The organism is Vibrio sp. ABH4_348 (assembly GCF_056159765.1).
In genome coordinates this window covers 516,239-573,909 of sequence record NZ_JBSWVW010000002.1, presented here as the reverse complement: position 1 = coordinate 573,909, position 57,671 = coordinate 516,239, and the positions used below count along the sequence as shown (strand labels likewise).

Annotated in this window: 51 protein-coding genes, 1 pseudogene and 1 riboswitch (2 of these 53 running past the window's edge); of the genes and pseudogenes, 37 read left to right on the top strand and 15 right to left on the bottom strand. The window is 45.3% G+C overall.

Going from position 1 to position 57,671, the window contains the following annotated elements; all coding sequences use genetic code 11:
- The 4 genes from ACXAFJ_RS16340 to ACXAFJ_RS16325 form a co-directional block, all read left to right on the top strand.
- Positions 1-457: the 3' portion of a LysR family transcriptional regulator gene (locus ACXAFJ_RS16340; RefSeq protein ID WP_475324885.1), read on the top strand. Its footprint begins 428 nt before the window's first position; 457 of the gene's 885 nt are visible here — the last part of the coding sequence; its start codon lies beyond the left edge, outside the window; its stop codon occupies positions 455-457.
- A gap of 101 nt (positions 458-558) precedes the next feature.
- Complete coding sequence (locus tag ACXAFJ_RS16335) at positions 559-1,212, top strand: DsbA family oxidoreductase (RefSeq protein ID WP_475324884.1); 654 nt, start codon at positions 559-561, stop codon at positions 1,210-1,212.
- 32 nt (positions 1,213-1,244) lie between these two features.
- Positions 1,245-1,850, top strand: a complete 606-nt coding sequence (wrbA, locus tag ACXAFJ_RS16330) for an NAD(P)H:quinone oxidoreductase (RefSeq protein WP_475324883.1) — start codon at positions 1,245-1,247, stop codon at positions 1,848-1,850.
- A 269-nt stretch (positions 1,851-2,119) separates the two neighbouring features.
- The gene (locus ACXAFJ_RS16325; protein WP_475324881.1) at positions 2,120-2,689 is read left to right on the top strand and encodes a type II secretion system protein; all 570 of its coding nucleotides are present in this window, start codon (positions 2,120-2,122) and stop codon (positions 2,687-2,689) included.
- A gap of 53 nt (positions 2,690-2,742) precedes the next feature.
- Here the strand turns inward: ACXAFJ_RS16325 and ACXAFJ_RS16320 are convergent, their stop codons facing one another.
- The 6 genes from ACXAFJ_RS16320 to ACXAFJ_RS16295 all read right to left on the bottom strand — a co-directional run bounded on the left by ACXAFJ_RS16320 (position 2,743) and on the right by ACXAFJ_RS16295 (position 12,139).
- Positions 2,743-3,627 (bottom strand): effector binding domain-containing protein, encoded by an 885-nt coding sequence (locus ACXAFJ_RS16320; protein ID WP_475324880.1) that lies wholly within the window; start codon positions 3,625-3,627, stop codon positions 2,743-2,745.
- Between the two features lie 33 nt (positions 3,628-3,660).
- The gene (locus ACXAFJ_RS16315) at positions 3,661-4,014 is read right to left on the bottom strand and encodes a nuclear transport factor 2 family protein (RefSeq protein WP_475324879.1); all 354 of its coding nucleotides are present in this window, start codon (positions 4,012-4,014) and stop codon (positions 3,661-3,663) included.
- 96 nt (positions 4,015-4,110) lie between these two features.
- Positions 4,111-4,911, bottom strand: a complete 801-nt coding sequence (locus ACXAFJ_RS16310; protein ID WP_475324877.1) for a PhzF family phenazine biosynthesis protein — start codon at positions 4,909-4,911, stop codon at positions 4,111-4,113.
- Between the two features lie 140 nt (positions 4,912-5,051).
- Positions 5,052-7,232 carry a 1,4-alpha-glucan branching protein GlgB gene (glgB, locus tag ACXAFJ_RS16305; RefSeq protein WP_475324876.1) on the bottom strand — a complete coding sequence of 727 codons (2,181 nt, stop codon included), beginning with the start codon at positions 7,230-7,232 and terminating at the stop codon, positions 5,052-5,054.
- Positions 7,233-7,529: 297 nt separating this feature from the next.
- Positions 7,530-9,668: a 4-alpha-glucanotransferase gene (gene malQ / locus ACXAFJ_RS16300; protein WP_475324875.1), complete on the bottom strand. Its 2,139-nt coding sequence runs from the start codon at positions 9,666-9,668 to the stop codon at positions 7,530-7,532.
- An 11-nt stretch (positions 9,669-9,679) separates the two neighbouring features.
- Positions 9,680-12,139 (bottom strand): glycogen/starch/alpha-glucan phosphorylase, encoded by a 2,460-nt coding sequence (locus ACXAFJ_RS16295; protein WP_475324873.1) that lies wholly within the window; start codon positions 12,137-12,139, stop codon positions 9,680-9,682.
- Positions 12,140-12,433: 294 nt separating this feature from the next.
- On the opposite strand from ACXAFJ_RS16295, the gene ACXAFJ_RS16290 reads away from it, so the two are divergent.
- Both ACXAFJ_RS16290 and ACXAFJ_RS16285 read left to right on the top strand, forming a co-directional pair.
- On the top strand, positions 12,434-12,826 hold the full coding sequence (locus ACXAFJ_RS16290) for a thiol-disulfide oxidoreductase DCC family protein (RefSeq protein ID WP_475325771.1): 393 nt from the start codon (positions 12,434-12,436) through the stop codon (positions 12,824-12,826).
- Positions 12,827-13,429: 603 nt separating this feature from the next.
- Complete coding sequence (locus tag ACXAFJ_RS16285; RefSeq protein ID WP_475324872.1) at positions 13,430-15,091, top strand: methyl-accepting chemotaxis protein; 1,662 nt, start codon at positions 13,430-13,432, stop codon at positions 15,089-15,091.
- A gap of 102 nt (positions 15,092-15,193) precedes the next feature.
- Here the strand turns inward: ACXAFJ_RS16285 and ACXAFJ_RS16280 are convergent, their stop codons facing one another.
- From ACXAFJ_RS16280 to ACXAFJ_RS16270, 3 genes are all read right to left on the bottom strand, one after another.
- Positions 15,194-15,916 carry a YebC/PmpR family DNA-binding transcriptional regulator gene (locus ACXAFJ_RS16280; RefSeq protein WP_475324871.1) on the bottom strand — a complete coding sequence of 241 codons (723 nt, stop codon included), beginning with the start codon at positions 15,914-15,916 and terminating at the stop codon, positions 15,194-15,196.
- An 82-nt stretch (positions 15,917-15,998) separates the two neighbouring features.
- The gene (locus ACXAFJ_RS16275) at positions 15,999-16,208 is read right to left on the bottom strand and encodes a DUF3283 family protein (protein WP_475324870.1); all 210 of its coding nucleotides are present in this window, start codon (positions 16,206-16,208) and stop codon (positions 15,999-16,001) included.
- Between the two features lie 171 nt (positions 16,209-16,379).
- Positions 16,380-16,577, bottom strand: coding sequence for a hypothetical protein (locus ACXAFJ_RS16270; protein ID WP_475324868.1), 198 nt, complete (start codon positions 16,575-16,577; stop codon positions 16,380-16,382).
- 403 nt (positions 16,578-16,980) lie between these two features.
- Here ACXAFJ_RS16270 and ACXAFJ_RS16265 point away from each other — a divergent pair, with 403 nt between their 5' ends.
- Genes ACXAFJ_RS16265 through ACXAFJ_RS16255 form a run of 3 tightly spaced genes read left to right on the top strand, consistent with a single transcriptional unit; the run spans position 16,981 to position 19,242 of the window.
- On the top strand, positions 16,981-17,844 hold the full coding sequence (locus tag ACXAFJ_RS16265; protein WP_475324867.1) for an ABC transporter ATP-binding protein: 864 nt from the start codon (positions 16,981-16,983) through the stop codon (positions 17,842-17,844).
- Positions 17,841-18,782: an ATP-binding cassette domain-containing protein gene (locus ACXAFJ_RS16260; protein ID WP_475324866.1), complete on the top strand. Its 942-nt coding sequence runs from the start codon at positions 17,841-17,843 to the stop codon at positions 18,780-18,782. Before ACXAFJ_RS16265 ends, ACXAFJ_RS16260 begins: the two co-directional genes overlap by 4 nt.
- Before the next feature lies 1 nt (position 18,783).
- Entirely contained in the window at positions 18,784-19,242 is a 459-nt protein-coding gene (locus ACXAFJ_RS16255) for a transcriptional regulator (protein WP_475324864.1), read from the top strand.
- Between the two features lie 82 nt (positions 19,243-19,324).
- Here the strand turns inward: ACXAFJ_RS16255 and ACXAFJ_RS16250 are convergent, their stop codons facing one another.
- Positions 19,325-21,304 carry a replication initiator protein RctB domain-containing protein gene (locus ACXAFJ_RS16250; protein WP_475324863.1) on the bottom strand — a complete coding sequence of 660 codons (1,980 nt, stop codon included), beginning with the start codon at positions 21,302-21,304 and terminating at the stop codon, positions 19,325-19,327.
- 1,646 nt (positions 21,305-22,950) lie between these two features.
- On the opposite strand from ACXAFJ_RS16250, the gene ACXAFJ_RS16245 reads away from it, so the two are divergent.
- The 17 genes from ACXAFJ_RS16245 to ACXAFJ_RS16165 all read left to right on the top strand — a co-directional run bounded on the left by ACXAFJ_RS16245 (position 22,951) and on the right by ACXAFJ_RS16165 (position 42,410).
- Entirely contained in the window at positions 22,951-24,168 is a 1,218-nt protein-coding gene (locus ACXAFJ_RS16245) for a ParA family protein (protein ID WP_475324862.1), read from the top strand.
- 6 nt (positions 24,169-24,174) lie between these two features.
- On the top strand, positions 24,175-25,146 hold the full coding sequence (locus tag ACXAFJ_RS16240) for a ParB/RepB/Spo0J family partition protein (protein ID WP_475324861.1): 972 nt from the start codon (positions 24,175-24,177) through the stop codon (positions 25,144-25,146).
- 219 nt (positions 25,147-25,365) lie between these two features.
- The gene (locus ACXAFJ_RS16235; protein WP_475324859.1) at positions 25,366-27,438 is read left to right on the top strand and encodes a GNAT family N-acetyltransferase; all 2,073 of its coding nucleotides are present in this window, start codon (positions 25,366-25,368) and stop codon (positions 27,436-27,438) included.
- Between the two features lie 331 nt (positions 27,439-27,769).
- Entirely contained in the window at positions 27,770-28,057 is a 288-nt protein-coding gene (locus ACXAFJ_RS16230; protein WP_475324858.1) for an STAS domain-containing protein, read from the top strand.
- Position 28,058: 1 nt separating this feature from the next.
- Positions 28,059-28,421 carry a response regulator gene (locus tag ACXAFJ_RS16225; RefSeq protein ID WP_475324856.1) on the top strand — a complete coding sequence of 121 codons (363 nt, stop codon included), beginning with the start codon at positions 28,059-28,061 and terminating at the stop codon, positions 28,419-28,421.
- Positions 28,422-28,489: 68 nt separating this feature from the next.
- Entirely contained in the window at positions 28,490-30,718 is a 2,229-nt protein-coding gene (locus ACXAFJ_RS16220) for a chemotaxis protein CheA (RefSeq protein ID WP_475324855.1), read from the top strand.
- 36 nt (positions 30,719-30,754) lie between these two features.
- Positions 30,755-31,279: a chemotaxis protein CheW gene (locus tag ACXAFJ_RS16215; RefSeq protein ID WP_475324853.1), complete on the top strand. Its 525-nt coding sequence runs from the start codon at positions 30,755-30,757 to the stop codon at positions 31,277-31,279.
- Positions 31,280-31,281: 2 nt separating this feature from the next.
- On the top strand, positions 31,282-31,737 hold the full coding sequence (locus ACXAFJ_RS16210; RefSeq protein WP_475324852.1) for a chemotaxis protein CheW: 456 nt from the start codon (positions 31,282-31,284) through the stop codon (positions 31,735-31,737).
- Between the two features lie 13 nt (positions 31,738-31,750).
- Complete coding sequence (gene aer2, locus ACXAFJ_RS16205; protein ID WP_475324851.1) at positions 31,751-34,198, top strand: aerotaxis transducer Aer2; 2,448 nt, start codon at positions 31,751-31,753, stop codon at positions 34,196-34,198.
- Positions 34,183-35,040 carry a CheR family methyltransferase gene (locus tag ACXAFJ_RS16200; protein ID WP_475324849.1) on the top strand — a complete coding sequence of 286 codons (858 nt, stop codon included), beginning with the start codon at positions 34,183-34,185 and terminating at the stop codon, positions 35,038-35,040. Before aer2 ends, ACXAFJ_RS16200 begins: the two co-directional genes overlap by 16 nt.
- A gap of 9 nt (positions 35,041-35,049) precedes the next feature.
- Entirely contained in the window at positions 35,050-35,697 is a 648-nt protein-coding gene (locus tag ACXAFJ_RS16195) for a chemotaxis protein CheD (protein ID WP_475324848.1), read from the top strand.
- On the top strand, positions 35,697-36,761 hold the full coding sequence (locus ACXAFJ_RS16190) for a protein-glutamate methylesterase/protein-glutamine glutaminase (protein WP_475324847.1): 1,065 nt from the start codon (positions 35,697-35,699) through the stop codon (positions 36,759-36,761). Before ACXAFJ_RS16195 ends, ACXAFJ_RS16190 begins: the two co-directional genes overlap by 1 nt.
- 18 nt (positions 36,762-36,779) lie before the next feature.
- Entirely contained in the window at positions 36,780-37,952 is a 1,173-nt protein-coding gene (locus tag ACXAFJ_RS16185; RefSeq protein ID WP_475324845.1) for a methyl-accepting chemotaxis protein, read from the top strand.
- Positions 37,953-37,961: 9 nt separating this feature from the next.
- On the top strand, positions 37,962-38,261 hold the full coding sequence (locus ACXAFJ_RS16180) for an STAS domain-containing protein (RefSeq protein ID WP_475324844.1): 300 nt from the start codon (positions 37,962-37,964) through the stop codon (positions 38,259-38,261).
- Positions 38,262-38,285: 24 nt separating this feature from the next.
- On the top strand, positions 38,286-39,983 hold the full coding sequence (locus tag ACXAFJ_RS16175) for an ATP-binding SpoIIE family protein phosphatase (RefSeq protein ID WP_475324843.1): 1,698 nt from the start codon (positions 38,286-38,288) through the stop codon (positions 39,981-39,983).
- Between the two features lie 275 nt (positions 39,984-40,258).
- Positions 40,259-41,932 (top strand): DUF342 domain-containing protein, encoded by a 1,674-nt coding sequence (locus tag ACXAFJ_RS16170; RefSeq protein WP_475324841.1) that lies wholly within the window; start codon positions 40,259-40,261, stop codon positions 41,930-41,932.
- 115 nt (positions 41,933-42,047) lie between these two features.
- Positions 42,048-42,410 (top strand): RidA family protein, encoded by a 363-nt coding sequence (locus ACXAFJ_RS16165; protein WP_475324840.1) that lies wholly within the window; start codon positions 42,048-42,050, stop codon positions 42,408-42,410.
- A gap of 16 nt (positions 42,411-42,426) precedes the next feature.
- On the opposite strand, the gene ACXAFJ_RS16160 is transcribed toward ACXAFJ_RS16165, so the two are convergent.
- Positions 42,427-43,440 carry a 2-oxoacid:ferredoxin oxidoreductase subunit beta gene (locus ACXAFJ_RS16160; protein WP_475324838.1) on the bottom strand — a complete coding sequence of 338 codons (1,014 nt, stop codon included), beginning with the start codon at positions 43,438-43,440 and terminating at the stop codon, positions 42,427-42,429.
- Positions 43,433-45,274, bottom strand: a complete 1,842-nt coding sequence (locus tag ACXAFJ_RS16155) for a 2-oxoacid:acceptor oxidoreductase subunit alpha (protein WP_475324837.1) — start codon at positions 45,272-45,274, stop codon at positions 43,433-43,435. Before ACXAFJ_RS16155 ends, ACXAFJ_RS16160 begins: the two co-directional genes overlap by 8 nt.
- A gap of 138 nt (positions 45,275-45,412) precedes the next feature.
- Here ACXAFJ_RS16155 and ACXAFJ_RS16150 point away from each other — a divergent pair, with 138 nt between their 5' ends.
- The 3 genes from ACXAFJ_RS16150 to ACXAFJ_RS16140 all read left to right on the top strand — a co-directional run bounded on the left by ACXAFJ_RS16150 (position 45,413) and on the right by ACXAFJ_RS16140 (position 50,093).
- Positions 45,413-46,339, top strand: coding sequence for a LysR family transcriptional regulator (locus ACXAFJ_RS16150; protein WP_475324835.1), 927 nt, complete (start codon positions 45,413-45,415; stop codon positions 46,337-46,339).
- 149 nt (positions 46,340-46,488) lie between these two features.
- A complete protein-coding gene (locus ACXAFJ_RS16145; protein ID WP_475324834.1) occupies positions 46,489-47,679 on the top strand; it encodes an NAD(P)/FAD-dependent oxidoreductase in 1,191 nt (396 codons plus the stop codon).
- Positions 47,680-48,212: 533 nt separating this feature from the next.
- The gene (locus tag ACXAFJ_RS16140) at positions 48,213-50,093 is read left to right on the top strand and encodes a PhoX family protein (RefSeq protein WP_475324833.1); all 1,881 of its coding nucleotides are present in this window, start codon (positions 48,213-48,215) and stop codon (positions 50,091-50,093) included.
- A gap of 81 nt (positions 50,094-50,174) precedes the next feature.
- Here ACXAFJ_RS16140 and ACXAFJ_RS16135 read toward each other — a convergent pair whose 3' ends face one another.
- On the bottom strand, positions 50,175-51,005 hold the full coding sequence (locus ACXAFJ_RS16135) for an HDOD domain-containing protein (RefSeq protein WP_475324831.1): 831 nt from the start codon (positions 51,003-51,005) through the stop codon (positions 50,175-50,177).
- 324 nt (positions 51,006-51,329) lie between these two features.
- Here ACXAFJ_RS16135 and tnpA point away from each other — a divergent pair, with 324 nt between their 5' ends.
- The 8 genes and pseudogenes from tnpA to ACXAFJ_RS16095 all read left to right on the top strand — a co-directional run bounded on the left by tnpA (position 51,330) and on the right by ACXAFJ_RS16095 (position 57,158).
- Positions 51,330-51,776, top strand: a complete 447-nt coding sequence (gene tnpA / locus ACXAFJ_RS16130) for an IS200/IS605 family transposase (RefSeq protein WP_475322979.1) — start codon at positions 51,330-51,332, stop codon at positions 51,774-51,776.
- A gap of 223 nt (positions 51,777-51,999) precedes the next feature.
- Positions 52,000-52,099: riboswitch (TPP riboswitch) on the top strand.
- Between the two features lie 85 nt (positions 52,100-52,184).
- Entirely contained in the window at positions 52,185-53,018 is an 834-nt protein-coding gene (thiD, locus tag ACXAFJ_RS16125) for a bifunctional hydroxymethylpyrimidine kinase/phosphomethylpyrimidine kinase (protein ID WP_475324830.1), read from the top strand.
- Positions 53,011-53,775 (top strand): ABC transporter ATP-binding protein, encoded by a 765-nt coding sequence (locus ACXAFJ_RS16120; protein WP_475324828.1) that lies wholly within the window; start codon positions 53,011-53,013, stop codon positions 53,773-53,775. The genes thiD and ACXAFJ_RS16120 overlap by 8 nt, the downstream gene beginning before the upstream one ends.
- A gap of 103 nt (positions 53,776-53,878) precedes the next feature.
- Positions 53,879-54,565, top strand: a pseudogene (locus ACXAFJ_RS16115) (ABC transporter permease); the annotation flags it as partial.
- A gap of 16 nt (positions 54,566-54,581) precedes the next feature.
- Positions 54,582-55,529, top strand: a complete 948-nt coding sequence (locus ACXAFJ_RS16110) for an ABC transporter substrate-binding protein (protein ID WP_475324827.1) — start codon at positions 54,582-54,584, stop codon at positions 55,527-55,529.
- Positions 55,530-55,538: 9 nt separating this feature from the next.
- Positions 55,539-56,204: a thiaminase II gene (gene tenA, locus ACXAFJ_RS16105; RefSeq protein WP_475324825.1), complete on the top strand. Its 666-nt coding sequence runs from the start codon at positions 55,539-55,541 to the stop codon at positions 56,202-56,204.
- A gap of 156 nt (positions 56,205-56,360) precedes the next feature.
- Positions 56,361-56,822 (top strand): GNAT family N-acetyltransferase, encoded by a 462-nt coding sequence (locus ACXAFJ_RS16100; RefSeq protein ID WP_475324824.1) that lies wholly within the window; start codon positions 56,361-56,363, stop codon positions 56,820-56,822.
- A 54-nt stretch (positions 56,823-56,876) separates the two neighbouring features.
- Positions 56,877-57,158: a putative quinol monooxygenase gene (locus ACXAFJ_RS16095; protein ID WP_475324823.1), complete on the top strand. Its 282-nt coding sequence runs from the start codon at positions 56,877-56,879 to the stop codon at positions 57,156-57,158.
- A 23-nt stretch (positions 57,159-57,181) separates the two neighbouring features.
- On the opposite strand, the gene ACXAFJ_RS16090 is transcribed toward ACXAFJ_RS16095, so the two are convergent.
- Complete coding sequence (locus ACXAFJ_RS16090; protein ID WP_475324821.1) at positions 57,182-57,535, bottom strand: hypothetical protein; 354 nt, start codon at positions 57,533-57,535, stop codon at positions 57,182-57,184.
- Positions 57,536-57,586: 51 nt separating this feature from the next.
- Positions 57,587-57,671 carry the 3' end of a DUF4097 family beta strand repeat-containing protein gene (locus ACXAFJ_RS16085; RefSeq protein WP_475324820.1) on the bottom strand. The gene runs 557 nt beyond the window's last position, so the window shows 85 of its 642 coding nt (coding positions 558-642); the start codon falls outside the window, past its right edge — the gene reads right to left on this strand; it ends in the stop codon at positions 57,587-57,589.

Sequence of the window (57,671 nt, the reverse complement as noted above, 5' to 3'; positions counted from 1 at the left end):
AAAAATCTCATTGGGTATTGCCGGGCACTTCCCGCCAGATTGTGTTCAAGAGCCCCTAACCTTTATCGAATTGGTTTGTGTGGCATCACCTGAGCTAGAGCCTTTAGCTGAAAAAGACTTAACCATAGATACTCTGCACCAATATCGACAAATCGTTTTAGCCGATACTGGAGAGGAAGACAGAAACAGTGGCTGGCTTGGTTCTCGAAAACGCCTTACCGTCTCAAATGTCACCACAGCAGTTGAAGCTGTAATTAATCAGCATGGATTTGCGTGGCTACCGCGTAAACACATCAGGACACTTTTGGCCTCGGGGCAGTTGTTCGAAATCGATTTGCAAAAAGGATCTCAACGAACTGTGCCTATGTCCATTGGATTTCCGACTGAGCTTTCGCACGTAAAAGAAGTCAAAGACCTGTTCGAGCTGTTACAAGGCACACTCGGCAGCACCAAGTAGCTTTTCTACTTATACCTATTAATTTTTCCACATATTCAAACAATACCCGCCCTCGTAAAGTATCTCCTATCGCAACATTGATAACGTTTTAGGAGATACTCATGTCGAAAATAACCATTGAATTTTTTCACGATGCCGTCTGTGGCTGGTGTTATGTCATTAGCCCTCGCCTTCGCAAATACCAAAACGATCCAGACATTCAGTTTGTGCAACGCTCCTTTGTTTTGCAGCGCAACCAAAACGAAATGATTGAACGTTTTGGCAGTATGGAATTAGCAAAAAGTGAAATTCTAAAGCACTGGCAAGCCTGCCAAGCAAGAGCCGATGACCCTAGCCGTTTCAATATTGAAGGGATGCGTGCTCAGCCTTTTCATTACCCTAGTGGATACCGAGCGGCAGTTGCGGCCAAAGCAGCTGAAGTGCTAGGTGGTCAACAAGCTCATTGGGACTTTTTTGATGAAATTCAGCATAGACATTTAAAGCTCAATCAAAACATAGCGGACGAAAATGTGCTGATAGAAGCCGCTCTAACCATTGGTCTAGACAAGCAGGAATTTTTGAAACTTTTGTATTCAGAGCACACTCACAGCGCTGTCGATTTAGACAATCTTCTAGCACGTGAATATCAGATAGCAACTATCCCAACCATAGTGATCAACGGCAGACGCGTTATCTCCGACACTCTGACACAAACTCAGTTAGACCATTTAATTGACCAAATCAAAGCTCAAGCTACAACTCAGCAAGCTGCTTAATACGCCTAGTAATTACAATAAGGAGTTTAAAAATGACAAAAGTACTGGTTCTGTTTTATTCAAGTTATGGCCATATTGAAACCATGGCAAACCTCATTGCAGAAGGCGCAAATCAAGTACCAGGTGTAGACGTGACAGTGAAAAGAGTTCCGGAACTGATTCCTGAAGATATTGCTCAACAAGCAGGAATTAAACTGGACTCTCAAGTAGAGATAGCATCGCCTCAAGAACTGTCTGAATACGATGCCATTATCATCGGCACCCCGACCCGCTTTGGCAATATGGCATCTCAAATGCGTAACTTTTTAGACCAAACGGGTGGTTTGTGGGCAAAGGGTGCGCTGATAGGAAAAGTTGGCAGTGTCTTCACATCAACAGGTACTGGTGGAGGTAACGAAACGACAATTCAATCGACCCATACCACCTTGTTCCACCACGGAATGGTCGTCGTTGGGTTGCCCTACAGCGCCCCCGAACTAGCAGATATCTCCGAAGTAAAAGGCGGTTCACCATTAGGCGCAGCCTGTATTGCAGGGCCAGATGGTTCCCTACAACCCAACGAAAAAGAGCGGGCACTTGCCATGTTCCAAGGAAAACATGTCGCGGGCATTGCCAAAAAGCTGAATGAAAGCTCGTAATTGGCTCTTGTTAGCCTGCTAAAAGAATATGATAGACAGGGCACTAACTGGTTTTAGTGTCTTGTCTTAACCGACGAGTGATGGTCACACAATGCTTCTAGGGCATTCGATAATAAATCGCCTAAAACGATGGGAAACCAGAGTGAAAGTTAGAACTTTCCTCTTAATTTACTGTTTTATCAACACATATTTATTAAATATTACTGAAGAAATGTGTTGTTTGGCCTAAATTTAAATAACTTACCTTTTTTCATTATTGAGCTGCTAACTTGAAACGAGATCTCAAAGGTTTCACCTTAATTGAATTGATCGCCGTTATCGTGGTCATTGGCGTGCTTGCCGCAGTAGCGGCACCTAAATTTGTAAATCTCGTAAACTCTGCAAAAACTTCAGCTATACAAGGTGTAGCAACGGCTCTCGAAGGAGTCATCACTCAAGTGCAAGCCAAAGCCTATGTCAAAGGTTTGGTTCCCTCGACGTCCAACCCCGGTGGCACTGTACAAACTGACTATATTATTGACTTTGGAATAGGTTCTGTGGAGGTGGATTGGGGAACCTTATGCCCTGAAAGCCGCGGAGAATCAGCAGACGCACTAAACATGGTAGACTTTTTAACACTAGATACCGCGGGTGCCATGACATCCGATTTTGGCAATCGACATACCGTGGTTGGCTATGACTATTCTTTCTCTTCTGGGCAGTTGAACAGCAGCAACATCGTCACCCTACCTGCAGGTTGTTATGTACTGTATGACTCGTTTGGTGGCAGAACGTCTGGAGACACTTGTCCTACAACTGGCTGTGTGTGTACCGTAAGAATTGAAACATCAACTTGCTAAAATCTTCGTTTCAAACTCTCCATGACTCGCTTTTAATATGAAGTAGAGATAGTCTATTGATTTACATTGTAAATCGGAATCGCATATTGAATTTCCGATTGTTCAGTATCAGGTCGATACTTGGGCCCGTAGATTTCTAAGTCTGGTCCCAAGGTATGTTGAACAGCGTGATTAAATAGCCAGCTTGAGTAGATATAATCTACGGTTTGGTTTAGACCTTTAGCCCGTCCGAAATGGGTGAATATCGCATATTTCGCTTCTGGTATGTGAACCTTGGTAAATCCTGGTGGAAGGTTGCAATCAGGTTCGATTTGAACAGCCGCATAGTATTCGAGTAAGTCAGATTCCTCACTCGTTGGCTTAATCACTCCGTAAGCAAGATTAGCTGGTTGTGCACCTTGTATCTCACTCATTCTAGGGATAAATTCTTCCCAAAGCTGTGGCAGTGAATCCGCAATGTTGTTTTTTTCGGAATCGACACTGTGAAACTGCGTATAAAGACCCGCGAGCCACATTTCAGGTCGAGTCACAATTTCACACTCAAATTCACCATTGATCGACAATTGAGACAGATAGTCTTGGTTAATCTTAGGCTTGTGCAGCCATTGCTTTTTCGACTCCAAGTTTCGATACTGGTTGGGCGTTACACCGAATAGATTTTTAAACGCCCTCGTATACGCTTCTTGTGATTCAAAGCCAGCTCCCATCGCTATATCTATAATCCGTTGTTTTGGAGAACTCAACGCCACCATAGAGCAAGACAGCCGTCTGTTTCGAATGTAGCTTTTCAATGTTTCTTGAGTGACTGCTTTGAATATTCTTTGAAAGTGCCATCGACTCAAGCCGGCCGCTTTGGCAACATCATTCAGCTCAATATTTTGGTTAAGATTGTTTTCAACAAACTCAATCCCGCGTTGAATATGTTGCCAATACTTCACATTCACTTCCTTTGGAAACCCTGGTCAAAACAATTAGGCTGGCACTTGGTAAAAAGCTTGTGTTTCAACCAGCAGCCCCTCTTGGTTGTATTTACCAAAGCTGATTCCTTCCCCTATTTTTGTCCCTTCAGGACTCACCAGGTCCCAGTTTGCTGCACTGTTGAGACCATGTGACAGAAACCGAGTCGTCACAAAATATGCACCAGCACTTTGTTCATGAAACTGCTTCATGTATACCAGCAGCGATTCAAAACCTTCAGTATTCATTAACGGATCGTTGTAGTGAATATCGGAGGACAAACTACGAGACATAAGTGCTTTCTTCTTATCAATATCTTGCGTTTTCCAGCTTTCAACGTAGGTCTGCCAAGTGTCTTGATGTGTCATTTTTATCTCCTTCGATTGAGTGAAGGTTAAAGTCTGGCACGTCGAATCTGACAATTTTTGATATTTTGTGCGAAAAACTCGCGACATTTTTGCCGGTTACTTCATTGGTTCATGATAATCCGCGACTTCAACTAACAATTCTAAACAATCAGAGGATTTGCGTTTGACTTGGAAATATCCGCCGCGTTCGGAGAGCTGAACGGCATCTAGCTCATCACTATCCAACTGATTAAACCAATAGTCTGCGATGCTGCCTTGCGCTGTGCCCGTGGCGATGTCTTCATTAAACCCAGAGGTCGGTGAGAAATAGCGTAATACATAGCGAGAGTCACTGGCTTTAGCGGTTATAATCAAGCCCAGAACTGTGGTGAGTCGACGCAGTTGTACAAAGTCCGGCTGGTAGGTGGCAACACTATCCAAATCGGGCAAAACGATAACCAAGTGACGCGTCTTAAACGCGTCCACCGCGTTGTCAGATAGCAAGGTGACAAGAGGATCGTCTAAAGCAACTTTTCTTCTCTCCCAAACTGGCAATTCCATTTTGAGCTGCTCGCCAGCTTGATCAACTCTGACAATGCCATAATCGCTATTCAAAACAATCGGAGTGGCGGCACCCTGTTTGATTAGGTGATGCGCGCCGCACACTGAGCCGTGACCACACAAACCAATCTCACCCGTCGCGCTGAACCAACGCACAAAGTGCTGTTCACCATGTTCATTGTATTGGCTTGAAATAAAGGTCGTCACTGGCAAATGGTTGGAATGGTGAATAGACATCATGACACGGTCACTGGGCCATTCACTGACTGTGACCACCGCAGCAGGGTTACCTTTAGCTGAGTATCCAAGCCAATCAGAATCTGAGTGACAAAATGCGCGATAGCGTGCGATATGCATAACTTCAACCTAAGCCGTTTTTTTGCAGTATAACTTCATCGCGAAATGTTGCAAAACCGACAGCCGATTTTACCAACCGCGTCTGACTGACCATAAAGGCGGTGGCTTTATGGTCACTTAACTAGATGTTTTTATTATTGCTAAATCAGCTTGTAAAAGACTGTAGAGAGAGGTGGCAAGGATAAGAGTAACGACTGTGGTAAGCCCTCACTTTCCACCTGTTCTGTATCAATATCAGATTTAACCGAGTAACTACTGCCAAAATAGCGCTGGTCATCGGTGTTGAGCAATAACTGATAACCACCAGCACGTGGAACGCCAATGCGAAAAGCGTCTTGCGGCACGGGGGTAAAGTTGGTTATCACTAAAATCCGCTCGCCGTCTTTGCTAATCCGCTCATGGGCAAAAATACTCTGATTCTCGTCATCTTGTAATCGCCATTCAAAGCCTTGTGGTGCACAATCTTGATCATGAAGCGCTGGCTCATTGCGATACAGATGATTAAGGTCGCGAGTGAGTAACCACACGCCCTGATGGCGCTCAAAGTCTAGTAAGAACCATTGAAGCTGGTCATCGTGGTCCCACTCCCCAGTTTGACCAAACTCAGCCCCCATAAAGTTGAGTTTTTTGCCTGGTTGACCGTACATATAGCCGTAGTAAGCGCGAAGATTCGCCGTCTGTTGCCATTCGTCACCCGGCATCTTGTTGTGAATGGAGCCTTTGCCATACACAACCTCATCATGAGACAAGGACAACACATAGTTTTCACTGAAGGCATAGATGAGTGGAAAAGTGAGCGTGTTATGGTGGTATTTCCGGTGAATCGGATCTTCTTGCACGTAGCTTAAACTGTCATGCATCCAACCCATATTCCATTTAAAACCAAAACCCAACCCGCCGAGATACGTAGGTTGGGACACACCGGGGAAGGCGGTCGATTCTTCTGCAATTGTCATCGCATTGGGAAAATGGCGATAGACCTCTTCATTCATCCATTTCAGCATGGCAATAGCGTCATAATTTTCGTTACCACCATCGACATTGGGTACCCACTGATCGTGACTGCGCGAATAATCTAAATAGAGCATCGACGCCACCGCATCGACGCGAATACCATCGATGTGAAAATGCTCAAGCCAATACAGAACATTCGACACAAGAAATCGTCTTACGTGCTCTTTACCGTAGTCATAGATAAAAGAATTCCAATCTTGGTGCCACCCTCTACGAGGGTCCGCATCGTGAAACAGTGGTGTACCGTCAAAGTTCGCCAGCCCATGACCATCAGATGGGAAGTGCGCTGGGACCCAATCGATGACAACACCTATGCCCGCTTGGTGGCACTTGTCGACAAAGTATTTGAAGTCATCCGGGCTGCCATAACGCGATGTCGGCGCAAACAGCCCTATGGGTTGATAGCCCCAAGAGCCATAAAATGGGTGTTCAGCAACCGGCATTAATTCAACATGGGTATAACCAAGTTCGGTTAGATAAGGCACCAGCTGCTCGGCGATCTCTCGGTAGTTGAGTGGCTTGCCCTCTTCTCCTAGTCGCCAAGAGCCCAAATGCAATTCATAGAAAGATAAGGCTTGCTCTCGTTTGGCGCTCACTGGCCGCTGTTGCCACTTTTGGTCTTGCCATTGATACTGATTGTGATCATAAACAATGGAGGCAAATGACGGATGCTGCTCTGCTTGAAAGCCCCATGGATCAGCCTTGTGGGGAAGGTCTTCTCCGTTTGGCCCCTTTATTTCAAATTTGTATTGTGCGCCAGTGGTTAAATCAGGAACAAACAGCCCCCAGATCCCGTAATCCAAACGTTGCATGGGCAGACGCCTACCATCCCAGTGATTAAATCCTCCGATTAAGCTACAAGACGACGCATTCGGTGCATAAACCAGAAATCGGACACCGGAGATTTGCTCGTTTCCTCGCGTTAACGTCGTTAAATGCGCGCCGAGATTGGCATACATATCCTTAGGCGTATGTAGATCGTCGTAAGCGGCATAGATATCGTGATATTGATAGGGATCGTCGACAATTTGTTCGTTATCCGGCCATTGAACTTTAAGCCGATAATGCGTATGAGTCAGATCTAACGATGATTTGAGAATGAAGCCACCGCTCTCCTCAGAGTCGAGTACTGATTCATCACCAGACTCGGTAATAACAGAAACAGAATCTGCACCAGGCATATAAACCCGAAGCTGGCCTTGGTCTTTCGGTATGTAAGGGCCTAAGAACGAAAAAGGGTCGGCAAAGTTAGCAAGCGCAAGTTTATGATAATTATGGTTAACGCGCGTTTTTAAACTGGTTTTCAAAGAAGTTCTCCCTAACCTCATGGGGTTTTGTATCCTTGTTCATGCATTCGTCGGCAGCAAAAAATCGACGGGAAAAATACAATTGTAGAGTCTTATGACTTGGTTTGATTTAATGAAATTAAGGTTAAGTCTCAATGACATGGCAAGCCAGATTCGTCATTTCGAAATAACCTAAAGCTTCTGCAGAGATATTACGCAACTGCGTACGGTTTGTTAGTGACCCCACCTGTGTTTTCAAGGCAATCAAAACAGGTAAACACTCAATAGTTGCGGTTTGTTGGGCCTAATTCTTTTAATCTATCCATTTCGCGCTTGATTGATGGCCTGCGCCAAATTTTGAATTCTTGGCTCATTGAGCCACACATCCAGATTCTGAGTCAGTTTTCGCCGCCAGTTGGGGTATTGATCTGTCGTTCCGGGAATATTGACCGGCGAGTCCATCGCTAGCCAGTCCTCAAGCTCAACACAGTACAAGGCCGACGATCCAGCAGCCAAATGGGTTTGCATGGCGCTCGCTAGATTCCAGTCCATTCCAACATATTGAGCATCTCTTCCCACCGACTCAGGCAGAGTGCCATGCCACGCCATGGAATCTAAAATGGCTTGCTTGTCTTTCAAGCGAGCGTCAAATAGCGATTTTAATACGTCGAAATCAAGGTACAGCCCGAGCTGTTCACCGAGTTTTAGATCATCACAGTGCCAAAACCCTCGCAAAGTCGGCATGTCATGAGTACACAAGGTCGCCATGGATTGCGGTTCGTAGTGGCCTGGTGAAATAAAGCCACCATCTTGCTTTGACGTTTCGAAAAAGAAGACCTTGTAAGAATGCACGCCAGCCCCTTTAAGCAAGGTTTTGATCTCTTCTGGTACGGTTCCAAGATCTTCTCCCACTACGCTGCACTGCTGGCGATGAGACTCAAACGCCAATATTGCCAGCAAATCCTCGACCGGGTAGTGACGATAGACCCCTTCAGTCGCATCACTGCCTTTGGGAATCCACCAGAGTCTTAGCAGCCCCAAGACATGATCAATTCGCAATGCACCACAATGCGCCATATTCGCGCGCAGTAAATCAATAAACTCGCGATACTCGTGTTTGACAAGCCAGTCAGGATCCATTGGTGGCAAGCCCCAATTTTGTCCTAAAGGCCCCAAAATATCGGGGGGTGCGCCAATGCTCACGGATTGAACCAAACAACCTTTGTCACCCCAAGTTTCAGAGCCACCATCAGACACACCAACCGCCAGATCTCGGTACAAACCAATGTCCATCCCCGCGTCTTTTGCCTCAATCTGACAAGCGTTAAGCTGGCAATCGGTTTGCCATTGCAGATACATTTCAAACTCCACCAGCTCAGGATGCTGAGAGGCGAACGCTTTTACTGCGGGCGAATCAAAGCTTCGATACTGTTCTGGAAAAGCTGGCCACCCCCAATGTCCTTGTTCCCCCAGATGGAAGTGCAGCGCATCAAATACCGCTTGCTGCTCGAGTGCTTCGCCACCTAACTGTTTAAAACGCGCAAAGCACTGCGCCCTTGATGAAACGCTGTGTTGCGATAACTCTTGCTGACAAAAATTGTCAAACAGTAGTTTCAAAATCGGTCTTTTCGCCGCCATCACACCACTGTAATCCACCCAAGGCGATGCACGCAGTTTGTCGAGGCTCAATTGAAACTCTTGGTCGTCAACGTGCAGTTGTGCCTGCTCGCAATGGAAGTAATCAGCAATATTCGCCACATCAAGATAAATCCAATTTAACCACCGTCTAGAGGACGGGCTATACGGGCTGGCACTTTCTGGATTAGCAGGAAACAAGGCGTGAATGGGATTCAGTCCCACGAAATCTGCGCCAAATTTAGCCATCCCTTGAATTAAGTGTTTGAGATCGCCAAAGTCCCCTATTCCCCAATTATTGTTGGATCGCAAGGTATAGAGCTGAATACTGGTTCCCCACATCTTTTGCTGCCTAGCCAATTTTTCTGACAAGTAACACTGGTCAGGGGTGACAACAAACCCTGCTCGCTGAGTGTCTTCACCCTGTCGCTTGACGACCAGCTGGTGGTAACCCAGTGGCAGTTGTTTTGGGATCCGTACGGAAACATGATCAAGGCGATCCACTAGGTTCAATTCAATCTTGCTATCGTTTTCACAAACCAGTTGTACCTGCGATTCCGACCATGTGTGATCCAGCTGTATATCGGCCAAATCACTTTGCTTGAACACATACACTGATTTCAATTCGCAATGCTGATTATCTTGATTGCGAAGTTGATTCAATAACGATTCCGTATCACTCAGGTCATAACCGACAGAAGTTAATAGGTTAGTAAGTGCTGACTCTGAAACCTGAGTCGGCTGACCATGCGCATTGATATAGTCGGTACTAAACCCAGCAAGGTCAGCGATGTGTTGCAAAGTAGAAAGTGAAGACGACATCGACAAATCCTCTATTCGTTACGTGAAACGCAATCAAGTTTCCAAATGGTGTTAACGTAGTCACGAATACTTCTGTCTGAGCTGAATTTTCCAACCAGTGCGGTATTCAGAATGGCTTTTTTCGCCCATAAAGTCCTGTCGCGATAGTCTGTATCAATAGCCTGTTGCGCTTGAACATAAGAAGCAAAGTCAGCCAATACTAAATAAGGATCTCCTCCACCCAGAACACTGTCATAAGTGGAACGAAGCCTGCCGGGTTGACCCGGTGTGAACTCATCGCCAACTAAGAGTTCAAGCGACGCTTTAAGCAGTGAATCGGCGTGATAAAAATCATACGGGTTATAGCCTTGGCTGCGCAACGATTCTACCCCTTCCACATCCAGCCCAAAGATGTAGATATTGTCGTCGCCAACCTCTTCGCGAATTTCAACATTAGCGCCATCCATAGTGCCCACAGTTAACGCCCCATTTAACGCCAGCTTCATATTACCGGTGCCTGAAGCCTCTTTACCTGCGGTCGAAATCTGCTCTGAAACATCTGCGGCGGGAATGATCAACTCTGCTATCGAAACGCGATAATCCGGCACAAACACCACTTTCAACTTGTTACCAATTCGCGGATCTTGATTCACTTTTTCGGCGATCTTGTTCAGTGCGTAAATGATGTCTTTCGCTAAGTAGTAACCTGGCGCGGCCTTGGCTGCGAAAATGAACACGCGCGGCACCATATCAAAGTCGGGATCTTTTAATAAGCGATGATACAGAGAGAGAATATGCAGCATGTTCAAGTGTTGCCGCTTATATTCGTGCAGGCGTTTAATTTGAACATCGAAAATGGCATCCACATCCAGTGTGATGTTCATATTGCTTTGTACCCAGTCAGCAAAGCGCTGTTTGTTGGCGCGCTTCACCGCTAAGTATTTCTCTTGAAATGTTGTGTCTTCAGCAAACGCCTCAAGCTGTTTAAGCTGATCTAAGTCGGCGACCCAGTCATCACCAATGGTCTCAGAAATAAGTTGAGATAGGCCGGGATTACACAGCTTCAACCAACGTCTTGGGGTAATACCGTTAGTCACGTTTTTAAGTTTATCTGGATAAAGCGCATCAAACTCAGGAAATAGATCCCGTTTCACCAATTGTGAGTGCAGCGCTGCCACACCGTTTACCGCATAGGAACCCACCACACTGAGATTTGCCATTCGAACCACTCGGTGAAAGCCTTCTTCGATAATCGATAGCTTTTGCTGTTTGTGGACATCTCCCGGCCATTTGTCGCGTACCACTTGCAAGAACCTGTGGTTAATCTCGTAAATGATTTCCATATGACGAGGAAGAAGACGCTGAATCAAGGCTTCATCCCAGCTCTCTAGCGCTTCAGGGAGCAAGGTGTGGTTTGTGTATGCGAAAGTCTGCGAACTTATCTGCCAAGCAGATTGCCAGTCCAACCCTTTCTCATCGATTAAGATCCTCATCAGTTCAGGAATGGAAATGGCTGGATGGGTGTCGTTCAGTTGAATCGTTTCATATTTAGGCAAGGAGGCAAGCGTGTGGCCCGCCATTTCATGACGGCGAAGAATGTCTCTCACCGACGCAGCACTGTGGAAGTACTGTTGCATTAAGCGCAGTGTTTTGCCCTTTTCGTGATTGTCGTTTGGATAGAGCACTTTGGTGATGTTGCCGGCATCGATAAGAGCATGTTGCGCTTCGAAATAGTCGCCATTATTGAAGCTATCGAGCGAGAATGGTGCGATGGCCTGACATTCCCACAAACGCAGCGGATACACCGTATTGCTTTGGTAGCCGACTACAGGCATATCCCAAGGCATGGCTTTGACTCGCATGCCGGGCACCCAGCGTCGTTTTTCAACACCTTGCTCTTCATAGGTTTCAACATGACCGTAAAACCCAATCTCTTGTGCCAGTTCAGGTCGAGCCACTTCCCATGGATAGCCCTCTACTCCACACCATGCATCGGGCGCTTCCATTTGATGACCGTCTTTAAAAGATTGTTGGAACAGACCGTATTCGTAATGCAGGCCGTAACCTACAGATGGAAACTGCTGCGCCGCCAGTGAATCCATAAAACAGGCCGCTAGTCGGCCTAAGCCCCCATTGCCGAGAGAAGGATCGCGTTCGTGCTCAAGCAGATCACTCAGATTTAATCCCAGCTCGGACAAACATTCTTCCACCTCTTGATAGAGGTCCATATTAATTAGGTTGTTACCGGTCAATCGCCCTATCAAAAACTCGAGTGATAGATAGTTCACGCTCTTGGCATTGAGGATCCTAGTGTCGAGTTCAGTATGCAGCATATCTAAAGTCGTGATTTCTGCCAGTGCTTGCCCCATGGCCAAGTACCATTGCCGAGACGTCGCGGTTTCTGGTGTGGTGGCATAAGTCGCAGACAAATGCTTGCGCACGCTCTTCTTGAAAGTGTTTTTATCAAATTCCAAGCAATGGATCGGTTTCATGATGTTTCCTCTTGAACTCTCTACATACTGGCAATTCTTTGATTGCTCAGGTTTCGGTGAAAGTAATTAAGCCTTTATAAAAACTAGTTGCCTTAACCGACGATCACGGCTGGGCAGGAGCAACTTTTTTCAATATGCTATTGAAATCACATTCCGTGTTGAAACAATCCAGTGCTTCATCAATAGTCACCTTGAATCTGCAGTTGAAATGAACTTGTCTATGGTGATTTCGTATGACAAGCAAACACATACCAACTAGAGCTCACAATGACCGCAAACAGCGTCCAAACTTCAATGCCTGCGTTGACCGTTTTTTATGACGGGACGTGTCCCCTGTGCGTAAAAGAAATGCGCCAATTGTCGAAACGAGATGTGGAACACCGACTGAACTTGGTCGATATCTACAGCAACGACTTTTTGAACTATCCGGATGTCGACCCAGTAGAGGCATCAAGGGTGTTGCACGGTATTGATAGCCAAGGCACCTTACACCTCGGATTGGACGTGACTTATCTAGCATGGAAACACGTTGGAAAAGGCTGGCTGTATGCGCCGCTTCGCTGGCCCGGTATCAAAATCATAGCTGATTGGTTTTACATCAAGTTTGCCAATAATCGTTACAAGATATCGGCGTTGCTCACCGGTCAATCTCGTTGCGAAAGCGGAACTTGTGGTATCAAAAAATAGTTAATACACGTTGTTAATCGGACTTTAACGTGTTCCTCTCCCACCATACCCCGCCAGGTTAGACACGTTTTGTTACATTAAGCCAAATAAGCGTTCTAGTTCACATTATGTTCTGCTCAACTTCGATAAGTTGAGCTAATAACCCTAGGGCGTGTTGACCTTTCGAGGTTAAATTTTGTTCGAGATAAAAGCGTTTTAATCGCGGCGAGAGGTTTGTAGCCTAGTCATTCTAAGCAAAACACCTCTCAACAAAGAGTAAAACGCTTTTAGCCGAACCCTACGGGCAGTGTTTGTGGCTCCTTTCTACGGCGTTATCGGCTTATCGAGTAGAATAACTACACATCAAAGCCTCTGCCTTGTATAAAGAACCCACAAACTGCTGCAAAAATCAGCTCGAAAGGTCAACACGCCCTAGTTATTTAGAACTATAAAATCCAGATTTTGGCACAGAAAGATAAATACCATGTAAATAGAGCATGACAGCCTACAACGCGGAAATTGCAATCCTCGGCTATATTCTATCTATCAGATAAACATGCCACGGGTATTTTGTCTTCAACCACATCTTGATGTGTCAAATCTACCAATTTGAGAGTGCTTGCTATGACGTTATCAATTAAAAGTCGCTTAACCCTACTTGCTTTAGGCCCTTTGGTTGCCGTCACTTTAGGTGTGTTTCTAGTGACGTATATGGAAGTAAACGCTTTATCAAATTCCCAAGTCGACTCCGCCAGAAGCAATATGATGGAGATGAAGAAGCAGGAGCTAAAGTCTTACATGGACTTAACTCAATCTGCTCTAGAGCCTATTCTGACGCAAGGTGGCAGCTTTGAAGATGCCATCCCGACACTACGAGCACTGTCATACGGCGCTGATGGCTACGTCTTTGCCTACGACATGAAAGGGACTCGCCTAACGGTAGGGAAATCGGACAACGGAATCGGGCAAAACTACTTTGATTTGCAAGATCAAAAGGGAAACTACCTGATTCGGGATTTGATCAGCAACAGTAGAACGGGCGAGTTTACCACCTATTACTTCCCTAAACTCGGGGAGACAGAGCCACTACCTAAGCTCAGTTACAGCATCTACATACCTCAATGGGATCTGATATTGGGTACCGGTTTTTACACCGATGACATCGATGCCATCGTGCAACAGATGAAAGCCAACTCAAATCAGGTTCTCAACCAATCTCTGTTCGTCATTATTGCGTTTTGTTTGGTGTTAGCGGTCGTAGCATCAATCTTTGCCATTTACGTCAATCGTTCCATCATGAAACCGATTCAAAGCTTGGACAAATCGATGCAAGAATTTGCCAGTGGTGAAGCTGATCTCACCGCGCGAATGGAGTCTTTTAACGCGCCAGAATTTGCTAGCTTAAGTCATCACTTCAATAGCTTTGTCGCCAGCTTGCAAGACATCATACGCAACGTTCGAACTCTCGGTGAAAACGTATTAGATGAAACTCAGCAAATGTCGCAGCGAGCCGCCTCGGTAGATTCAATTTCTGGTAAGCAACGCGAAGAAACTGAGCAAGTCGCCGCGGCGATGACTGAAATGACCACCAGTGCTACGGAAATTAGCCACAACGCCGATCAAGCTGCCAGCTCAGCTAAAGAAGCAGAAACCGAGTCCTCGAGTGTGTATCAGATAGTTCATAATGCCGCCGATTCCGTGAAACAACTGGCTAGTGAGGTGGATGGTGCCAGCCAAGTTATCACTCGTTTGGAGCACGATGTGCAAAACATCTCGAGCTCACTTTCAGTCATTTCAGACATTGCCGAGCAAACCAACCTATTGGCACTCAATGCGGCCATCGAAGCAGCTCGAGCCGGTGAGCAAGGTAGAGGATTTGCTGTGGTCGCCGACGAGGTTAGAAATCTGGCCAGTCGAACCCAAGACAGCACAGGTGAAATTTCTGCAATGATTACCAAACTAAAAACCGCTTCAGACGATGCTGTCCACGCGATGAATTCTAGCCAAACGCGCAGCTCAGAAACGGTAGAGCACGCAATGGAAGCCGCAGCGGCTTTGGAGCGTATTCAGGCATCGATTGGAAATATCATGGACATGAACGCGCTTATTGCTACTGCAACCAGTCAACAGAGCCATGTAGGGCAAGACATTTCAGAGCGTATCAATGTGATTTCGGAGCAGAGTACCGAATCGGCAGGATTAGCTTCTCTCAATCGTCAAGGTAGCCAAGACTTGAATGAACGCGCCACGGAGCTCTTTAAAACGGTTGACCGATTTGTGGTTTAGAACTTAGCTAAAATACGGATTTACAGTGTAAAAAAACGGAGCTTGTTTGCTCCGTTTTTACTTTGTGATAGTCAGGCATTACTGAGTCAGTTACTCAACCTGTTATTCCACTACTGTTGCGTTATGGTAAACCTGTTGAACGTCATCACAATCATCAAGCATGTCCAGGAACTTTTGGAAACGCTCAGCGTCTTCACCAGACACTTCAGTATGCGTTTGCGGCACAAATGTGATTTCTTCTACGTCCAGAGTAAGGTCTGGGTAGGCTTCAGATAACGCCGTTTTGGCCTTGAAGAACTCTGTATGAGGAGCAAAAACCGTGATCACACCGTCTTCTAATTCGATGTCAGTAACATCAACGTCAGCCATCATCAAATCTTCTAGAATCTGCTCTTCATCTTCACCTTTAAACTGGAACACAGCTTGGTGATCAAACATGTGGGCAACGGTACCCGGGCTACCGATTTTCGCTCCCGTTTTGACAAAACATTGGCGAACATCTTGGAAAGTACGGTTGCCGTTATCAGTCAGACAGTCAACGATAACGCTGGCACCACCCGGACTAAAACCTTCATAACGAGCCGGCTGGTAATCTTCACCGCCGCCGCCTGTCGCTTTATCGATAGCTTTATCGATGATGTGGCCCGGAACCTGATCTTTCTTTGCTTTCGCAATCAGGTGGCGCAGAGACAGGTTCGCATCCGGATCTCCGCCTCCATTTTTAGCACACATGTAAATTTCTTTACCGTACTTAGAGTAAACCTTAATTTTTGCGCCTTGGGTCTTAGCCATAGAGGCTTTGCGCACTTCAAAACTTCTTCCCATCTGGGCACTCTCTTGTCTTTTTAAACGTCGGCGATTTTAACAAATACCGCCCTATTTTCAATTGAGCTAAACGGTGTCGAGTCTAAACCACACCCATTTGTGTTTTGTATTTAGCAATGCAGCTCAAAAAATGCTCCTGTTCAGTCTGGACAGATAATGTTGCCAACTGGGAGTCAATCGCTTCGGGTCCAGCTTTCGCTTCTTTAATTTTCCAAACGATGAAGGCTGCTTGCTTTTCAATTTCTATCAGATTTTTCTCGTGATCCGGCAACAATGATAAGTTCTGGCTCATGATAAACCTAACTAAAAAATTTAAAGGCAGACACTATACCCAAGAAATCACAGGACTGCGATAACACCGGGTCACAAATGTTGGCTTGAGGATGGGGGTTCTAAATACAAAAAGGCGCATTTCGCGCCTTTGCAAGTTCACCGATTGGTGTGAAGAAATGGATGTACTCTATTAGTGAATGAGGCCAAGTTCACGCGCTTCTTCAAGCGATAGACCACTGTCACGAATTTCCTTGAGCATTTCTATCCTTCTGCGGGCTTCAGCCGATTTTGCCGCGCCAACTTTTTTCGCTGAACGCACATCATCTTCTAATTCCCATTTGTCTGCCATCTCTGTCATTTGGTCATGGTCAATTGAATTTATGGACATATTACCCTCCGAAAAAACCATGTCAGGGACAGGACATCTTTACCAAGGAGCGAATAGGCTTGTTAAGTGATTTGTTTACAGACTGTGATAGCGGTAAAAGTTCTAAACCCTGTTACAAAATCCTATCGAAAATCGCTTTGCAAGCACGTTATTGGCGGAGTACATTTAGGGGATTGCCCTTTTAAAAAATGTGGGCAAATTGTCACCTTCAATTGTGAATGTGTAATCACACTTCCTGCGACTTCTGAGCTGCTATTTTTGCCCAAGATTTCTGCCCTACTTCGCCTCTTTTCATTTGTCACTCATCATTTTTAGACTTAGTTCAACTTTTCAGTTCGGTTAACTTTTCATTGATAACAATAACCTTAATGATATCGATTATCTTTTGTAAGTGAGAATCGTTATGAGTAATAACTTGTTAGAAAAGTCGTTCCACGACGACCCGGTAATTTCTATTCGGAACTTGTGTGTCGATTACATTACCGATAATGGTGATTTTAATGCGGTGAAATCCGTTAGCTTTGATATCGGCCGTGGCGAAATCTTTGGCCTTGCTGGTGAATCGGGTTGTGGTAAAAGTACTATCGCGTTTGCTATCAATCGTCTGCACAAGCCGCCTGCGTTTATCTCCGGCGGTGAGATTCATTTTGATGGTAAAGACCTACTAAGCCTGCCAGACGAGCAGTTGAACGCGATTCGCTGGAGTGAAATCGCAATGGTTTTCCAGAGCGCAATGAACTCTCTAAACCCTGTTCTGCCAATCGAAGAGCAATTTGCTGATGTATTGCGCCACCACCAAGGTTTTACGCGTGAGCAAGCGAAAGAGCGCGCTGAAAAACTGCTCGATCTTGTGAACATTCCAAGAGAAAGACTCAGCGAATACCCGCACCAATTCTCTGGTGGTATGCGTCAGCGTTTGGTGATCGCGATTGCCCTATCACTCAACCCAAAAATGATCATCATGGATGAGCCTACAACGGCACTTGATGTGGTTGTACAACGTGAAATCTTGCAGCAAATATACGGATTGCGTGAAGAGTTTGGTTTCTCGGTTCTGTTCATCACTCATGATTTGGCGCTAATGAGCCAGTTGTGCGATCGAATTGCCATCATGCGCCACGGCGAAATCGTTGAGGTTAATGAATCCAAAGAGATTCGAAACAATCCTCAACACCCTTACACGCAAAAGCTTTGGGCTTCGTTCCCGAACATCCACGAGGGTAAACATAAAGAGCAAGAATCTGCACAAGAAGAGGTAACAGCATGAGTGACCAACCACTAATCCAAGTTAAAAACGTTGTAAAAGAGTTCACTATTGGTGGTGGATTTGCCTCAACAGAACGATTCAAAGCGTTGCAAGGTGTAACTTTCAACCTTCATAAAGGTCGCACTCTGGCACTGGTTGGTGAATCGGGTTGTGGTAAAAGTACCGTTGCTCGTCTGATTACTAAGGTCTACCCATCAACCTCTGGCGAAATCTTGTATAACGGTCGTAATATTGATGAGCTGCAATCTCGCAAAGAAGTGCTGGATTACCGCAGTAAAGTACAAATGGTGTTTCAAGACCCGTTCGGCTCTTTGAATCCCACTCAAACGATACGTCATCATCTAACCCGTCCGTTAAAAATCCATAACCAAGTTAGCAGTAAAGAAGAATTGGATAAGCGTTTATCAGAGCTTCTTGACCTGGTTGAGCTTGTACCGGACACCATTGATAAGTTCCCTCATGAATTGAGTGGCGGTCAACGTCAACGTGTAAACCTTGCACGTGCTCTAGCGGTAGGTTCAGAAATGATCCTGGCCGATGAACCAACGTCTATGTTGGACGTGTCGATTCGTCTTGGTGTGCTTAACCTGATGCAACGCATGAAAGAAGAGTTGGGCATTGGCTTCTTGTACATCACACACGATTTGGCAACCGCACACTACATCGCTGAGGAAACCGCGGTGATGTACAAAGGACAGATCGTTGAGTGGGGTGACACTCAGTCAATTCTGTCTAATCCACAGCATCCTTACACTAAGCTGTTGATTTCTGCAGTACCAGATCCGGATCTGCCATTTGGTAACTTGGTTCATTCTGAACCAAACTTCTCATTGGATGCTGATGAGATTCGCGCTCGTAGCATCGAGTATCAAACTGAGTTTAATCAAGTCGGTGAAAACCACTTTGTTAAGGTCTACCAAGAGAAGGATGCTGCCTAAAATGCCGTTAGAGTCTTGGATTAATGCTATCAGTGAATGGTACCAAACCCGAAAGCATGATCATGATGAGATCTTAGAAGGTCTCATTGTGACTGCGCCAGAGGAAGTTTGGGGCCCACAAGTCACCACAGAGCAAAGCAAAGCCATTGCCTGTTGGCTCGATGGGTGCTTGAGAGTGTATCAGGGAGCCAAGTTTTCAAACCCTGAAAAAGCTTATCAGTTCCTACAATTAGCCTATACAAGACTCGAACAAGCGATTCAAAATCCATTGAGTGCTCAGGAACTTGTAGATTGGGGCCGGGCCCGTTTGCAACACATTACTGTGTTAATTTTGGAGTTTTGCAATCAGCAAGATCAATCCAAATGGCAAACCGAGAGCCATCAAGTAATTGAGTCTCATGTCAGGTTAATGGCCACTTTGGATCGAAAGCATGATCAAGGAAATCATCAGTTTCACTAGATGTTGAGCGATTTTCCATGCTGGTATCGAAAGCATGATCAAGAAAAAATACAAAAATGGAGACGAAATCGTCTCCATTTTTTTATACCGCCATTTCGTCTAAGACTCTAAACACCGATTCATCTAAATGCCCTTCGTAGACGTTTTTACAAACTTTTCGTCGCACGGCCAAGCCCGAGATAAGACGCTCAATCGACAGATGCTTGTTTTCACTCTGTTGATTGTATAGCTCAATCACTTTACTCAAAGTCTCATAGGGAATAGCTTCCCCATTGACACGTAAATAATCAAGCTTCTCAATCAATTCTGAGCACTCTTCTTTGATTGATGATGGGGTATGTCCAGTCATGGCGGAAAGCGCCGTTATACCGCGTTCTAAAGCTTCTGAAGAGGTATACTTTGATAGAGTAATGGTAATTTCATCCGCATTGATCTCTACCAGGTGTTTTTTGAGTTTAACGCGACGGCCCAAACGACCACCGGTATTCGCGGGTTTGCGTTGGATGGGCTCAAATTCACCATCAATAATCTGTGACAACTCTTCCAGCTCTTGGCGACTCACCATTTCATTTCTCAATGGATTGGGCAAGGTAGGTGCCATGTTGCGTTTACCCGCATTGGTGGTACGAGCTCGAGAGTAGCGCAAGACTTCTTCAGCATCGCATTTGATATCGACCTGATAGTCTTTGATCTTACCTTGATCATCGATGGTTTCGATCGTTAAGTGATAGCCCCATAGATTGACTGCAAAAACGTCATCCGACACTTTGCCTTTTGATAATTTTTTCAGCTCTCGGATCAAATCCATGGAGAATCGGCGCCATTCAATGTTCCGTGCAAGCTTTTGATTAAGCTCACTTAGCAACATTGAATCGCTGTGCCGACGAGCCATCCTACTGCGGAAGTACGAATACAGCTGAAACACAAGCGTATGCTGTCTAAGTATCTCAGGCGGAAACAAGAAAAAGTAATCGCGAGTCAGAAGCTCTTCATAAAACGATGGCTCCCAGACTAAGATGTACAAGTTAGGTTTAATACGAATCTCGCCTGAAGCCCCTTCCACGGGTGCTTCTTCTGACGCAGTAACCGTTCTTGCAATAAACCGGAATCGATCACTTTTGAATCCTTCTGGCATGTTTTCACTGAGCCAGCGACCTGTGAGTTCGTGTAGTTGAAAATCGGTAAATTCAATTCGATCGATACTGTCTCGAATCGAGTCTCGTGCCGGCCCACTGTCCTTTTTGCCACGAAGTTGCAAGATATCCGTGATATACAATGGAGTCTTATTTGGAGCTTGAGCGGCGTCGAGTTGGTATTGAGCCTGGTGATGCTCGTGGTACTGAACTGTCAATGTAAACAGGGCAAACAAGGTCATCAGATCATCAACGGTCATGATGTTTTTTGAAGAGCGGGTTTCTATTACGGCGCGTGTACCGGAAATCGTTACCATGCTCTTTTGATAGTTCTTGCGAGTGCGTGGTGGCGCTAACGCTTGATCAATGATCCCGGCCCAGTTTGTTGGAGACACCACAAATTGATCAGCTTCGTCCTTCATCGCTGGTGGCGTATTGAGGCCATGTTCGTTGAGTAAGCGTTTATTAACTCGATTCTGAGCCAGTGCCTTTGAACGTTTTTGACGCTCATTGTGTTTAACCGTTTCAGTTACCAAGCTGGTTGCGCCGAGCGCAGAGATGAGTTGGTTTGGGTTAATAAAACGGTGGAGCATCGTTTTGCCCGCTAACCCTTCTTCGAATCGAACACCCGTTTGAGAAAACAAACCAACTGTGACTGCTGCTCTTAGCCTCTGTTGAATGGCTGCTCGAGTAAGCTTTCCGTCTGTCGCATCGATCAATTCTGTCGTGGACACTAACCCGTCTTTACTCGATAAACCTCTCAGGGCAATCAAGTTAAGAAGCTCAACGATGCTTTTTGTGACCCCTTTGAAATGTTGATATTGTTCTACCCAACTAATCGCTGATTCTGTCACTTCAAATAAATGACCGTCTTTGTGACTTCTCGGAGCCTTGATCAGTATTTTTTCCGTTGGGCTTGTGTGATCCATATCTCAAAGGCCGTAATATTAGTATGTTTCCGGAATGGTAAAGAAAAAAAGATCATAAATAAAGAAAAAAAATGATTTTTTATTTATCTGATCTTTATGTTTATTTCTGATTATATTGATTAAATGATCTAATGATCTGAGATGCGTTTTGATTGTAAGTTTATGTAATTAAAGGGTAAAAATAAATAGCTTTCGAAAGCATGATCATACAAACCTCGAAACAATGATCATATAAACATTGAAAGCATGATCATTACAGCAAAGAAAGTATGATCAAGACGTTTATGAAAGCATGATCAGTATGATTCGAAACTATGATCATCAGCACTTCACATCTTATCCACATCTCTGACTAAATAAATACTCGTTTTTTAGTTCCTTTAACTGAGAACACTGACAGATCTTGTTCGAAAGCATGATCAAGAAAGTGAATGTTCGATATCGATTAGATAGATTAGTTTATTTTTTGAACGTAATTCAGTGCATCAAGATAAAAATCGTATTTATCAATGGTGAACATCCACTTTAGCTGTGAATGTTGTATTTACGAAAGCATGATCAAAGTAACCAATAACTCTACTCTTCTCTATTGTGTGTCGTTGAATTAGCAAAACGAAGTATAACAAATCTCGACAAAGCCCGGTCTAAAAGACATCTGCCGTATTTTGCCTACAAAAACACATGCTTCCGAAAGTATTGCCACTTGATCATTCTTCCGTTGTAAAAGATCATCTAACTACAGGGTAACTTGTTGGATTAGCATGCTTATATTCCTTGATCATCGTTTCTATTTACACGTGAGTCTCCTGAAAGCATGATCATGAGGAATCTTGATCATGTTTCCTGTTGTCAGTGCTATTCGTCTGATAATACGGTCTACAGCTATTTAGTCGTTAGGACTGACAAGTTCCGTAATTTAGTGGCCGTTAATAATCGTTCCGTATTGGTAGCAAAGTCATTTCAAGGTGCAATAGTCAGCCTAAGTTACCTTGCATTCAGGTAACGCACCTATTTGAAGAAGCCATTCGAAGAGGTAAACGCTGCGCATCGAGTATTGATAACTGAGTAGCAGGGCTAGTTGAAATCGACATTAGAAGTTTATGACGCTATTACCACTTGGGAAGAAAATCTGGCCAGAATAAATCGCTACGTCTTTTGAACTAACTTTATGAAATTTAGATGATTATTTTTGGTCCTTGCTTCGATTTCCTCAATTTGGATCTGTAGAGAGGTGTTGAATTGCAAGTGTATTAGGAGCACTAAGCGACTCCAAAACGGGTAGTACCAATTTTTTCATTTGCACACATCGTCACCAATTTAACTCGTCAGGTTGTTTCGTAACTTATTTGCTAATAAAACATCACACCCTTTTTAGCCATGTTGACGAACTAAAATGAGATGGCTATTTACATTGTAAATACGTGACACTGTAATTGGTGAAAAGTAGGTGACTTTTAGTAGATAGTTAAGCGTCTTTACTGAGCGATTTTTACTACTTCTGTACCAACAAATTGATGGATTTAACAATAAGTATGGATTTTATCTTTTAGTGTGATTTTAATCATAATTTTGCAATACACCTTTTTATTGTATCTAGTGTAAAAAGCTGTACAATTTTGTTTTAGTTAAATCAACGGATTTTGGCTATGAACAGACAGCAAACTATCGATAACCTGGTGCACTTAGCAGAGCAAACAGCTCAAGTACAAGCTGACCGAATTGAAATAGTATTAGAAGAACGGAGAGATGAGCACTTCCCGCCAATGTCGAAGGCATTGATGGAAACTCGTTCTGGCTTAACTCGACGCAAATTGGACGATGCAATTTCAAAACTGGAAGAGCAAGGCCATCAATTCACAAAAAATAACGCAAACCACTATTCCATTTCGTTAGCAGAAGCCCACATGCTGATGGACGCCGCTAATGTCCCTACATTTGCACAGCGTAAGAAAAGCCAAGAAAACAAGCCTTGGATTATTAATGTGCAAAACCAAAAGGGTGGAACAGGCAAATCCATGACAGCGGTTCATCTCGCGGCATGTATGGCTTTGGATTTAGATAAGCGCTACCGGATCTGTCTAATCGACTTGGACCCACAGGGTTCGCTGCGCTTGTTCCTGAATCCGCAAATCAGTGTTAGCGAAAATACCAATATTTACTCAGCTGTTGACGTCATGTTAGACAATTTGCCTGAAGGGACAGAGGTCGACAGAGAGTTTTTACAGCAAAATGTGTTGTTACCAACCCAGTATCCAAACCTGAAAACCGTATCGGCGTTTCCTGAAGATGCCATGTTTAATGCGGAAGCGTGGCAAAACTTATCACAGAATCAATCACTTGATATCGTAAAGTTACTAAAAGAAAAGCTGATCGACAAAATTGCTGACGACTTCGATATCATCATGATTGACACTGGTCCTCATGTCGATCCCCTTGTTTGGAATGCTATGTATGCATCCAATGCTTTATTAATTCCTTGTGCTGCAAAGCGCCTTGACTGGGCCTCAACCGTAAACTTCTTCCAGCATTTACCTACCGTGTACGAAATGTTCCCGGATGACTGGAATGGGCTTGAGTTTGTTCGATTGATGCCAACCATGTTTGAAGACGACAACAAAAAACAAGTCTCCGTTCTGACAGAAATGAATTACTTGCTGGGCGATCAAGTTATGATGGCCACCATCCCAAGAAGCCGAGCGTTTGAAACATGTGCTGATACCTATAGCACCGTATTTGACCTGACTTCTGGCGATTTTGAAGGCGGTAAAAAGACTCTATCGACGGCGCAAGATGCCGTTCACAAAAGTGCTCTGGAGCTAGAGCGGGTCCTTCACAGTCATTGGTCAACACTAAATCAGGGGTAATTATTGATGGCGATTAAAACTTCCGATTTGAATGCCAAACTTTTTGGTAAAGCCAACAAACGTCACGCTTCGACGCCGAAAGAAGCACAACAAGCTGCGCGTGAACAAGCGCAGACTATCGAGTTATCAGTAGCAGGCGAGCAAACCGTAGTGTTTGAACTTATCACTATTGATGCTGCCGACGTTGCCGATAAAACTACCGTATTTTCTGAGAATGCTCGTGAACAAGCGTTTTTGAATGAACATGCGCTGTCTGATGTGTTGGCAACTTTGCGTGAGCGCGGTCAACAGTACCCAGCTGTCGGACGAAAAACGGACGATGGCAAAATTGAAGTGCTCGATGGTAGCCGCCGTCGCATGTCTTGTATTATCGCGAACAAGCCCTTTCTAGTATATGTAGCGGAGAATATTACTGGCAAGCACGCCAAGTTTCTTTCTGATGTTGCCAATGCTCATAAGCCCTTATCATTGTATGAAAAAGGTAAGGAAATGCAGGGCCAGTTGGCAAGTGGTGAGGCTGAAGACCAGAAAGCGCTCGCCAAAATTTTCCAATGTAGCGAGGCTTTGGTTAGTGGTGCACTTAAGGCCGCTGCGTTACCGCTTACCTTATTGCAGGCTTACCCTAATGTTGCTGACTTGGGCAGACCAACCATTGTTAAGCTCCACAAGCAGTATTTCTCGCTATCGGAGAAACAGCAAGCCGCTCTATTGGCGCGATGCGAATCTGAGGCGGCTGCACTTTGGGGACAATCTCAACCTCAAGGAATCGCTAGGGTGACTAAAGAAGTCACTGAGACAATCGAGAGTTGGATAGAAGAGCTGAAGCCTTCGACAGACGCTCCATCCAAGCGCTCCGAGTTAGTTAAAGGTCAGGTCAGTTATGTTCGCAAGGGCCAAGGCCTCGCACTAAATATAAAGAAAGTCGATGATGAGTCGTTAGCGGAAATCCTAGAATTCGTTAAACAGAAGCTTGCTTAACTAATTAAAGCTAGGTGATCGAAAAACTCGTAAAAAGCCACAATAGTGGCTTTTTTTGTATCCATCGTGTGGTGACTAATTACCAAAGCTTCCGCTCTAGTGAGGTTAAACCTCAATTAATTTGCTCATTCTTACTTCGACAACATACTTCGATGGTGAGTCTTTGATTAGACGTTTTGACTGGTATAATCAGGCATCCAACCCAGTTAGCGAAGACCAATGCGTGACACAAGCATAGATAAATTGACGCAAAGCGTTCAAATAAAACAACAACGTATGGCTTGTAAGCTTAAGGGTGACGTGGAGTTTATTGAGCAAGTCGTATGTGGGTTACTCGATAATACAGTCCCTAACGGCAAGGATATTCCTGTATCTGTTTTGCTTAGTGATGTTCCCGATGATTTTGCTTTTTCCAAACAGTTAACTTGCCTGCCGCTAAAGGCTGGAAAACAACTTTTGGGGCAAGAATACACAAGGCTGTTTATCGATCTACGTTATGACTTCGACGCAAATAGTATCTGCGCAGCACTCGGTACCTTAGTGGCGGGTGGTTTTGTCTTTTTTTTGGTTGAAGACGAAGAATTCATTTATTACCAAGGCAGCCCAATACAAGATTGGCTTAAAGCGACTTTTTCCTCGGTTCCCGAGTTTGCAAAAACCGGTTTATCTAACGCTCCCGAACCTAGTGTTGCTGAATTTGACAGCAATTATGCAGAACAACAGACAGCAATTGAACAGGTCACAAAGGTTTTGTCAGGCCATCGAAAACGCCCGCTACTACTGACCGCAGACAGAGGTAGAGGAAAATCAACCGCACTAGGTATAGCCGCTGCAAATATTGTGTGTGAAGCCGAAAAACGCATAATTGTAACCTCGTCAAGATTTGATAGCGTAACCACACTCTTTGAGCACGCGGCAAACGTGTTGGATCTTGCGGAAAGTCGTCACTTACAAGCGAAGGGTGATATTCGGTACCAAGCGCCCGACGAGCTTCTGTCAAACGACCATCAATGTGACTTACTGATCATTGATGAAGCTTCCTCTATTCCAGTTCCCATGTTGAAGCGCCTTTTGGGGAAATATTCACGAGTAGCACTTGCGACGACCGTGTTTGGATACGAGGGTTGTGGTCGCGGCTTCTCGCTTAAGTTTCAGCCTTGGCTTAAACAACATTTTCCCAATGCTAAATTTCTCAGTCTGACTAACCCTATTCGTTGGGGGCAGGGCGACTATCTTGAGGCTTGGCTCAATCACACCTTTTTGTTAGATGCAGAGATTGCACCGCTTGATGCCAATCTTACTGAAGGAGTCGAACTCGTTGAGTGTAACAAACGCGAGCTGGTAAAAGACGTAGCGACGCTGAGAGAGGTGTTTGCATTACTGGTCAATGCACATTATCAAACTAGCCCTAATGACCTCATTCATTTATTGAAAGATACCGAGACTCGTTTGTGGTTGGCGAAGTCAAAAGACCATATTTTAGGTTGTTTACTTGCTGTCGAGGAAGGTCAATGGAGCGAGGAACTGCTGCAACAAGTTCGCAGTGGAGCCAGAAGACCAAAAGGGCAACTGGCTGTAACGACACTGGTTAGCCAGCTAGCGATAACTGAGGCTGCGAAATCTAAAAGCCTTAGAATTATGCGAATAGCTGTGCATCCCGATGTGCAGCAAAGAGGTATTGGCAGCGCACTCGTGCAATTATTGCTTGAATCAAAACAAAGGGGTGAGGTCGATTTCGTAACCACCAGTTTTGGATTGAGTGACAACCTTCTACGCTTTTGGAAACAAAATTCCTTTTCCCCGGTCCATTTAGCTACAACGATAGACAAGTCTACAGGCTGTTATTCGGCGCTGTGCGTATCGGATAGTGAATCTTGGGTAAAAGCGGCTAGGCGAATGTTCAATCAACGTCTGCATTATTTGCTGCCTACACATTATGGGCAACTTGAAACTTGCATAGTGCGTAACTTACTCGAAGTAATTAATGCTTCCGATGAAATCTCATGTAATCCCGAGCCTAGCCAATCAGAAGATATTGATGATGTATTTCAATTAGAGAAAACCAATCTTTTGAATTACCTCCAGGGTGGTACTCAGTTAGAAAGTGTGATTTGGTTTGTTTATCAACGATTGATGTCAGGCTACTCAGTTGGGCAAGCCAGTGATCTGATGTTGCGAAAAATCGTACAAAACAAAAGTTGGCCTTCTTGCGTAAACGAATTCGCACTAACGGGTAAAAAATATGCTCAAAATCAAATGCGGAAAGACATAGCGGAATGGTGGGTGCAGTAACACCAATATTTACAGTGTAAATTACTTAGCCAATACGTTAGGTAGAGTCAGTTTACACTGTAAATTGACAAATCTCCCTACATCGACTATCCGCTATCAGTTCAAAACGCGTCTCTACTTTTTCTCACTGTGAAAAAAAATGTCCTGCGGACAAAAAAACGAGGTAACCCACTAATAATCAATGGGTATTTTGTCTCTTCAACAATTCCAGATGCAAATCTTTTCAAAAACCATAGCTTAGCCAAGTTTGCGATTCGCTAATTCCTTCCTAAACTCATTTTAAGCACGTTGGATGTTTTTGTTTAGCAACGACTTTGAGGCAATAAACGGGATGAGTTTAGTTCTTGCGGAATCGTTGGACATTACTACGGTAATGGACTCAGGTGACCAATACAAAGCAGCCTTGAATGGCGAACAACCATTGATATCTGTCAACGGACAGCAGGTGAATCGTGCTGACGCTGCAGGAATACAATTGTTGGCGTCACTTTTTCTAACGGCCAAAAACAATCAAAAAGACATCGTGCTTGAACAACCATCAAGAGCGTTAATTGATGGCATTACAATATTGGGTCTGGCAGACCTATTTGAGTTATCGGATCTCGTTAGAGAGGCTTAATATGACGAAAATTTTGGCTGTGGATGATTCTATCTCAATTCGACAGATGGTCAGCCACACACTCAAAGATGCGGGCTATGAAGTAGAAACCGCCAACGACGGCAGAGATGCACTGACGAAGGCTACAAGAGAAAAGTTTGATGTGGTTATCTCTGATGTGAACATGCCAAACATGGGCGGTTTTGACTTGGTCAAAGAGCTGCGAGGGCAAGCCCAATACAAGTTTATTCCTATTTTGATGCTAACAACTGAAACCAGCACGGAGAAGAAGATGCAGGGAAAATCGGTTGGAGCAACAGGGTGGCTGGTGAAACCATTTAATCCGGACACGCTACTAAAAACACTGAAAAAAGTCACAGTATAGAAAGACGCTCGACCTGACTCTTTCCGGTATTTCAGAATACTCGTTGTGACGTTGGCAAGGATACCCATATGGCTTTAGATATGGACCAACTTCGTAAGATGTTTTACGAGGAATGTCGTGAAAATCTCGAAGTTCTAGAAGATATACTGTTGAACTTGGACGTCGACACGGTAGACGATGAGTCCATTAACACTATATTTCGTGCTGCCCACTCAATAAAAGGGGGAGCGGGAACGTTCAATCTCATCGACATCATGGAATTTACCCATGCAGTCGAGGCGTATTTGGACTTAGTCCGAAATCACGAAAAGCAACTTACCGTTCAAACCATCGATATCTTACTTAAGAGTTGCGACTGTATCTCCGGGATGCTCGCGGGTCATGAATCAGATGCTGACGTCGATGAAGAGCTGAAATCGGCAGTCAGTGCCGAGTTAGCAAATCTGCTTGATGCGCCAACCGACGAAGTGATGCAACCTGATAGTACCGAGTGTGGTGTCAGCGTCGAAGCACAATCCATATCGAATCCCTCCGTTCCTGGTTTTTGGAAAGTTACGTTCGTACCACATAAGGAAATGTTTTTTAGTGGTAACGACCCGCTGAGGATTCTGCGCGGAATTAAAGAACTTGATGACAATTGCTCGATTTTTGTCGGGACAGATTCCCTTCCTGAACTACCTGAAATTGAACCAGAACTGTGTTACCTGCGTTGGACCATCAACCTAGATGGTCAAGTGCCGCTCGAAGATGTTCAAGAAGTGTTTGAATGGGTTGAAGATGAATGTGACCTAGAAATTGAGCAAATTGGTGGCCAGCATCACGCAGAAGATAGTCAAACGTCTCAAGAAGATACAATCTCAGAGCAAACCGAATCCGGTAATGCATCGCCTGATTCTGAGGTGGAACATACGACGAGCCCCGACAACTCTCAGCAGGAACTAAGCTCTGATTTAGCGGATGCCAATCAGCCAGTTAAGGCTTCTGCACCAGAGGTTGTGGTCAATTCGGAAACATCGGCTCCTGAAAAGGCAGCTTCCCCAAAAGCTGTACCAAGCAAAGAAAAATCCTCAAATAAACCTGTTAAAGCCGAGTCCAGTGTCAGCAGCATTCGGGTTGATATTGACAAGGTTGATAGCTTGATCAACTTAGTGGGCGAGCTGGTCATTACTCAATCCATGCTGACCGAAATTGGTAATGACTTTTCTATCGATAAGCTAGAGAAGCTTAAAGCCGGGTTGTCCCAGTTACTTCAAAACAGTAAAGATTTACAAGAGAACGTGCTGAATATTCGCATGTTGCCGATGAGTTTTGCATTTAGCCGTTTTCCACGTCTAGTCAGAGATCTTTCTGGTCGACTTGAGAAAAAAGTTAATTTGAACATCAACGGTGAAAATACTGAACTCGACAAAACCGTGTTAGAGCGAATTGTCGACCCGCTCGTTCACCTTGTGCGCAATGGCATTGACCATGGCATTGAGCAACCTGCCGACAGAGTTGAGGCGGGCAAACCCGAAGAGGGCACCATAGAGTTAAACGCCTATCACCAAGGTGGTTCGATCGTTATCCAAATCAAAGATGATGGAGCGGGTCTAAATTGCGATAAGTTGTGGAATAAAGCCATTGAGAAGGGCGTTCTTCCCGCTGACGCGCGTCGCGAGGAAATGAGTGAAAAGCAGGTCATGGAGTTGATTTTCGCTCCCGGTTTTTCTACCGCTGCTGAAGTCTCAGACATCTCTGGACGCGGTGTGGGTATGGATGTGGTTAAGCGTAACATCGAAGAGCTCGGTGGCCATATTGAATTGGAGTCCGAACTTGGCAAGGGAAGCTGCTTTACGATTAGTCTGCCGTTAACCCTAGCAATACTTGATGGCCAGTTGGTTAAAGTCGCTGGCGAAGTCTACATCATTCCACTTCTTACCATTATCGAGTCTATTCAAATTGATATGAGTTGTATCAAGCGCGCGTCAGGCGGGGTTGAACTCTATCGTCTTCGCGAAGAAAACATTCCAATTCTTAGACTGCAAGAAGAACTCGAAATGGGTGACAGTGGTGAATTGCAGGGGCGGATACTGTGTTTTGTTGAAGCTGCTGGCAATCGGGTTGGCTTGTTGCTCGATGAATTGCTCGATCAGCAGCAAGTCGTAATCAAAAGCTTAGAATCAAACTACACCAAGGTCTCAGGTATCTCAGGTGCAACGATTTTAGGCGATGGCTCCGTCTCTCTAATTTTAGATATTCAGGGCTTAATTACCCAATTCAAAAAACGCTCTGCCGATGCCAAAGGCATAGCAGCGTAACCCATAACAATCAGGCCTCAGTATTGAGAGAATGGTATGGAACAAACGGAAATTGCCTCTGAAGTGAAACATACACCCCCTGCGATACCTTTGGGTGACCGTGAAGATGCCAGTGAGAGTGCAGACTTTTTGAGTTTCCAACTGGCTGATGAGTTATATGGGGTTGAAATTAACGATGTGGAAGAGATCCGTGTTTGGGAGCGTCCCACCCCAATTCCTCATTCGCCACAACACGTCAAAGGGGTGATCAACTTAAGAGGCATGATTGTTCCTGTCATTGACTTACGTATTCGCTTTGCATTGGGAGTCAGCGAATACTTACCCACAACCGTTGTGATTGTGCTGCGCAGTGATGCGGATGGAGAAGAAAGGCTGATGGGGCTGGTTGTCGATGCGGTCAGTGACGTTGTAGGGCAGGGCAACAACGAACTCTATCCTTCAATTGGTGAATCTCAAGTGACCCCGTATTTGCAAGGCATGATTAATGTCGATGAACAAGTAATGTCGCTGTTTGATACCAACGAATTACTCAACATTGAACACGTGCTGAAAAAGGTTTGAATATGTCTCAAGAGTTTCTCAGTTTCGTTCTAGAACAAGAAGAATATGGCGTCCCTATTCTAGATGTGCGGGAAGTAAGAGGGTGGAGTGAGGTTCGAGCGATCCCTAATTCGCCTGAATTCTTGATTGGGGTGCTAGAAATTCGTGGCGAGTATGTGCCCATAGTCGACCTTAGACAACGTTTTCAATTGGCTCCGGCTGAAATCACGGCCACTACCGTGGTGATTGTTCTTAATGATTCAGAATTTAAACCATTGGGCATCATTGTTGATGGGGTTTCTGAAGTCTACGACTTGTCAGATGACGAAATCAAAGCGGCGCCAAACGTCGTGAGCTCAGTGGATTATCTATTTATCAGAGGCATAGCCTCGGTAGACAACGGACATCTAATACTAATTAACCTGGATGCGCTTTTTGATGTTGACGAGCTGCATAAGGTCGCAATGGAAGAAGCATAAGCAGAGGTGACACATGGCATTTTGGAAGCAAAACAACCAACCGCAGCAACCCGCACAAGTACAACCGCAAACGCCGGTTTACGAAGACCCGTTGGCCGGATACGAGCCCGATCCCGATCCTGAGCCCGAACATGGCATTTCCCATGCTCAGCTTTTATCGGCATTAAACGCCGCGCAGACGGCTTTGATGATGATTGACAGAGATTTCAACATTACCTTTGTCAACCGTAAGTCGATTGAGTTGCTCAAAGTACATGAAGTGCTATTCCAATCTGTGTGGCCTAACTTTAGAGCCGATGAAGACCACTTGATGGGATTTTGTATAGACGGATTTCATGCCAATCCAGCGCATCAGCGTCAGCTTCTCTCCAACCCTGGCAATATGCCCTATGTCACAACTATTGATATTAAGGGCGTTAAAATCGAGCTGAATGTTGGCGCTATTATTGATGAGCAGGGCCAATACGTCGGTAACACGCTCGAATGGCAGGATGTCACCCAAACGTTACAAGACAAAAATGACATGGCACGTTTGCAGGCCGCCGTCGATCAAGCTCAAACCGCGATGGTGATGATAGATAGAGATTTTAATATCACCTACGCCAACCAACAAACGTTGGAGTTGTTCCAAAAACATCAAACCACATTTAGAACGGTGTGGCCTGGCTTTACCGCGAGTGAAGAGTGGTTAATGGGACGTTGTATCGATGAATTCCACCGCAACCCAGCGCATCAAAGACAACTTTTGGCTGACCCTAGTAACCTACCTCACAAGACAGACATTACCATTCAAGATGTCATCATCGAATTGAATGTGGCCGCGATTCACGACGCGCAAGGGAATTACATTGGCAATACCTTGGAATGGAGTGATGTGACCGAATTGCGCAAGCAAGAGACTCAAGTAGGCAGCTTGGTTTCAGCGGTTGAAGGTATGACTACCAACTTAATGATGGCTGACAAAAATGGCGTGATTACCTACTTAAACCCATCGTTACATCGATTGCTGAAAGGGCGAGAGCGGGAGCTGCAAGAAGCTATGCCTGGATTCAGCGCAGACAAGTTGGTTGGTGTCAGCATGGATACCTTCCATCAAAATCCAAACCACCAGCAAAGCATTATCGCCAATCCAGACCGTCTGCCATTCAGTTCGGATATCAAAGTCGGCAGTCTCGAATTCAACTTAACTTGTATCGCGATGCGCGATTCTGATGGCACTTTCATTGGCCCAGCGTTGCAATGGGAAGACATAACTGAGCAGCGGGACGGTCAACGTCAAGTAGAAACACTGATTCAAAAAGCGATCAGTGGTGACTTGAGTGACCGAATAGACACCAAAGCCTATAGCGGCTTTATGAAAGAGCTGGGTGACGGCATCAACAACTTGCTTGAAGCCGTAGTTGGGCCTTTAGGGCAATGTATTGACGTAATGAGTTCAGTCGCCGACGGCAACCTCAATGAAACGATGGATGAGAGCCAAGGAGACTTGGGTCGCTTGTCCAATGCGGTTAATACTTCAATCCTTAACCTTCGTAATATGGTTGACAAAATTACCCAATCTTCGGCGCGAGTGGCTACGGCCTCAACCGAGATAGCCGACGGCAACAACGATTTGAGCCAGCGTGTTGAAGCTCAGGCTTCCAACCTAGAAGAAACCGCGGCCAGCATGGAAGAGATGACTGCAACCGTCAGACAAAATGCAGACAACGCGAAGGGAGCCACTTCACTTGCCGATGACGCTACTAAAAAAGCCAGCAAAGGGGGAGAAGTTGTTGGGCAAGCTGTATCCGCGATGTCAGAAATCAACTCTGCGAGTAAAAAAATCGCCGACATTATTGGCGTTATCGATGAAATTGCCTTCCAAACCAACTTGCTTGCACTTAATGCTGCGGTTGAGGCGGCGCGTGCAGGTGAACAAGGTCGCGGCTTTGCTGTGGTGGCCGGCGAGGTTCGCAATCTAGCCCAACGAAGCGCAGCGGCGGCCAAAGAAATTAAAGGCCTTATTAACGACAGTGTTGAAAAAGTGGACGAGGGCTCACGCCTTGTCGACGAATCAGGGGCTACGCTCAATGAGATAGTAGAAGCAGTGGAAAAAGTGGGCGAGCTGATTGCGCAGATTGCATCAAGCAGTATCGAACAATCAACCGGAATCGATGAGATTAACCGTGCCGTTTCCGCCATGGACGAAATGACTCAGCAGAATGCGTCCTTGGTTGAAGAAACATCTGCGGCTAGTCAATCACTCAGAGATGAAGGTAAAGAGCTTATCAACTTGATGAACTTCTTTAGCACTGACGATAATGTGGCGACGTTTGAAAGCCGCCAACCGAGTCGCCCTGCAGCCAAACGCCCGGTAAGCTCGGCTAAAAGTAATGTTCGCGAGCTGCGAGGCACCAAAGTATCGGGTGGTAACAGCGGCTTCAATGCGAGCGAGGATGGAGACGAATGGGAAGAGTTTTAACCCAAGTTTCAGAGGAAAAAATGACTGAGCAGGAGTTTGAACTCACAAGCAAAGACTTCAAGTTTATCCAATGGTTTATGCATAAAAACGTTGGAATATTTCTCAACGATAGAAAGCAAGCCATGGTGTATGGCCGTGTCAGCCGACAAATGCGTCGGCTCGGCCTACGACGTTTTATTGATTATCGGGAAGTCATAGAAAGCGATGATGAAGAGCGCATGCACTTTATCAATTCCTTGACGACTAATAAAACCGATTTTTTTCGCGAGTTTCATCATTTTGAATTTCTCGAAAAAGTCTTACTCAAAGAGTGGCAAAGTCATAACCAAACTGGGGTAAGGATATGGTCTGCAGGGTGTTCCACTGGACAAGAGCCGTATAGTTTCATTTCGTCTTTGCAGCATGGTGGCGCTTTTGAGTGGATGGATGAGCTCGATATTGTGGCCAGTGATCTCGATACCAATGTACTCAATACTGCCAAAACCGGCGTGTATTCTGAGGAGTCACTAAGCTCGATACCCAAGGAATACTTAAAACCGTGTTTTATGAGAGGGAAAGGCAGCCATATTGGACAAATCAAAGTCGCGAAGTTTTTTCAGCAGTTCATAAATTTTCAACAGATCAACTTGTTGGACAACTGGAAATTTGAACAACCTTTTCATTTGATCTCTTGCCGTAATGTGATGATTTATTTTGATAAGCCTACGCAAGAGACCTTGATTAAAAAATTTTACGACGCATTGGTACCAAATGGAGTGCTGTTTTTAGGACATTCCGAGAGCGTTGGGAGCTGTGCCAACTTGTTCCATCACCTCGGTCACACGATATACGTAAAACAGTAGGGAAAGGGAATGTCTGGTCTTAATCGCTATAACGAAAGCGCATACGAAAACAGTCACTACAACCGATTTTTCAATTCTAGAAAAAATGCGCATATGGTGAAGGTTCTGCCTGGTGGCTTGTATTGCACGGGAGATGCGGAAATTATCGCCACTGGACTGGGTTCTTGTATTTCCGCCTGTATTTGGGACCCAGAGCTTGAAATCGGCGGTATGAATCACTTTCTTTTGCCTTTCGACAGTCAAGATCAAATGCGCCATTGGCATCCGGATGAAGTGATTTCGACGGCATCTCGATACGGCAGTTATGCGATGGAGATGTTGATCAACACTTTGTTGTCCAAAGGCGCGAGCCGAGATCGTTTGTTGGTTAAGGTGTTTGGTGGTGCACAGATGATGGGCCGTTTTTCCATGATAGGTAAGAAGAACATCGAGTTCATTCTTAATTACATAGAACAAGAATCTTTACATGTTGTGGCGCAAGACCTCGGAGGTATGGAGCCGCGAAAAATTTTGTTTGACCCTCAATCTGGCCGGGCGTGGTTAAAGCGGATTCCATTTACTGAAATTCATCATCTACAACAAGAAGAAGAAAAATACGCCTCAAACTTGGATAAAGAATCTCATCGTCCTCACGATGATGACGTGGAGCTATTCTAATGAAAAAAACACGAGTGTTGGTGGTTGACGATTCTCCCGTTTTTCGAGCCTTGCTACAGCAAGTGATCGAATCTGACGACGACCTCGAAGTGGTTGGTACCGCTCAAGACCCGTATGAAGCGCGCGAACTCATTAAAAAACTCAATCCCGATGTGCTTACACTAGACATTGAAATGCCGAAAATGAATGGGGTTCAGTTTCTCAAAAACCTGATGCGGCTGAGACCGATGCCAGTGGTCATGATCTCCACTTTGACCCAGCACGGCGCTGAGCCAACTTTGGTAGCGCTTGAATTGGGTGCGGTTGATTACTTTCCCAAACCGGCAGTGGATAGCTCGGCAGACCTATTGAGTTACAAAGCTGAAGTGGTCAACAAAATCAAAATGGCGGCGACCGCAAACGTTAAAGGAGTCGTCACTCGCAGTGAAAAGAATGTGGTTGAACGTCAACATGTCGGCTCGCAACGAAGTAATCAATTTGAAGTAATAGCGATTGGGGCTTCCACTGGTGGTACAGAAGCGGTTCGACATGTTTTATCTGCGCTTCCTGGAAACCTGCCGCCAATCGTAATTTCACAGCACATCAGTGCCATGTTTTCCGAGTCATTTGCCAAAAGACTAGACGCGAGCAGTGATATTACAGTGCGAGAATTACAGGCTTCAAAGGCACCTTTGATCAACGGCGTTGCTTATGTGGCATCTGGAGACAAACACTTGGTCATTACTAAACGTGGCAACCATTTGTATTGCCAACAAGATGATGGCCCACCAGTTAATCGACATAAACCTTCAGTAGACGTGATGTTTGACTCTATTGCCGAGGCAGTGAGGGGGAAAGCCATTGGCGTTATTTTAACGGGAATGGGCAATGACGGCGCCAAAGGAATGCAAAGAATGCATGATCTGGGTGCGGTAACAATTGCGCAAGACCAAAACTCCAGTGTGGTATGGGGAATGCCAAAGGTGGCCTATGAGTTGGGGGTGGTCGACCACCTAGTTGACTTGGATAAGGTAGCCAAAGTGATCTGTGAGCAGTTTACTCAAAATCAAAAAAATACCGTTTAGTAAAAGCTAGGTGACCGCATGAGCGCAACGATAAATAAAACTAAAATACGAAATACTAGGCTTGGTGTGTTAACCGCTCAAGTCACCGTTTTAGTTGCTTTATCTTATTCCTCTTCAACCTATTATGCGGTGGGACTAGCCGTTTTGGCTGCAGCGCTACCTTGGATCTTTATTAACTATCTTTGCGCTGGGACTCAAACTAAATCCTCTGACAATACTGGCCAAGGTTCTCTTGCTCAGGCCACTCGTTTGGTTGGTACAAAACAACTCAGCGACACAATCACCAAACAAGTTTCTGATCCTTTATCCCGCCAAAGGCAGGTTGTCGACGAGTCGGTTGAAACCTTGAACGAAAGTTACTTTGCACTGCAAAAGTTGGCGGAGCAACAAAACGCCATGACGGAAAACTTGGTTGGCACATTGATGAGTTCGGATGGCGGCGATAGAGACATTGCACAAGTGTTGCCCAAGACCGAGCAAATCGTCGTGCAGTTTGTTGATACCTTAGTCAACGTATCCGAAAAGAGTATTTCCGCAGTACACAGTATTCACGATATGTCGGACAAGTTAGATACGGTATTTAAGTTGATTAATCAGGTCAGAGGGCTATCGGAACAAACCAATTTGCTCGCCCTTAATGCCGCGATTGAAGCCGCGAGAGCCGGCGAAGCCGGACGGGGGTTTGCTGTCGTAGCGCAAGAGGTTCGAAACCTTTCTGTACAAGCTCACAAGCTCAATGATGAGATAGAAACAGAAATCAACGTCGCACAGGAAACGGTTGCCGAAGCGAGCAAGATGGTGGGCGAAATGGCCTCGATTGATATGACGGAAGCGATAGAGTCCAAAGAACGGGTAGACACCATGTTATCTGCCGTTCAAGAGATAAATAAGGAAGTCGAACAAGAAGTGAAGCGAATCCACGAGCTCGGATCACAACTACACACCCAAGTTGATAATGGCATCCGAGCGCTTCAGTTTGCCGATATTATTGTTCAGCAAGGCGATTATGCGCAGGGTTCACTAGACTTTTATACAGAGCTTATGGAAGCGGTAGACGGTTTTCTTCGAGGTCAGCTTTCCTGTGAACAGTTAAAAGCCGTCATTGAACAATTGGATAGTCAAGTGAGCAGCCGCGGCGAGCCAGCCGCCAACCAGTCAAATATTGAAGAAGGCGATGTTGAGCTTTTTTAAGGAGAACGTATGGCCGTCAACATGACGATAGATGAAAGTAACAAAAGCGCAGTGATCAGTATTGAAGGCGCATTTGAATTCAAACTGGTTCAAGAGTTTCGCAAGTGTTACAGCGAAAGGAAGGACTTAAAGTACGTAATCGATTTGAGAAAAGTCGACTACATAGATAGTGCGGGCCTTGGCATGCTTTTGAACATGCACAAGTTTCTTTCACAAGGTGATGGTTCGATCAGAATTATCAATACCTTACCTCAAGTCCGGAAGATCCTTCTAATTTCACGATTCGATAAAAAGTTTGTGATCGAATAACAGCCATTACAGGGGAGGTGTGTGATGAGAGTAATGGTAGTTGATGATCACGCGACCAACAGAGAATTGTGCCGCTTTATGCTGGGCCCAATGGTCGAGCATTTTGACTCCTTTGAAAACGGCGTTGGTGTCGTCGAAGCAATGCAAGAAATGGATGTGTTGCCAGATCTTATTTTGCTTGATGTGATGATGCCAGTGAAGGATGGGTTTGATACCGCGGCAGAGATACGACAAGCCTTCCCCGACACCTTGATTCCCATTATCTTCCTGACCGTGTTGGATGACCATGACTCTTTTGAGCGTTGTTTGACTCTCGGTGATGACTTTATCCTAAAGCCCGTAGACAGAAGTGTTTTACTCGCTAAAGTTCAGGCGCATTATCGAATCGTCAAAATGCACAAGGAAGTGAGCAATCATCGCGATGAGCTACGACACTTCCATGAACAAGTTCAATACGACTACACGATAGCAGAGTCCATCTTCGCGAATTTAATGGAAGAAATGAGTACCCAAGTTGAGCACATCTCTGGTATTCATTACATATCCACCCCATCGACCGTGTTTAATGGTGACTTAATTGTGGTTGCCAATCGCCCTCATGGCGGTATCTACGCGATGATCGCCGACGCCACAGGGCATGGTTTGCCCGCTGCAATTTCAGCGATACCTGCCACCCGCGCTTTTTTTACCATGGCCGCTAAAGGTTTACCGCTCGGAGATATTGTTGAAGAGGTGAATGCCTCTTTGGTGAGATTTCTCCCTATGGGAATGATGCTAGCCGCCAGTGTATTTGAAATTCGTGCAGATGGCCTCGAAGTGTCTTGGTGGGGAGGTGGCTTGCCCGATGCGTTTATTGTCGATGAGCAAAACAACATTGTAAGCAAACTGGAATCTAAGCACATGCCTCTTGGGGTATTGGAAGGCGAGGAATTTGAACACAATATCGAACATTACAAACTGGTCCCTGGGCAACAACTGATTTGTTATACCGATGGTGTGGTAGAAGCCAGTAATCACGATGGCGAGCAGTTTGGTCAGACGAGATTGGAACAAGTCATTTCCGATGGAAACAAGACGATTCCACAGCTCTACAAGGCGGTGAAAGATTTTGCTACGGAAGTCGCCGATGATGATTTGTCTATTTTGTCTATGACTTTTCCTATTGTTAGCGACACAGTGAGCGAGGTTAACGACTCCAAAGCTGTGTTATCTAAGGTACCTGTCACCTCAACGTTGAAATATGACGCTGCGATACTAAAACAAATCTCAGTGATGACAGAACTGCGTCGTTTTGTTAGTGGTGTAATAAGTAAAACCAGCCATCTCGATTTAGTTTGTTCGGTGTTGTCTGAGCTATTTGCCAATGCCATAGACCACGGGTTACTGGATTTGGACTCGTCGATCAAAGAGCAGGAAGATGGCTTCTTTGTTTACTACCAAATGAGAGAGGAGCGCTTACAAAACCTAACGCCAGATGCATGGATTGAGTTGACAATGACCTATCAGCCTTCACCGACTAAGGTAGAATTCCGACTAGAGCATAATGGTAGTGGCTTTGATTATTCCAAAGTGCAAGATACTCAAAATGAAGAAGAGGTTCACGGTAGAGGGATAGTTCTGATTCACGAGTTGTGTGACAGCCTTGAATATTCGAATGAAGGAAAAACCGTCGATGTGGTTTACAGTCTGGATAAACCTCATGCCTTCCCCACATCTCTTTAGCAATTAAGTGATTTAGCACTTTAGTATGAAATTTTAATGCCACCAAAGTCTGGTGGCATTTTTTATGCTTGTTAGTTTGATGGGGCTCAGTGACGATCTTTGATTTAGGATTTACACTGTAAAGGTAGCAACCCAAGTGAGCGCAAATAGGTTTAAGATCTTGAGTGCGCTTGGCTCAAGCCAGTGACGGATGCCGTACTTTTAAGCATGATTACTTTGGGCATTGTCTCATTTTCTATACACTGGCGTGAACTTAGGCTGTAGTGAGATGTGATATGTGGGCAAAGCTGATTGCAATATCTGATAATAATCAAGAGGTTATTGCTAAGCTTCAACCTGAGATGAGTGTTGACCATACGTTTGGTACCAACGGTCTTGAACCTGCACTCAAAGCACTCAATGTTGATCATTGGCGATTACTCGATGATGAAGTCGCCCGTTTTGTGTCTTACGCCCAACAAGCCAAAAGTGAAGCTTTTGTGGGCGTAGTAATCGCTCGTCAGCAAAATGCGACTGTCAACGTCTCTTTGTCTGAGCAAGATATGCTCGCCACTCTCACGGTTACCGGCGCCTATGGAGGTAAGCCGCTGACTGCCTCACAAATTGTTGAAGCACTCAATGAAGCGAAAGTCGTCAAAGGCATCAACAAAAACGCGCTAAAAAAAGCGCTTGCGGACAGTCAACACCTGAAGGCTGGCGAAACGGTTGAACAGCCTGTTGCTCAAGGAATCAATCCAGTTCAAGGACGTGATACCCAGTTTCAGCCAATGGTTGAAGACCCGACTAAACGCATTCTTGCCCCCAAAGAAACCGATGGCAAAGTCGATATGCTGGATCTAGGTGAAACCATTACGGTCGATGTGGGGGAGCCATTAATGAAGCGGATTCCTGCAACAAAAGGTCGCCCCGGCATTACGGTCTTAGGTAAAGTGATTCCACCACAGCCTGGCAAAGATCTGATGATGAAAGCCAGTAAAGGTTCTGAAATCAGTAAAAAGGATCCCAACCTCCTGATTGCCAGCGTGTCTGGTATGCCAATGTTCAAAGATAAATCGGTTGAAGTTGAAGATGCACTTTGTTTAAAGAACATTGGTGTTGCGACTGGCCATATCAAATTCAAAGGCAACGTCGTGGTAACAGGCGATATCGAATCTGACATGGTGGTCAGAGTCACGGGTTCACTAACTGTCGCCGGGTTTATCGAGTCGGCGGATGTACAAGTTCAGGGCGATATTCAAGTTGGAAAAGGCATTATTGGTCATGCGGTCGATGATGACGAAGAAAAATCCTGTGTGGTGAAATCCGGCGGCCACATCACTGCCAATTATGCTCAGTTCTGCGAGCTTCAAGCCGCCGAAGACATCAAACTCACCGTACATTGTATGAACAGTATAGTGCGCTGCGGTCACAACTTAATTGTCTCAGATGAAGCGGGCAAACAAGGAACTTTGAGTGGCGGCAATATTAAGGTGGGTGAAAAAGTTACCTGCGTTAATTTAGGGGTCGAAGGTGATACTGCGACCCACCTAGAAGCTTATGCCAGATACAACATGTACAAAGAACGCTTCAATAAGTTAAAAGAGTATTATCAGCAAGCGCAGGAAAGGACCATGGATTTGGTCCGCAAAGAACTCGAATTTAAGAAAAAGCCAAAAGCTGAGCGCGGCCCTGATGAAGAAAAACAACTTGAGTTGATGAAGTCTCAAGCCAACTCTAAATTAGAGCAATCCCTTAATGCGAGAGACAGTTGGGAGTTAGAACTCAACTCCATGCTTGAGCAAAATATTGTGGAAGTGACAGGCAAAGTGTTCACTCATGTCACCATTCAGTTTGGCGACGAAAAAGTGTTAACCAAGCGTACTCATGGGCCGAGTATCTTTAGTTTCAATCAATACGAAATCAAATGCCAATCCATGCTAGACGAAGAAGATCTCGAAGTAGACCTCTAGGCTCGACCAGAGCTAAATAACGAGCACTTATATCAGGAATAACATTTGGTCGTTTTGGTTAGTGGAGGATTCGACATAGAATCCAAAATTATTCAATCGATTAACTCTACTGACCATGTCTAACCTTATTGAAAGAAAACGCGGCAAATACCAAGGCCGAAACAAGTCCAGTGCTTACCAAGACCTAGTGTGGACCGTTGCAACTGCAGCTGATACGTCCCTCGATATTGCGGCGCAAACCGAGCAAACTCTTCAAACAATCCAAGACAACTTAGTCGAATTGGGCTCAGACAAATCTCAAATCGTTAGCGCGCAAGTTTATATCGCTAATATGGCAGATAAGCTTCAAATGGATGGTATCTGGTGTAAATGGCTTGGTGACAACCCCCAACATTGGCCACAACGCGCGTGTTTGGGAGTCGCACTAGAAGGCGATGTATTAATTGAAGTGACGGTGACCGCCGTTCGTAAACTGTAAACCTCCTACAAGTTATCTAGATAATCCGTTTTACAGTGTCTGCGTTTAGCTCAGCGTTCAGTTTTTGTGCCAATTCAGCTACAGGTATTGGGCTTTGTTTGGTTTTGATGGATTCGAATGTTGGAGAACTCACACACCTTAATATCCCAACAGGGACGGGGAATTCTGGATAGATGAGTTGTGATAGCGCAAAAGCGTACTCACTACCCAATTGCTCATTGTGATTAAACATAGATGGTGAAGACTCAGCGTCTGGATAGTTGGCTATTTTTGAAAATCCAAAGGCTTGCGGTTCCAACCTATAACTGTCGTTATCAAAAGATAGAGGGTGATTATCTTTTAAATAAAGTAAGTGTTTACTTCGATTTTTGGGGCCGTAGTAACTGTTATGAACACCGTCATTAAAAATCACACAGTTTTGCAAAATTTCGACAACCGCAGTGCCTTGGTGCTGCGCGGCTCGTTTGAGTACATCACTTAAATGTTTCGCGTCGTTATCCACGGTTCGCGCAACGAAGCTGGCACCACTGGAGAGTGCCGTTGCAAGTGGGTTTAGCGGTCTGTCTACCACACCTTGAGGCGTTGACGGACCCTGCTGACCCAGATTAGAAGTGGGAGAGGCTTGCCCTTTGGTCAATCCATAAACGGCGTTGTTAAACAGCAGAATTTTGATGTTGTGATTGCGTCTTAACGTGTGCAAGTAATGGTTAGTGCCAATGCTTAGCGCATCGCCATCACCGGTGATGACCCAAACGTCTAGCTCTGGATTGGCAAGTTTAACGCCACTGGCAATGCTTGGTGCCCTACCGTGGATTGTGTGAAATCCGTAAGTGTTTAAATAGTAAGGCAATCTTGAAGAGCAGCCAATACCAGACACAAACACGACCTCGTGTTTTTGCTTGCCCGATTGAGCTAGCACTTTTTGCATGACGTTGAGAACATTGAAATCTCCGCACCCTCGGCACCATTTTACTTCTAGGTCACTGGCCCAGTCTTTGCGGCTAGCACGCACTTCAGTTTGCTTATCCATATTGTGATTCCTTACTTGGATCAGACGCTTTCAAAACAGCCATTGGTTGCAAATACCGAATTAGTTTTTCAATGTCTAAAGGTTGACCATCTACCTGCTGGTAACCCACCACTTGCCGTCCAGAGTGACTTTGCAACAGGTCCCGGAACTGATAGTGACTTTGCTCAATACTTACCACCTGGGTGTATTGATTAAATATATCCGCTAAATCTTTGGGCAACGGCTGCAGACATCTAAGGTGCATGTGACTGAAGAATTCATGAGTCGGATCTAACTGATCAATACAGGCATTGATTGTGGCAAAAGTACTGCCCCAACTGACCAGTAATACATGCGTCCGCTTGCTTGTTTGGTACAGTGGCTTGGGCGCTTTTGCTGCGCATGCTTGAAGTTTTTGCGCGCGTAGCTTGGTCATCAACTGGTGGTTTTGCGCATCGTGGCTAGGTTTTCCGGATACTCGATCTTTTTCTAACCCACCTGTTCTGTGGATACCATGTTCAGTTCCCGGAGCTACCCATTCGCGAGCATAGGTCCTCGCATCGCGAGAAAATGGCGAGTGCTTTAGCTGTGAGTTTTTTTGATAGAGGGCGGGTATATCGGGAACAGACCAAGATTGTGCCCCCATGGCGATGGTAGCGTCAGATAGAACAATGACAGGCGTCATAAACTCGACCGCAATATCAAAGGCGAGCAAAGTGATGTCATAGCAATCTGACGCGTTCATGGGGGCTAAGACCGGTATCGCTGAATCACCGTGTCGTCCAAACAACGCTAGTCGCAGGTCAGATTGCTCAGTTTTGGTCGGCATCCCAGTTGACGGGCCTGCTCGTTGCACGTTGACAACAACTAAGGGCAACTCAGCCATCACCGCGAGGTTGATGGTCTCCATTTTTAGCGACAAGCCAGGGCCGGATGTTGCGGTCACTCCGAGCCTTCCGGCAAAGGCTGCTCCTAACGCTAAGCCTGCCGCGGCAATTTCATCTTCCATTTGCACTGTGCTAATGGGGAACCCTTTGGCATCAGAGAGCTCATGCAAAATGTCTGAAGCAGGGGTGATCGGGTAGGCGCCAAACACCGCTTCTTTTTGGTGTCGATACGTCGCGGCTTTTATCGCTAACGCCGTGGCTTGGTTGCCAGTAATGACTCTGAATAGCTGCGTATCTAACGGCTTATCATGATGTGAAATATCCGTTGGGGGATTGGAGGGCAGCTCTAACGTCTCAGCAAAAAAATACCCAGATTGTAGCGCTTGTAAGTTAGCATTGAGAACTGAGGTTTTGTTGGCAAACTGCTTCTCAAGCCATTGCCTTCCTGCATCCAAAGGTTGTGCGTACATCCAAAACAAGATGCCTAGAGTGAAGAAGTTTTTGCATCGAAGTTTGGACTTTTTGTCTAGGTCATGGTCTTGTAAAGCACGCAACGTGAGCATTGCGAAATTGTGCCGAACTAGTGTGAATTGCGATAGAGCGTTGTCGCTTATGGCGTTTGAATCTAAGCCGACTTTGCTTAACGATTTATCATCTAACCCTGATTCATCAAGGAGTAAGTAGCCACCAGCGGATAATTTTGGCAAATGGACTTTTAACGCTGCTGCATTAAAACAAATCAAAACATCGTAGTGAGCGCCAAGAACCACATTAGGTTGATTACAGAACGCAAGACGAAGCGAAGAAACGCCATCTACACTTCCTGCTGGCGCACGTATTTCTGCGGGGTAATCGGGTTGCAACACCAAAAAATAGTGATTTGCCAATGTATGAGCGACGGGTTTGGCGGTCAATTGGACACCATCTCCAGAATCACCAGCAATACAAATTGATGACCTTTGATTCACGTAACCTCTCCTAATCTGAGGTGAATTTGCGGCTTAGAGGTAATGTTAAATAGTTTAAAACTATGTAAAAATGGCTCGGCTTTCACTTGATTCGTGAACAAAGTTCATGAAGGTTCAACAGTCTTGGGTTGGAGTGGTATGGATAAACTCAATTTATTGCAATTGTTTAGTTTGGTAGCCAACAAAGGTAGCTTTGCCGCCGCGGCGAGTTTTCTCGGGCAGTCTCCCTCCACGGTGAGCAAGGCGGTCTCTCGTCTCGAAAAAGACGTTGGGGTGAGATTGTTTCACCGGACGACTCGGCAGTTGAACTTAACCGAAGCCGGCGAACAATACCTCTTAACAGTGCGACAAGTATTGGAGTCATTGGAACAAAGTGAGCACGCACTTACCCAGCACACAGGGTCGCCATCAGGGACACTGAAAATAGCCTTACCCGTTTCCTATGGCTTGCGTTATATCAGCCCCATGATTCCCGCCTTTCAGGAAAAGTACCCAGACATTATCGTCGACATGGTGTTAACCGATGAATACAGCGACATTGTAAAAATGGGTGCGGATGTTGCGATCCGTAGCGGCCGACTCGAAGACAGTCGGCTGATCGCTAAAAAACTATCACCGATTGATATGGCGATTTACGCCACCCCCGAAATTGCCGCGCAACTTCCAGAAAAGTTGGATAAGCGCGTGCTGGAATCCACGCCTTGGGTGCATTTTCGCTTTAAGCAATCGGGAAAATATCTACCAATTTTTTTCCGAGAACAGGGTGAAGACTGGCAAGAGCTATCACCTCCAATCACCTTAGTGACTGATAATGGTAGCTCGTTAACGTCGTTGGCTTGCAACGGTGGGGGACTGGTGTATCTACCTCACTTTTTAGCTAAGGAGCACGTTCGAGTTGGTCAGTTGGTTCAAGTGGGGGAAGCGCGACGTGACCCCAACATCGCTGTGTATTTGTATTACACCAGTCGCGAATTTATGCCGGTGAAAACGCGAGTGTTTATCGATCACTTGGTCACGGAATTACAAGCGATGGGAGAAAACAGCACTCAAACCTGGTTGTTGTAAATCTTTGGTGAACAATCACTTGCTTGTGTAACGTCAGTTTAACAATTCGTGACAATGATTCACGAAAGCCATTCTGCAGACAATCTGTTTCACCGATTTGTTTTTGAGTAGCCTGATTGGGCTCAACATAAAAACAAATAGGTGATTCAATGTCCAAACCCAATCTTGTTGTCCTTGGTGGCGGAGCCGGCGGTCTGTCACTGGTCACGCAAATCATCAACACCCAAAAAGGCTCTTCAAAGTTCAACCTGATTCTAATTGATAGAAACGATCACCACATTTGGAAACCTTGGCTACATAAATACGTTCGCGGCAAACTCAATCGTCCGAATGATCGCGTAGAATACCGTAGCCATGCAGCCAAGAAAGGCTACCAGTTTGTACAGGGAGACATAGTCAGTGTTGATCGGCTAGAACGGGTAATTTCACTGACAACACCGTTTGGCAACCAGTCAATTCGTTACGATAAACTGGTGGTTGCGGTAGGCAGCCACGCCAATGATTTTGGCACACCAGGGGTCTATCAATATTGCCAGTTTTTGGACAGTCTAGAGCAAGCCAACGCCTTAAAAACTCGGGTAAATCACCTTCTCAATCGACCTAATAGTGAAGAAATTCAAGTTAACATTGTTGGTGGTGGCGCCACTGGCGTTGAGTTATCTGCTGAGTTGATCAGTATGTCTCCGTCAAGAATCAAAGTGAGGTTGTTTGAGGGTTCTTCTCGCTTGCTACCTGTCTTACCAGAAAAAGTTTCCTTACAGGCAAAAGAAAAATTGGAGAAGCTGGGTTGTGAGGTGAACTTAAACAGTCGAATCACCAAAGTCAGTGAAGGCCATCTTGAAGACGTGGATGGTATTCATCACCACGCCGACCTGCATATTTGGAGTGCGGGCATTATTGGTCCTGAGTTACTGACCCGGTTTGATGGTTTGGAACTGACCAACAATCGCCGACTAAAAGTCACCCCCAATTTGCGAGCAGAAAACGACAGCAACGTGTACGCCATTGGTGATTGCTGTGCGTGTCCTCAACCAGAAGGTCATGAAGTACCAGCGAAGGCGCAAGCAGCACTGCAGATGGCTAAATATTTAGCGAAGCACCTAAACACTATTTTGGATGGTCAGTCTTTCGACGACTTTGTCTATGTCGATCAGGGCTCTATTGTGGCAGTGGAAAAAGAGGCGTTTGGTAAGTTGGCGCTCGGCCCGTTTTTGGCTGGTCGTCTCGGTTATCGAATTTACTCCGCTTTGTATCGCAAACATCAGCAGTTGGTGCTGGGGACAAAAACTATGAGCTTGTCTTTTTTAGCAGATTGGTTATATCGAATGTCCACAAAATAAAATGTCGACCAAGTAAAACAGCTAAAGATTTAAACTCCTGTCGTTCTCTTTTGGGCCTGTCCTTGGGCCCATTTTTTTGATCAAAAAAGCTGACCGTAGTCAGCTTTTTAACGGGTGGTAGCACCAGCTACCTATTACTTTATTCGCCTTAGTTCGGCTTCTTTTCTGCTTCTTTATTGCATTCTTTCCAATATTGAATGCGAACCCGATGCAGCTGGGCTTTTCGTGTTTTCTTCATAATGCAATCCCTCTTGTTATTGTTGATAGGATCTAAACAAACTGACTTCGACGTTTCTGTGTCAAAATTCTGTTGCGGACAACATCTATATCACGATGAACATCACTTTTGTATGACAATTTCATGGAAGATTAGTTTCATAGAGTGATTCTAATCGCAAATCCAGTGTTTGCCAGTTTTTGACCAAAAAATGTCATTTAACGCCAATATTTCAGCAACATAAAGTTAACCCTAATGTCACGTCAGCCGACTAATCTGAGCCCACAAATAACGATAATCCTATGTGGAGTTAATGATGAGCCAGCCTAACGACCAAGAGTCAAAATTTAGTCAGATGATCAACGCACAGCTATCACGACGTACCTTTCTATCTGGTACCGCCGTGGCAGGCGCTGGCGCGTTTCTCACCTTAAACCCGGTTGCCAAAGCCGTTGCCGCGATGAGTTCTTCATCTTTGCTCAACTTTGAGCCGGTACCAGCATCGACAAAAGATGCAGTAATTGTGCCTAAAGGTTACAAAGTCGACACCTTGATGGCATGGGGAGACCCTATCTTCGTCAACGCACCTGATTTTGACCAAAGCGGAACGCAGAATGCGGCTGCTCAAGGGCAGCAATTTGGTGACAATACCGACGGTATGAGTGTATTTCCGATTGGTAAAAATCGCGCAGTATTGGCGGTGAACAACGAATACACCAATTACGAATACCTATTTGACCACAAAGGTGAAAAGCTGACGGCGGATGATGTGCTAAAAGCACAAAACGCCCACGGTGTTACTGTGGTTGAATTGGTCAAAGATAGCAATGGTTGGAAGATTGACCGCTCGGGGGAAAGAAACCGCCGCATTACCGCTAATACTGAGATGATGTTGACGGGTCCGGCTGCTGGCCACGAGTTACTGAAAACCAAAATGGACCCAGAGGGCATGAAACCGCTAGGTACGTTTAACAACTGTGCCAACGGTGAAACGCCATGGGGAACTTATCTAACCTGTGAAGAAAATTTCCACGGCTATTTTGGTACCAGCCAAGACGTTGAGCTTAGTGATAATTACGCGCGTTATGGGGTAAAAGCCAAGCTAGAGGGGCGATACAACTGGCATAAGCACGATGAACGTTTTGATGTATCAAAACATCCTAATGAGCCCCATCGCTTTGGCTGGGTTGTTGAAATTGATCCAAATGACCCGACGTCCACCCCGCTTAAGCGCACGGCATTAGGTCGATTTAAGCACGAAAACGCAGCGCTTTTGATTAATGAAGATGGCCATGTGGTGGTGTACCTTGGCGATGACGAGCGCGGTGAACATCTCTACAAGTTCGTATCGAAGAACCGCTATCAGCCAGGCAATAATCAAGCAAATCGAGACTTGCTAGAAGAAGGCACCTTGTACGTAGCCAAATTCGAAATTGAAGATGGTGAGTTGAAAGGTAAAGGTGAATGGCTTGAGCTGACTTATGGCAAAAATGGCTTAACCAAAGAAAACGGTTTCAACGACCAAGCCGAAGTCATGATCTTTGCACGTAAAGCCGCTACTCAAGTCGGTGCTACGACCATGGATCGACCGGAATGGGTCGCAGTACACCCAGATAATCAGCATGTCTTCTGTACCCTGACCAACAACAAACACCGTGGCAAAAAAGACAATCAACCGGTTGGTGGGCCTAACCCGCGAGCCGAGAACCACTACGGACAGATCATTCGTTGGACTCCAGCACAGGGCGATCATACTAAATCAGATTTTGATTGGGATTTATATTTGATTGCAGGTAACCCAGAAGTTCATCAAGGAACCATGTACGCAGGTAGCACCAATATTAACAAAGACAATATGTTTAACAGTCCTGATGGCATTGGCTTTGATAAAGCTGGTCGTCTGTGGATTCAAACAGATGGCAACTATTCCAACGAGGGCAACTTCGCCGGTCAAGGCAATAATCAGATGCTGTGTGCCGATCCGATGAGCGGAGAAATACGACGCTTCATGACCGGTCCAATCGCTTGTGAAATTACAGGCCTTGCCTTTTCTGAAGATCAAAAAACCATGTTTGTTGGCATTCAGCACCCAGGTGAGCGCGGCGCTCCGTCTCATTTCCCTGATGGTGGTGATAGCAAACCTCGCTCTGCGATTGTCATGGTGACCAAAGACGATGGTGGCGTGATCGGGTCTTAATCATCATTGGTAGATACCAATTAAAAAGGCGCATAGTGCGCCTTTTTTTAGTTTGCTCTAATCCTGATTTTTGATTGCTGGTTAAGCCGCGCTCATTTGCGCCGCGAGCTCTCTGCCATTCCCTCTGAACTTGTCTATCGTCCCTGCAAACAACGATGAAATATGGAGCAGTCGAGAATCAGGATGATCAGCAAGATAGGTAGCTTTGGCCTGATCAGAATCTAACGTATCCCAATCGCTGTGAATTTCTCTCGCAAAATGTATGGTAGCCGCGAGTTTAGGTGATACATCGGCTTCACGTGGATCGTGATAGTGCTCAATGGCATCCACCATATCATCAGGGAACTTCCACGATTTGGCGAGTTTGGCACCTAAAGTGGGGCCAGATACATCCAGCATCTCTTCTTGAACGGCAATCGGATCTTCACCGTTCTTAACACGCTCCATAATCTTAACTGCATCTTCTGGAACTAAGGTGTGAATCATCAGGTCACCTATGTTATGCAGCACGCCGGCGGTAAAGACTTCATTGGGATCAAGCCCTGATTCAGCACCTAACTTGCTGGATATCACTGCGACCTCAAACGTGTCTTCCCAATATTGGTCCATGTCCAAGGTTTTAATCTTTGGAAACGCACTTGAAAGGACGGAAGCGACAACCAAGGTTCTTACTGGACCTGTGCCTACTCGGACTAAGGCATCATTCACCGATGATGTGGTTTTGTTACCGCCGAAGTGGGCAGAATTAGCCATGCGTAGCAAGCGAGCACTTAGGATTTGATCCATGGCGATTTTGTCCGCGAGTTCGCCAAAATCGACTTCATCTTGGTTCACCATTTCTAACAGTTCTTGTAGCACTTTTTGGATTCGAGGTAATTCATTGAGGCGAGAAATCAACGCAGATTGACCCATATGGAGTCTCCTTTCCTAAGTTAAGCCAGTGGAGTCATCTCTAGATTTGGCTTTTGTTACCAGTCACATACTGTCAATGGGCTCATTTGATGTGAGCAATTTTTTTGCAAGAGATGTCACCTCACTAACTATAGGTCAGGAATTTCATTTGATACAAAGCGCGATGCAAATCTTTGATTGAAATGCAATTGATTGCATTATTTGTTTTCTAATCTTAAACCACCTTCTTTAGAAGGTGGTGATCGTTCCTTTGGGCTATGCCCGAAGAACGCTCATGTTCAAGATGTCCTCGTTTGTAACCAGCAAATTAAGGAAATAAAGAACATGAGCAGATATGAATCCGCTTCACACGTTTATTACAGGTGCCAGTACCACATAGTCTGGACACCCAAATACCGCCTGAAAATCTTGAAAGGAAATTTAGGTAAAGAGCTTTACCGCAGTATCTACATCTACAGCAACATGAAGAACTGTAAGGTTGTAGAGTTGAATGTTCAAGTAGACCATGTACACCTTGTCGTGAGATTGCCACCTAGTTTAAGTGTTTCGACATATATGGGCTTTGTAAAAGGACGAACCGCGATTCGCATGTTTAACAAATTTCCGTATTTAAGAAAGAAGAAATTATGGGGTAACAAATTCTGGCAAAGAGGCTACTTCGTTGATTCGGTAGGGATGAACGAGGAAATTATACGCAGGTATGTCCGGCACCAAGATCGTGTTGGAAAGGAAGAAGAAGAGCGTCAAATGCGTTTAGGGTTAGAAAACTAACAGTGAGCCCCCTTTTAGGGGGCCTTTCAAAGCCACCTGCTATGCAGGTGGATTTTTACAGGTTGAGATTAGATTGGTTGCTTGCAAACACTGACCGTTCAAAAGTGGGATGAGCTTAAGTTCGATACCGATTTTTGTGTCAGTGATAGCCTCGCTAACCAATTTACACCGTCAATGAGTCAAAATAACGCTGACATCCAATCCCAATAACTGGTATGATTTTTGTCAATAGTCGGGGTGCTCGTTAAGAGCTGAGATCGTTATTGAGACCCGTTGAACCTGATTCAGTTAAAACTGACGTAGGGAACTATGAACCGTTCACCATTAAGTGTGCTCAGATATCTTTGCAGTATCTCAGTGTGCTTCACGTTGTAATGGCTCTCCTACGTAGTACCACTAGGAGATGTTATGACCAATGCTAACTCTGTCGTTGATACACCCATTGCCCTAACCATTGCTGGTTCAGATAGTGGTGGTGGTGCTGGAATTCAAGCTGATATCAAAGCAATGTCGGCCACTGGTAGTTACGCAGCTTCCGCCATTACTGCCATCACGTCTCAAAATACGCAAGGTGTGTCTGCAATTCACGCCATTCCCATAGAGCACGTAGAAAGCCAGCTTGACGCCGTTTTTTCCGATCTAAAAATTAAAGCCGTTAAGGTTGGAATGCTGGCTGATTCGAACATCATTCGTGCGGTGGCAAAAAAGATTCGTCAGTACCAGCCTCAGTTTTTGGTTGTTGACCCCGTGATGGTAGCAACCAGCGGCGATTTACTGTTGGAGCAATCAGCGATTGAAACCCTTAAGTCTGAGCTTTTGCCTCTGGCGACCATAATTACCCCTAACTTACCTGAAGGTGCCGCGTTGATAGGCCGTCCTGTTCCCAAAACACAAGAAGATATGGACGCCATGATTGCCGATCTACGAGCATTAGATGTAGATACCATTTTGTTGAAAGGTGGTCACCTAACTGATGACGAGAACAGTAATGATTTACTGATTTTCCCAACCCATGTTGAGTGTCTATCCGCCAAACGTATCGAGACAAATAATACTCATGGCACAGGTTGTACTTTGTCATCGGCTATCGCTTCTTATCTCGCTCAAGGCCATTCGCTAGAAAAATCTGTGCAACTAGGTAAAACCTATATTTCGCAGGCTATTGCTCATGCCGATGAGCTAAAAGTGGGCAATGGGCACGGTCCAGTAAACCACTTTTTTCTAGGCCACACTTATGTCTAACGCTGATCTAGCACTGAGCTTTCGCGGTGCTAATCTAGGTTATAAAGACTCAGATTCTCTTGTTCTGTCTGGGCTCGATTTGTCGGTTTCTCGCGGCAATTGGACTTGTATCCTCGGGCGCAGCGGAGGCGGCAAAACCACACTTTTGCGCTATTTGGCTGGTTTGCTGGATAACAAAGTGACATTTTCCGGTGAACTGCACTTAGATAATGAGCTTAGCTCCGGCCGATTATCGGACTCGATTGCTTACATGGCTCAGCAAGATTTGTTGTATCCGTGGTTAAGTGTGCTCGACAATGTATGCTTGGCCGCTAGGTTTGAATCCAAAATTGATCACCAAGCGTATCGAGCGCGGGCAAACGAGTTGTTGCAACAAGTTGGATTGGAACAAGTTAAAGACTCTCTACCACAAACCCTCTCTGGTGGTATGCGTCAACGAGTGGCTCTGGCTAGAACTTTAATTCAAGATAAGCCCTTGGTTCTAATGGACGAACCATTTTCCGCGTTGGATGCGGTTAATCGTCATAAACTGCAAACGCTCGCCTGTCAGTTGCTGGTGGACAAAACCGTCGTGCTAATCACTCATGATCCACAAGAAGCCGTGCGATTGGCTTCTTCGTTATACGTCTTACAAGGACATCCTGCACAGGCAAGAAAGTTAACGGTCCCTGTTACCGCTGTGCCAAGGGATTTGGATGCAGAGTGTGCCACTCTCCAGCAAAGCATTATCGAGGAGTTGGAGGCGGACCATGTCTGAGCTGACTCAAATTCAAAACCGAACCTTAAACTTGAAAACCAAAGAGAGTGGCTCAGGCTCTGTTTTTCGTTTTTTGGTGACTGTGCTCATCCTAATTTCTATCTGGCAAGGTGTGGTGTGGGTGTTTGAACTCCCTCGGTATATCTTGCCAAGCCCATTTGAGGTTTTTGACAGGCTGGTTGCACGATTTGATGTGTTAATGCGCCATGCGTGGGTGACCGCGCAAGAGGTGCTGCTTGGGCTCGCACTCGGCCTTAGCGTCGGCTTATTTTTTGCGCTGCAAATGCTGTTGTTTAAACCAGTAAAACGCTGGCTATTGCCCCTATTGATCGCAAGCCAAGCGATTCCCGTTTTTGCCATCGCACCACTTTTGATGTTGTGGCTAGGCTACGGCGTTGCTTCGAAAGTAGTGATGGCAGCGATCATCATTTTCTTCCCGGTAACCACCTGTTGTTACGACGGCCTAAGAAATACTCCCAAAGGCTTCTTAGATTTGGCGCAAACCATGGGTGCAAGCAAGTGGCAAATGTTGCGCCATGTTCAGCTACCGGCGGCTATGCCGTCATTGGCCTCAGGGCTTAGAGTTGCGGTTGTGGTCGCCCCAATAGGTGCAGTCGTCGGTGAGTGGGTCGGATCCAGTGAAGGTCTGGGCTATTTGATGCTGCAAGCCAATGCTCGGATGATTATCGACGAGATGTTTGCCGCGCTTTTTATTCTCTCTTTAATGGCGGTTGCACTGTATTTTGCGACTGACTATTTACTAAAAAAACTTATCCCTTGGGAACAGTAAATCAAAAGGAAAAACTGTGAAAACTAAAAAAATATTTGGTGCCGTTGCACTTTTAGCCTCATTTTTTGCATCGTCAGTGCAAGCAGAAAAACAAGAACTTGACCTGATGTTGGACTGGTTTGTTAACCCTAACCACGGTCCTATCGTAATTGCTAAACAACGTGGCTACTTTGAAGCGCAGGGGCTTGAGGTAAACATTCAAGAACCTGCTGACCCAAGCACACCACCAAAGCTAGTAGCGGCAGGCAAAGTAGACTTAGCGATTACTTACCAACCAAACCTAACTATTGATGTGTCAGCGGGCCTTCCATTGATTCGTTCGGCAACGCTAATTGCAACACCACTGAATACATTGATGTCACTAAAAGACGGCAAAGTACAAAATATTGCTGACCTAAAGGGCAAAAAAGTGGGTATCGCTATCGCGGGTAACGAAGAAGCAAACGTCGGTACCATGCTAGAAACTCACGGCTTGAAGTTTAGCGATGTTGAAATCATCAATGTAGGTTGGGCACTGTCTTCTTCTTTGGCGTCTGGCAAAGTTGACGCGATTTGGGGCGGCTACCGTAACTTTGAAGTTAACCAGCTAAACATTGAAGGCCACGAAGCCAATGTTTTCTTCCCAGAAGAAAATGGCGTACCGGCATTTGATGAGCTAGTGTTTGTTGCTCACGCAGAAAACCACAACAAAGAAGCACTGGCTTCTTTCAACAAAGCACTTGAGCTTGCAACGACTTACATCGTCAACAACCCTAACTTAGCTTGGGAGCAGTTTATGGCGTACTCACCAGACACGTTGGACAACGAGCTAAACCGTCGTGCATGGCGTGACACGCTAACTCGCTTCGCACTGCGTCCATCCGCCGTTAGCCTAGAGCGCTACGATGCTTACGCACAGTTCATGTACGACAAGGACCTGATTGAATCTTTGCCTAAAGCGCAAGACTACGTTGCACAATTCTAGGAGTTAGTAATGAACTACCAACAACTGATTGAATCTTGTAAAGCTGATTGGCAAGCCTACACCCAGCACGAGTTTGTTCAGGGGATTGCCGACGGTTCACTGCCACATGACTGCTTTTTGCATTACCTAAAACAAGACTTTTTGTTTTTGAAGCAATACGCTCGCGCTTACGCGTTGGCGATTTATAAAGCGCGTACTTTAGCAGATATGCGTAACCCAGTACCTATGGTGCAAGCACTATTGGAACATGAAATTGCGCATCACATTGACCTTTGTCAGCAGTGGGGTATCAGTGAACAAGAGCTTGAAGCTGAACCGGAAGATTTCGGTACGGTGGCTTACACTCGTTATGTACTTGATGCGGGTATGACGGGAGATTTGATTGATCTTCACGCTGCTCTTGCGCCTTGTTCTATCGGATATGCTGAAATTGGTAAAGCGTTGCTAAACGACCCTAACACCAAGATTGAAGGTAATCCTTACGCGAGTTGGATTCAGTTGTATGGTGGCGAAGAGTTCCAGACTGGCGTTGCCCAAGGTGCTGAACACTTCAACAAGCTGCTAGCGGAAATCGACATCGAATCGACACGCGGCCAAACTCTGGTACATGAGTTTACTACCGCAACGCGTATGGAAGTTGCATTTTGGCAGCAAGGCTTGGATGTAAAAGCCTAGACAACGTCTTTTAGTAAAATATAAGCCAGCAATTTAGCCAGTATGGATTGCTGGCTTTTTTGTATCTTTAAAACACAAGCGGATTAGATCAATGTAAGCGAGGTGGCCAAAGGAGTAAATTGTTGGTTAGGGGAGACTTCTATCAATAGGTTGAGCATGGACTATCAATTGGTTAATGTGCATCGCTATGCCAAGGGACTAGTGGGGGCGAGCCAATACTTCCACGACAAGTGGGGCACACGCTACAACTATCGGTTTTATCTCGACGCGATTCAGCATTCAAGTGATGATGGACGTCAGATACCTCAATTCTATTTACTGATGAAAGGCGAGCACATAGCCGGTTGTTATGCTTTGATCGCCAATGATTTTGTGAGTCGTCATGATTTAACGCCTTGGTTTGCCTGCGTCTTTATTGAACCTGAACATCGCGGAAATAAACTCACAACACTCATGTCGACCCACGCGGTGGACGTATGTCGGAATATGGGCTTGTCAAAATTGTATTTGGCCACGGAGCATGAGACTTTGTATGAAAATCTGGGCTGGAGACGCTACTGCAAAGCGTTTGACCCATCAGGAAAACCGAATTGGGTGTATAGACTATCCATACAGTAAGTATCCATAAAGTAAGTAGCCATAAAGCAAGTAGCTGAAAGTAAAGGAAGCAAAATGTCTCGTGTTAGCCTAGTGGGCCAAATAGTGGTACCAATTGAAGAATTGAACATTGTTTTAGAGCATCTTCCTCGACACATTGAGTTAACGCGTCAAGAAGCAGGCTGTTTGAAATTTGAGGTGGTTCAGAATCCTCAACAGCCTACTGTTTTTTCGGTTAGTGAGTTGTTTGAATCTGAGCAAGCTTTCGAGCTGCATCAACAGCGGGTGAAAAATTCGGAATGGGGTATGGTGACCAAAAATGTAGAGCGGCATTATACCATTCATACAGTCAGTTAACCCATGGTCACTCTTTAAGTAAGTTACTCATGACTTGCTTGATCAATTAACTGTTGAATGTTTAACACCACGATAAAGGTGACAAAGATTTCAATCAGTGAAAACAGACGCACTTCAGCCACACTAGATGCGACAAACAAGTACACCATTAAGCAGATATAGGTGGCTGAGGCGAGCGTGCAAAACCATAGCTTCTGTTTCGATCTAAACATCAGCGCCGATCCATAAATCACACTCGGTACCAATAAAATATAAAAGACGAATAAACCGACTTGGTAGGCTGCTAGATCCAACCAACCCGATATTCCAGCTGTCCAATGGACGGCGTAAAACTCTATCTGACTAATTAAGTCCTTGTTTGCCTGGAAGATGAGCATGAGTTGTGCGTCCTGCAAAAAAGCAGCGCCTCGCATTGAGGCGCTGAAATCCTAGTTTTTGTACACGATTTTCGCGTTAAGCTCTGGATTCTCTATTTCAAGATCGATGTCTCGTTCAATGATGATTTTGCCCAAT

What these genes read in the sequence shown, in the direction of transcription:
- aer2 (WP_475324851.1), top strand. Translation starts at nt 31,751, where the DNA reads ATGGCATTTTGGAAGCAAAACAACCAACCGCAGCAACCCGCACAAGTA.
- ACXAFJ_RS16220 (WP_475324855.1), top strand. Translation starts at nt 28,490, where the DNA reads ATGGCTTTAGATATGGACCAACTTCGTAAGATGTTTTACGAGGAATGT.
- wrbA (WP_475324883.1), top strand. Translation starts at nt 1,245, where the DNA reads ATGACAAAAGTACTGGTTCTGTTTTATTCAAGTTATGGCCATATTGAA.
- ACXAFJ_RS16280 (WP_475324871.1), bottom strand. Translation starts at nt 15,916, where the DNA reads ATGGGAAGAAGTTTTGAAGTGCGCAAAGCCTCTATGGCTAAGACCCAA.
- ACXAFJ_RS16245 (WP_475324862.1), top strand. Translation starts at nt 22,951, where the DNA reads ATGAACAGACAGCAAACTATCGATAACCTGGTGCACTTAGCAGAGCAA.
- thiD (WP_475324830.1), top strand. Translation starts at nt 52,185, where the DNA reads ATGACCAATGCTAACTCTGTCGTTGATACACCCATTGCCCTAACCATT.
- ACXAFJ_RS16090 (WP_475324821.1), bottom strand. Translation starts at nt 57,535, where the DNA reads ATGCTCATCTTCCAGGCAAACAAGGACTTAATTAGTCAGATAGAGTTT.
- ACXAFJ_RS16255 (WP_475324864.1), top strand. Translation starts at nt 18,784, where the DNA reads ATGCCGTTAGAGTCTTGGATTAATGCTATCAGTGAATGGTACCAAACC.
- ACXAFJ_RS16295 (WP_475324873.1), bottom strand. Translation starts at nt 12,139, where the DNA reads ATGAAACCGATCCATTGCTTGGAATTTGATAAAAACACTTTCAAGAAG.
- ACXAFJ_RS16200 (WP_475324849.1), top strand. Translation starts at nt 34,183, where the DNA reads ATGGGAAGAGTTTTAACCCAAGTTTCAGAGGAAAAAATGACTGAGCAG.
- ACXAFJ_RS16185 (WP_475324845.1), top strand. Translation starts at nt 36,780, where the DNA reads ATGAGCGCAACGATAAATAAAACTAAAATACGAAATACTAGGCTTGGT.
- tenA (WP_475324825.1), top strand. Translation starts at nt 55,539, where the DNA reads ATGAACTACCAACAACTGATTGAATCTTGTAAAGCTGATTGGCAAGCC.
- ACXAFJ_RS16135 (WP_475324831.1), bottom strand. Translation starts at nt 51,005, where the DNA reads ATGGGTCAATCTGCGTTGATTTCTCGCCTCAATGAATTACCTCGAATC.
- ACXAFJ_RS16160 (WP_475324838.1), bottom strand. Translation starts at nt 43,440, where the DNA reads ATGGATAAGCAAACTGAAGTGCGTGCTAGCCGCAAAGACTGGGCCAGT.
- ACXAFJ_RS16290 (WP_475325771.1), top strand. Translation starts at nt 12,434, where the DNA reads ATGCCTGCGTTGACCGTTTTTTATGACGGGACGTGTCCCCTGTGCGTA.
- ACXAFJ_RS16095 (WP_475324823.1), top strand. Translation starts at nt 56,877, where the DNA reads ATGTCTCGTGTTAGCCTAGTGGGCCAAATAGTGGTACCAATTGAAGAA.
- malQ (WP_475324875.1), bottom strand. Translation starts at nt 9,668, where the DNA reads ATGTCGTCTTCACTTTCTACTTTGCAACACATCGCTGACCTTGCTGGG.
- ACXAFJ_RS16260 (WP_475324866.1), top strand. Translation starts at nt 17,841, where the DNA reads ATGAGTGACCAACCACTAATCCAAGTTAAAAACGTTGTAAAAGAGTTC.
- tnpA (WP_475322979.1), top strand. Translation starts at nt 51,330, where the DNA reads ATGAGCAGATATGAATCCGCTTCACACGTTTATTACAGGTGCCAGTAC.
- ACXAFJ_RS16170 (WP_475324841.1), top strand. Translation starts at nt 40,259, where the DNA reads ATGTGGGCAAAGCTGATTGCAATATCTGATAATAATCAAGAGGTTATT.
- ACXAFJ_RS16250 (WP_475324863.1), bottom strand. Translation starts at nt 21,304, where the DNA reads ATGGATCACACAAGCCCAACGGAAAAAATACTGATCAAGGCTCCGAGA.
- ACXAFJ_RS16335 (WP_475324884.1), top strand. Translation starts at nt 559, where the DNA reads ATGTCGAAAATAACCATTGAATTTTTTCACGATGCCGTCTGTGGCTGG.
- ACXAFJ_RS16275 (WP_475324870.1), bottom strand. Translation starts at nt 16,208, where the DNA reads ATGAGCCAGAACTTATCATTGTTGCCGGATCACGAGAAAAATCTGATA.
- ACXAFJ_RS16100 (WP_475324824.1), top strand. Translation starts at nt 56,361, where the DNA reads ATGGACTATCAATTGGTTAATGTGCATCGCTATGCCAAGGGACTAGTG.
- ACXAFJ_RS16265 (WP_475324867.1), top strand. Translation starts at nt 16,981, where the DNA reads ATGAGTAATAACTTGTTAGAAAAGTCGTTCCACGACGACCCGGTAATT.
- ACXAFJ_RS16150 (WP_475324835.1), top strand. Translation starts at nt 45,413, where the DNA reads ATGGATAAACTCAATTTATTGCAATTGTTTAGTTTGGTAGCCAACAAA.
- ACXAFJ_RS16145 (WP_475324834.1), top strand. Translation starts at nt 46,489, where the DNA reads ATGTCCAAACCCAATCTTGTTGTCCTTGGTGGCGGAGCCGGCGGTCTG.
- ACXAFJ_RS16180 (WP_475324844.1), top strand. Translation starts at nt 37,962, where the DNA reads ATGGCCGTCAACATGACGATAGATGAAAGTAACAAAAGCGCAGTGATC.
- ACXAFJ_RS16120 (WP_475324828.1), top strand. Translation starts at nt 53,011, where the DNA reads ATGTCTAACGCTGATCTAGCACTGAGCTTTCGCGGTGCTAATCTAGGT.
- ACXAFJ_RS16285 (WP_475324872.1), top strand. Translation starts at nt 13,430, where the DNA reads ATGACGTTATCAATTAAAAGTCGCTTAACCCTACTTGCTTTAGGCCCT.
- ACXAFJ_RS16270 (WP_475324868.1), bottom strand. Translation starts at nt 16,577, where the DNA reads ATGTCCATAAATTCAATTGACCATGACCAAATGACAGAGATGGCAGAC.
- ACXAFJ_RS16225 (WP_475324856.1), top strand. Translation starts at nt 28,059, where the DNA reads ATGACGAAAATTTTGGCTGTGGATGATTCTATCTCAATTCGACAGATG.
- ACXAFJ_RS16215 (WP_475324853.1), top strand. Translation starts at nt 30,755, where the DNA reads ATGGAACAAACGGAAATTGCCTCTGAAGTGAAACATACACCCCCTGCG.
- ACXAFJ_RS16195 (WP_475324848.1), top strand. Translation starts at nt 35,050, where the DNA reads ATGTCTGGTCTTAATCGCTATAACGAAAGCGCATACGAAAACAGTCAC.
- ACXAFJ_RS16240 (WP_475324861.1), top strand. Translation starts at nt 24,175, where the DNA reads ATGGCGATTAAAACTTCCGATTTGAATGCCAAACTTTTTGGTAAAGCC.
- ACXAFJ_RS16315 (WP_475324879.1), bottom strand. Translation starts at nt 4,014, where the DNA reads ATGACACATCAAGACACTTGGCAGACCTACGTTGAAAGCTGGAAAACG.
- ACXAFJ_RS16210 (WP_475324852.1), top strand. Translation starts at nt 31,282, where the DNA reads ATGTCTCAAGAGTTTCTCAGTTTCGTTCTAGAACAAGAAGAATATGGC.
- ACXAFJ_RS16190 (WP_475324847.1), top strand. Translation starts at nt 35,697, where the DNA reads ATGAAAAAAACACGAGTGTTGGTGGTTGACGATTCTCCCGTTTTTCGA.
- ACXAFJ_RS16165 (WP_475324840.1), top strand. Translation starts at nt 42,048, where the DNA reads ATGTCTAACCTTATTGAAAGAAAACGCGGCAAATACCAAGGCCGAAAC.
- ACXAFJ_RS16175 (WP_475324843.1), top strand. Translation starts at nt 38,286, where the DNA reads ATGAGAGTAATGGTAGTTGATGATCACGCGACCAACAGAGAATTGTGC.
- ACXAFJ_RS16310 (WP_475324877.1), bottom strand. Translation starts at nt 4,911, where the DNA reads ATGCATATCGCACGCTATCGCGCATTTTGTCACTCAGATTCTGATTGG.
- ACXAFJ_RS16230 (WP_475324858.1), top strand. Translation starts at nt 27,770, where the DNA reads ATGAGTTTAGTTCTTGCGGAATCGTTGGACATTACTACGGTAATGGAC.
- ACXAFJ_RS16140 (WP_475324833.1), top strand. Translation starts at nt 48,213, where the DNA reads ATGAGCCAGCCTAACGACCAAGAGTCAAAATTTAGTCAGATGATCAAC.
- ACXAFJ_RS16235 (WP_475324859.1), top strand. Translation starts at nt 25,366, where the DNA reads ATGCGTGACACAAGCATAGATAAATTGACGCAAAGCGTTCAAATAAAA.